Source organism: Hydrogenophaga sp. (genome assembly GCF_030158645.1).
Taxonomy (GTDB): Bacteria; Pseudomonadota; Gammaproteobacteria; order Burkholderiales; family Burkholderiaceae_C; genus Hydrogenophaga.
Window position 1 is genome coordinate 1 of sequence record NZ_JAOASO010000048.1, and the last position, 55,710, is coordinate 55,710.

The following is a 55,710-nucleotide window of genomic DNA, read 5'->3' on the forward strand; positions in this document are numbered from 1 at the left end:
CCTACGACCTGACCAACTGGGCCACGCTCAAGGACTGGCCGTGGAAGCTCTCGCTCATCGACATGGCCTGGGGCACGCTGGTGAGCACCTCCTCGGCGGCGGGCGGCAAGGCCGCGCTCGACTGGGCCACGCGCGGCTGAGCAGCCGCGGGGCGCCGCCCTCAGTGGTCGCTGCCAGCGGGCCTGGGTCCAGCGGCCTCGCCGGCCACGGCCGCTTCGGCCGCCAGCCAGTCTTCGAGGTCGTGGCCATCCGCGCAGCCGCGCGCCTCGTAGAGTGCGTACGCCACTTCGTGGATGCGCACGGCGTGCGGGCTGTCGGCGGCCGAGCTGTGTGGGTTCGCCGCCGGGCGCTTGACGGCGGATCGGGTGCGCGCGGCACTGCTGGAAGTCTGCTTCATGTGCGGGCTCCTGTGACATTCACCGGTGGCCGTGAGGTCCGGGTCTCCCGACCTGGAACGCCCGTCTGGCCACAAGGCGTCCATCTTCGGCAGGTGCATGCGCACCGCATTGAGCAGGCTCAGGCAAACGCCATCCCGTGGCGGCGCATGGCCACCCTCGCGGGTGTTGGGGCCGAGCCGCCGGGCTCAGTGCCCGCCGGCCACGAAACGGTCGGCACGCGCGGCCTGCAGCACCGCGGGGAAGCTGTGGTGCATGGCAGAGACCGGGCGGGCGCCGGCGAGCCAGTCGTTGGGCGTGACGAACCAGAGCGCGAGCTCCACGTCGTCGAAGACCGGTCGCAGCTCTCCGAGCAACGGACCCATGCCATCGACCACCGACGCCGTGGGCAGATCGAACTGGAACAGGGGAAACAGCGGGCCCCAGGGGCTCTCGATCGACACCACCGAGCGCGACACGATCCAGCGCGCAACCAGCGACACCGGCAACGAGTCGGGCAACCAGCCGGCCACCTCGCAGCGGTGGCGGATCAGCTCGGCCAGGTCGTCGCCGTTGACCAGCCCGCCGGTGCCCGTGAAGGCCGCGGCGGTGGACAGCCAGTGCAGCGGCACCACGGCATTGGTGCGTTGGGTGTAGATCTTGCGCACAGCCGCGGTCAGTCCCTCCGGGGAGGCGTTCTCGGGCAGTTGGGACTGGGATCGGGCGCGAAACATGGGCATCTCCATGGTGACCTCCAAGCGTGCGCCTGGCAAAGGTGCAAGCCTGGGGCCGATGGCCGATCTGGTCTGTGCGGTGCCCAACCCATGCCCGGGCCAACCACACCGGTCGGGTGGCGGGGGTCTCAGCGGTCCGGCTCTTCACCGGGCTGGTGCCCGCCGGTTGCAGCCGGGGGCGGCGTTGGCGAAGGGTCGGCCTGGGGGAAGCACATGCGTTCGCCGTCCCAGCGCTGGCCGCACCAGCACTGGCCGTCGTCGTTGATGATGCAGGTGCCGGTGCCGCAGCAGCGGGGGTCTTCCATGGTGGGTCCTGTCGGCGGAGGGTGAAGGTGCTCACGAGCATATCGCGCTCTGGCTTGCACACCGTGCGTGCCATGATGTTGACCCGTGCTGCCCATCCTGTATTCCTTTCGCCGCTGTCCCTACGCCATCCGCGCGCGCCTGGCGCTGTGCCAGGCTGGCGTGGCGGTGGCGCTGCGTGAGGTGGTGCTGGCCGACAAACCGGCGGCCATGCTCGCGGCCTCACCGGCGGGCACGGTGCCGGTGCTGCAGTTGCCCTCGGGCGAGGTGATCGCCCAGAGCCTGGACATCATGCGCTGGGCCCTGGCGCTGCAGGACCCCGACGGCTGGCTGGCGCGCGGCGACACACCCGAGCAGCGCGCGCTCACCCACGCCTGCGACGGCGCGTTCAAACACGCGCTCGATCGCTACAAGTACGCCGAACGCCACCCCGAGCGCAGCGCACACGCGTGGCGCGAAGACGCGGTGGCGTGCCTGATCCAGCCCCTGGAATCTCAACTGTCCGAGACGACCCACCTCGGCGGCGAACAGCCGGGGCTGGCGGACGCGGCCATCTTCCCGTTCGTGCGCCAGTTCGCCGCGGTGGACGCCGCGTGGTGGGTGGCATCGCCCTGGGTGGCCACACGGCGCTGGCACGACCGCTGGGTGGCCAGTGCGTTGATGGCGGCCTGCATGCACAAGCACGCACCGTGGCGGCCCGGCGCAGCCGTGACCTTGTTTCCGCCCGGCGCACAGGCCACCCCTTGAACGCGCAGGCACCCACACCGCCCGAGGGCTTGCAGGTCGCGGTGCGCGTGCTGTGCGCCTTCACCGCCCAGGCCGGCGACCTGGACCTGCGTTTCACACCCTCGCCCACCGCGCAGGACGGCGTGGCCGGCCACGAGGCGGTGACCGCGCGGCGGGCCGCGCCTTACCAGCGCGAAGTGCCGCTGCGCGCGCGGTTCGGCGACCTGCTGGTGCAGGGCCGCGCCGATGGTTTCGACCTCGGTGCTCCGCGTCTGGAAGAAATCAAGACGCACCGCGGCGACGTGGCGCTGGTGCGCGAGAACCACCGCGCGCTTCACTGGGCGCAGGCGCGTGTTTACGCGTGGATGCTGTGCGAGCAGCTGGGGCTGGAGCGCATCGAAGTCGCGCTGGTGTACTTCAACATCGACACCCGGCTGGAGACCGTGCTGAACAGCTGGCACACCGCCGACGAACTGCGCCAGCACTTCAACGACCTGTGCGCGCGCTACATCCACTGGGCGCGCGGCGAGCAGGTCCACCGCCTGGCGCGCGACGCACAGCTGCAGACGCTGGCCTTTCCGTTCGACGGTTTCCGCACGGGCCAGCGCGAGCTGGCCGGTGCCACCTGGCGCACGCACCGCCACGGCAGGCACCTGCTGGTGCAGGCACCCACCGGCATCGGCAAGACCATGGCCACGCTGTTCGGTGCGCTCAGGGCCATGCCCGCGCAAGGCACCGACAAACTGCTCTACCTCACCGCCAAGACGCCGGGCCGCCGGCTCGCGCTCGATGCACTGGCCCGGCTGCAACCCGCCGCGTCCACCGGGCGCCTGCGGGTGCTGGAGCGCGTGGCGCGCGAGAAGGCCTGCGAACACCCCGACAAGGCCTGCCACGGCGACTCGTGCCCGCTGGCCAGCGGCTTCTACGACCGGCTGCCGCGGGCGCGCGACGAAGCCGCGCAGACCGCCTGGCTGGACCAGGCGGGCCTGCGCACCGTCGCGCTGAAACACGACGTGTGCCCCTACTACCTCGGCCAGGACATGCTGCGCTGGAGCGACGTGGTCGTGGGTGACTTCAACCACTTCTTCGACCTCAGCGCCCACGCCTGGGCGCTCACCGTGGGCGAGCCCTGGCGCGTGGGCCTGCTCGTCGACGAGGCGCACAACCTGATCGAGCGCGCGCGGCTGATGTACAGCGCCGAACTCGAACCGGCCACCCTGGCGGCGCTGCGCCAGGCGCCACCCAAGGGGCTCAAGGCCTCGCTCGATCGACTGCACCGCTTCTGGGGCACGCTGGGCCGGGGCCAGGCGGCCGGGCAGGTGCTGCTCAACGATCTGCCCGAGGGCCTGGTGGGCGCGCTGCAGCAGCACGCCGCCGACCTCTCGGAACACCTGGCGCTGGACGCCACCGCGCCCGATGTGCGGGTGCAGGCCTGGCTGTTCGAGGTGCTGCACTTCGTGCGCGTGGCCGAGGTGTTTGGCGACCACTCGCTGGTGGAGATCACGCGCACGGATGCGGCTGCGCGCACCCGCGCGCCCCGGCCGCGGCTGGCCATCCGCAACCTCGTGCCCGCGCCGCACCTGCAGCCGCGCTGGCAGGCGGCGCACAGCGCCACGCTGTTCTCGGCCACGCTCAGCCCCATGGACCACACCATCCACCTGCTCGGCCTGCCCGCCGACGTGGCGCGGCTGGACGTGCCCTCACCCTTCGACCCGGCACAACTGCAGGTGCGCATCACACCGCACATCTCCACCCGCTACCAGGACCGCGCCGAATCGCTCGACGCGGTGGTGGCGGTGATGGCCGAACAGTTCCAGGCCAAGCCGGGCAACTACCTCGCGTTTTTCAGCAGCTTCGACTACCTGCAACAGGTGCTGGCGCGCTTTGCTGCCGTGCACCCGGACATTGCCGCGTGGTCCCAGTCGCGCGGCATGGCCGAGCTGGACCGATCTGCGTTTGTGGCCCGCTTCACCGAGCACAGCCAGGGCATCGGTTTTGCCGTGCTCGGCGGGGCATTTGGTGAAGGCATCGACCTGCCGGGCCAGCGCCTGATCGGGGCCTTCATCGCCACGCTGGGCCTGCCCCAGGTGAACCCGCTGAACGAACAGCTGCGCGCGCGGCTGCAGCTTCAACACGGCCGCGGCTACGACCACGCCTACCTGTTTCCGGGCTTGCAGAAGGTGGTGCAGGCCGCGGGGCGCGTGATCCGCGGACCCGACGACCGCGGCGTGGTGGTGCTGATGGACGACCGCTTTGGTCGGCCCGAGGTGCGCGGCCTACTGCCACCCTGGTGGCGGATCGAGCGCGGCTGAGCGCACCCGCCGTTCTCGCACGGCGGTATCAGGTTCCGGCACCGAACAGCCGGCTGGCCAGGATGTCGGCCGGCATGAGCGTGGTGAGGTCGTCGCGGCTGAGTTCCCGGTCCCGGTCGACGAACAGGCGGCTGGCCTGGCGCAGGCGCGCGCGGTCGAGCGCGTTGCGCACGCTGCGCGCGTTGGCAAAGTGGGGCAGGGGAATGCGGCGCTGCAGGTAGCTCTCGAACGCTTCGCGCGCGCCCTCGCCGAAGCGGTAGTTCATGGTGCCGAGCATGCGGTCGGCGATGTCGAGCAGCTCGCCCTGGCCGTAGTCGGGAAAGTCGAGGTGGTGCGCCACGCGCGACGACAGGCCGGGGTTGGACTTGAAGAAGGTGTCCATGCGGTCCTTGTAGCCCGCCAGGATCACCACCAGGTCGTCGCGCTGGTTCTCCATCACCTGCAGCAGGATCTCGATCGCCTCCTGGCCGTAGTCGCGCTCGTTCTCGGGGCGGTAGAGGTAGTAGGCCTCGTCGATGAACAGCACGCCGCCCATCGCCTTCTTCAGCACTTCCTTGGTCTTGGGCGCGGTGTGGCCGATGTACTGCCCCACCAGGTCGTCGCGCGTCACCGCGACGAGATGGCCTTTGCGCACATAGCCCAGGCGGTGCAGGATCTCGGCCATGCGCATGGCCACCGTGGTCTTGCCGGTGCCGGGGTTGCCGGTGAAGCTCATGTGCAGCGACGGCGTCTGCGCCTGCAGGCCGAGGTTCAGGCGCAGCTTGTCGACCACCAGCAAGGCCGCGATGTCGCGGATGCGCGTCTTCACCGGCACCAGGCCGATGAGGTCGCGGTCCAGCTCGTCCATGACCGCTTCGACCTGGCTCTGCGCGAGCACCTCGTTGACGGTGCGCGCGCCGGTGTCCTGCAACGCGGGCGCTGTGGCGGCTGGCGTGGCCGCGGCGGGGGCCGCCCCCGGGATGCTGTAGGTCGGAGCGTTCATGTGCCGGGCGCTCACTCGCCGTAGCGCTCCGACTCGGGCGTGTCGGTGGCGTAGCTGTGCACGGTGTAGCGGATGGAGCGGCCCCCCACCTCTTGCCGCGAGAGGCCAAAGCCCGGTTCGGTGGCAGGCCGGTTCACGATGAAGCTCATCACGATCGATTCGGTGTTGCGCGTCGAGTCGAACGCCATCATGCGGATGTAGTGGTTGGGAAAGGTCTTGCGGCAGGCGTGCAGTTCCACCATCACGCCGGCGGCGTCCTGCAGGTCGAACATCGGGTTGCCGAACATCTCCCAATAGGTGTTGCGCGGGTGCGGATCGTCGGTGTATTCGACGCTCCAGGCGTAACCTTTCTTCAGGCCGTATTCGATCTGCATCACGATCTCGGCGTCCGTGAGATCGGGCAGAAAGCTGAACTGGCCCTGCGTCAGGCGGCCGGTGGGGTTGGTCATCATGGTGATTGCTCCTTAGGCCACGGATGGCGTGACGGCGTAGTCGGACGTGTCGGTGCTCGTGTAGTTGAAGCTGATCTCGCCCCAGGTGTCGAGCGCGGCTTTCAACGGGCTGCAGCCTTCGGCCGCCTTGCGCAGAATGCTCGGGCCTTCCTCCAGGATGTTCTTGCCCTCGTTGCGCGCCTTCACCATGCATTCCAGCGCCACCCGGTTGGCCACGGCGCCGGCCTGGATGCCCTGCGGGTGGCCGATGGTGCCGCCGCCGAACTGCAGCACCACGTCGTCGCCGAACAGGTCGATCAGCTGGTGCATCTGGCCGGCGTGGATGCCGCCGCTGGCCACCGGCATCACCTTCTTCAGGTCGGCCCAGTCCTGGTCGAAGAACAGGCCGCGCGGCAGGTCCTGCTTGGTGTAGCTGTCGCGGCAGACGTTGTAGTAGCCCTGCACCGTCATCGGGTCGCCCTCGAGCTTGCCGACCGCGGTGCCGGTGTGGATGTGGTCCACGCCGGCCAGCCGCATCCACTTGGCGATCACGCGGAAGCTCACGCCGTGGTTCTTCTGGCGCGTGTAGGTGCCGTGGCCGGCGCGGTGCAGGTGCAGGATCATGTCGTTCTTGCGCGCCCAGTTCGCCATGCTCTGGATCGCGGTGTAGCCGATCACCAGGTCGATCATCACGATAACGCTGCCGAGTTCTTTCGCGAAGTCGGCCCGCTCGTACATGTCCTCCATCGTCGCGCCGGTGACGTTCAAATAGCTGCCCTTGACCTCGCCCGTGGCCGCGCTCGCCTTGTTCACCGCGTCCATCACGTAGAGAAACCGGTCGCGCCAGTGCATGAAGGGCTGCGAGTTGATGTTCTCGTCGTCCTTCATGAAATCCAGCCCGCCCTTGAGGCCTTCATAGACCACGCGGCCGTAGTTGCGCCCCGAGAGGCCAAGCTTGGGTTTGGTGGTGGCGCCCAGCAGCGGACGGCCGAACTTGTCCAGGCGCTCGCGCTCGACGACCAGCCCGGTGGGCGGCCCCTTGAAGGTTTTCACATAGGCCACCGGGATGCGGATGTCTTCCAGCCGCGCGGCCTTGAGCGGCTTGAAGCTGAAGACGTTGCCGATCAGGCTGGCCGTCATGTTGGCGATCGAGCCTTCCTCGAACAGGATCAGGTCGTAGGCCACCCAGGCAAAGTACTCGCCGGGGCGCCCGGGCACCGGCTCGACCTTGTAGGCCTTGGCGCGGTAACTGTCGCAAGCCGTGAGCCGGTCCGTCCACACCACGGTCCAGGTGGCGGTGCTCGATTCACCGGCCACGGCGGCAGCCGCTTCCACCGGATCCACACCGTCTTGTGGCGTGATGCGGAACAGGCACAAGGTGTCCGTGTCCTTGATCACATAGTCGGGCACCCAGTAGCCCATCTGGCGGTATTTGAGAACGCCGGCGCTGTAGCGCTTTTTGGCATCGGTGATGATGCTGTTGGTGGTGTCGGTCACGGGGTCTCCTGCGGGTGGGTTGTCAAACACACACCCACTGTAGAAACGACCTCGACTAAGGTAAATTCAAACCTGATGGGGTTTCAATTAAGAAACTTTGAATACAGGAAGCCTGCCCCACCCTCGTCACCTGCCGCGCCCACTCCCCCGACCACCGCCTCCGCTGCTGCTGCCGCTGCTGCCGCTGCTGCCGCTACTTCCGCTACTTCCGCTACTTCCGCTGCTGCCACTGCTTCCGCTGCCGCTGCTGCCACTGTCGCTCCCGCGGCGGCCGGCGCCATCGTCGCCCGCTTCGCCGCCGCTGCGCGCACCTCGCCCCCCTTCCCGGCCGAACCACAGCTCGGTGGCCAACACCCGGTTGCGCTCGTCGAGCCGACCCTTCACCTGGACCGGCTGCCCCACGCTCAGTGAGGCCAAACCACCGCCGCGCACCACGAGTCCGGCACCGAGCTGGACCTTTTCGTAGCCCAGCTCCAGCTCACGCCCCTTCAGGCCGTGCACATACCCTTGCAACACCACCTCGCGCGCGGGGCCGAGCGCCTGGCGCGTCGGCTGGGGCACCAGGCGCTGTGGCTGCAGCCGCTGACCGTCCCAGTGGCCTTGGGCCAGCCATTCATGCCCGGGCTGCGGCACGGTCTGACCGGTCGGCCACACCACCCGGGTTCCCCCCACACGCCAGCCGCCCTCGCGGTCGGGCGTGACCACGCCCGAGGTCTGCGCCAGCCGCGCCGTGCCGGCGGGCAACGCCTGCACGCGGGAAGCGCGCACCTCGCCATCGGCCAGTCGGTGCCCGCTCACCCGCACCCAGTCACCGGGTCTCAACGGCATCAGGTCGGCCGCCGCGAGCACCCGCACCCGCTGGCCCAGCACACGAAGCGCCTGCGCTTCCACGTCGATCTGTTCAACGGGACCCACCACCGCATGCATGACTTCGATGCGCTGCGCCGTCAGCTCCGTGCCGGTTCCCTGCGCGCGCACCACCACCAGCTGCCCGACGGAAAGATCGCGCAAACCGGCGTCTTGTCCATCACGACCCACGGGTGTGTCGGGTTCAATCTCCACCTCCACACCATTGACGCAGACGCTGGCAAACCCGGTCACCACACCCACGATGCCGGTGCCCCCGATACCACTGCCCTCCTGCGCCACCTGCCCGGTCCCACCGATGCCGCCCGGATCGACCTTGGCCACCGCGCCGGTGCCGCCCAGGCCGGGCGCCTGCAGGGCCGGGTTGACCAGCGACGCCGTGGCACAGGCCCCGGCCAGGCTTGGGCCGGGCGCAGGGGACGTGCAGGACGACAGACACAGCAACGCCAGGGCACCCCAACAGCGCCACCACACCGTCATGAGGACGCTCCCGACGCAGTGCCGTCTTGTGGCGCGGCGTAGGCGTACACGCCCAGGGTGAAGCGCTCACGCGGCGCGTCGGCCGGCCGGTCACGGTCGCGTTGCTCAGCCGCCTGCACCGCCTCGTTGAGTGCCAGCAGCGTCTGCATGCCGTGCTCGGCGGCGAGCGCCTTCAGCGCGGCCACCGACCCCGGGCTCAAGCCCTCGGCGTGGACACTGCGGTCCATGAAGGGATCACCGCCCAGGAGGTTGTGGCTGGCGGCGGCGGCGTGGTCGTGCAGGTGGAGTGCGAAGTAAAAAAGCTTGTCGTCCTCACCCCGGGCCGGCACGAAAGCCTCGACGTTGAGGACGACGCGGCCGCGGTCGTCCAGCTTCACCAGACCGCGGCTCAACCAATCGTCGAGCACCACACGCGCCCGGATGTCGCTGCTGACACCGGCCACCAGTGCCTCGAATGAGCGCTCGCCGCCGTCGCTGGCCAGGCGCGGCAGCGGCAGCGGTGCGCCACGCCCGTTGCGCCAGGCGGGGTCACCCAGCCACCGCGAGAACACCTGCGAGGCCAGCGTCACCGTGGCCGGCGGCGGCGCATCGCGCCGGTGGGGATTTGAACGCAAGCGGCTCACATCCTTGCGGTGCACACCGCTGACCAGGCTCACGCGGCTGTCGGTGGGCGCCTTGCCGTCGAGGCGAAAGTCGCCATCGGCCACTTCCACAAAGAGCCCCTTGAGCAGATCACTCAATTGCGGATAGGTGATGCCGCGCGCCACCATCAGGTGCACCAGCGGGCGCAGCAGACGGCGCAAGGCAGCCACCAGTGCCGGGGACGGACCAGCTGCGGCGGCGGGATCAAGTCGTGGATCGGGTCGGGAGGGCATCTGGATACCGATGGTAACGCTTTATGTGGGAAAAAATCACACAAATTATTGACGTGGGATTATTTCCCACCAATACTGAATGCGTGGGACAAATTCCCACATCTTCAAACACCCCTCTCCAAGGAGCTTTTCATGCGACACCTCAAACCCGGCACATTGGCAGTCATCGTCACCACACTCGCGCTCGCGCTCGCGCTGGGCTCCGGCCTTGCGGCAGCCAAAAACGGCGGCTCCGGCTCCGGCTCCGGCTCCGGCTCCGGCTCCGGCTCCGGCAGCGGGTCGGGCGGCAGCTCCGGCGGTGGTTCCAGCGGTGGCCATGGCGGCGCCTCATCCTCCAGCGGTTCGTCTTCGTCAGGAAACCACGGCAGCGGTCACGATGGCGGCCGTGGCCGAGGACGGGGCGGTGACGACGGCGCCGCGGCGGGCAGCCATCCTTCCTCCAGCAGCGCTTCCGCCAGCCGTTCGCGCGCCGACGACAGCCCGGGCGACGCGCGCCAGAACCGCGGAGCGGACAACGCGCCTGGCGATGCACGCCAAAGCCGTGGCGCCGACGACGGCCCGAATCACCGCTGAGCCAGGTACGCGCAGCGCGGCCCCGGCCGTCAGCCGTCGGACGCCACCGGGTCTTCGACGTCGGGCAAACGGGAGATCAGCACCTGGTCGATGCGCCGGCCATCGAGCACCAGCACCTCGAAACGCCAGCCCGCGCACTCCACGCTGTCGGCCTGCGCCAGCAGGTCGCCCGCCACCGTCTGCATGAGGCCCGCCACGGTGTTGTAGCGACCCTTGTCTTCGTCGGGCAGCACCTCGATGTCCAGCCGGGACTTGAGTTCGGTCACCGGCATGGCCCCGTCAATCAACCAGGCGCCGTCCTCGCGCTGTGTGGCCCAGGCGTCCACCGCGGCGTGCGGGGAGAGCTCACCGGTGATGGCCTCGAGCATGTCCAGCGGCGTGAGCAGGCCCTGCACCACACCGTACTCGTCCACCACGAACACCATGCGCGTGGCACGCTCGCGGAACTGCTCCAGCAGTTCCATGCCGCTGAGCGTCTCCGGCACAAACACGGCCGGCTGCACATGGCGCATCAGGGTTTCGTTGTTGCCTTCGGCCTGCAGCGCCAGCATCCGCGGCAGGTGGATCACACCCACCACGTCATCCAGCCCACCACGACACACCGGGTACCACGAGTGGCCGGTGGTCCAGGCACGCTGCACCGCCACGTCGATGCTGTCCTGCGCGTCCAGCCACTCGATCTCGGAACGCGGCACCATGATGGAGGTGAGCTGGCGGTCGTCGAGCAGGAACACGTTGCGCACCATCTGGTGCTCGTGCTCCTCGATGATGCCCGCGTCCACGCCCTCTTCCAGGCTGGCGTTGATCTCTTCTTCGGTCACGTGCTGCACCGCGTTGGTGTCGATGCGCAGCAGCTTGAGCATCCACTGCGTGGTCTGCGTGAGCAGCCACACAAAGGGCTTGGCGGCCGTGGCCACGAAGGTCATGGGACGAGACACCCAGCGCGCCACCGCTTCGGGATACAGCTGCCCGATGCGCTTGGGCACCAGCTCGCCAAACACGATCGTGATGAAGGTGATCACCACCACCACGATGGCGGTGGACAGGACGTTGGCTGTGGCTTCGGTCAGGCCCTTGGACTCCATCCACAACCCCAGGTCACCACTGAAGGCCGCCTCGCCCACGATCCCGTTGAGCATGCCGATGGAGGTGATGCCGACCTGCACCGACGACAGGAACTGCGTCGGGTTCTCCAGCAGCTTCAGCGCGGTGATGGAGCCCTTGTCACCGGCTTCGGCCATGGCGGCGAGGCGCGCCTTGCGGCTGGACGCCAGCGCCAGCTCGGACATGGCAAAAGCCCCGTTGAGCAGCGTGAGAAAAACAATGAGGAGGGTGTCCATAATCGGGCGATGTCACTCTACATGATCGGTGATGTCCAAGGCTGTGACGAAGCCCTGGGCCGTTTGCTTGACGAAATCGCTTTCTCCCCCAGCCGGGACACGCTGTACCTGCTGGGCGACCTGGTGAACCGCGGACCCGATTCGCTCAAGGTGCTGCGCCGGCTCATGGCGCTCGAAGGCGCTGCGCACTGCCTGCTCGGCAACCACGACCTGCACCTGCTGGCCGCTGCGCACGGCGTGCGCCAGCTGCAACGCAGCGACACGGTGAACGACATCCTCGATGCACCCGACCGCAACGAGCTGCTCGACTGGTTGCGCCACCGCCCGATGGCCCTGTTCGAGAACGGCTGGCTCATGGTGCACGCCGGCGTGCTGCCGCAGTGGGATGTGGCCGACACCCTGGCGCGCGCGCACGAACTGCAGAGCGCGCTGCGCAGCAGCGACTGGACCGCCTTCCTCCAACACATGTACGGCAACGAGCCGGCCTTCTGGAGCGATGCGCTGCAGGGCGCCGACCGCCTGCGGGTGGTGGTCAACGCCTTCACACGCCTGAGGTTTTGCACGGCGCAGGGGGTGATGGAGTTCGAAACCAAAGAGGGTGCGGATGGCGCACCGCCGGGTTTCATGCCCTGGTTCGATGTGCCGGGTCGCCGCACGGCTGGCGTGCCGCTGGCGTTTGGCCACTGGTCGACGCTGGGGAAGGTGCAACGCGAAGGCGTTTTGCCGCTGGACACGGGTTGTGTGTGGGGAGGCTGCCTGACAGCCGCACGCCTGCTGAACACGACGGGCCAGGTGGAGCAGATCGCCGTGCGGTGCCCTCAAACCCGCAAGCCGGGCAAGGCGCTCTGAACGCACGGCGCGGGGAGGCGCAATCAGTCTTCCTGCACCGGCGCAGCCACCGGCTCGACCAGCACGGGGGCCGGGGCGGGAGCGCTTTTGAACAGCGCCGGCACCTTCTTGCGGGATTTGATGTTGGGCGACAAGGTGCGCGCGGTGGGACGCGACGCGGCTTCCCAGGACGGCGGCGTGTCGCCGGTGCTGCTGGGTTCGTAAGGCTTGTCGAACAGCGGGTCTGCCGGGGCGCGTGGCGCACGGACCGGGCGGCTGGCGGGTGACGGGCGGCCCTCGCCGCGCGGCTCGCTGCGGACTTCGCGGTCGCGCGGCGGACGGCTCTCGCGGCGCTCTTCACCGCCTTCGGAGGCTTGCCAGGCGCGCTGGCCATCGTTGAAACGGCCGGCGGGGCGTTTGTCGGCCTCGAGCTCCAGCGCTTCAAGTTCCAGTTTTTTGCCCAACAGTTTTTCCAGGTCGCCCATGAGGCGCGCGTCGCGCGGGCTCACGAACGAGACCGCCAGACCGGAGGCGCCGGCACGGCCGGTGCGGCCGATGCGGTGCACGTAGTCTTCGGCGTTGAACGGGATGTCGAAGTTGAACACCGCCGGCACGTCCTTGATGTCCAGGCCGCGGGCGGCCACGTCGGTGCAGACCAGCAGGTCGACCGCGCCGCTCTTGAAGGCTTCCAGCGCCTTCAGGCGCTCATCCTGACTCTTGTCGCCGTGCAGGGCGGTGGTGTTGAGGCCCTCGCGCTCCAGCGAACGCGCCAGACGGGCACAACCCAGCTTGCTGTTGACGAACACAAACGCCTGCTTGAGGCCGCGCTCGGCAAGGATCTTCTTCAGGACGATGCGCTTGTCATCGTCGCCGACGCTGTAGAAATGCTGCTCCACCGTGGACGCCGTGGCGTTGGAACGCGCCACTTCGATCGTCACCGGGTCCTGCAGGTAGCTGCCGGCCAGGCGCTTGATTTCGCTGGAGAAGGTGGCCGAGAACAACAGCGTGGTGCGCTGTTTGGGCAGGTAGGACAGGATGCGCTGCAGGTCGGGCAGGAAACCGATGTCGAGCATGCGGTCGGCTTCGTCGAGCACCACGTACTCGACCTGGTTGAGCACGCAGTTCTTGGCTTCGATGTGATCGAGCAAGCGGCCCGGCGTGGCCACCAGCACTTCGACGCCCTTTTTCAGCTCGGCCGTCTGCGGCTTCATGTCCATGCCGCCGAACACCACCGTGCTGCGCAGGTTGGTGTACTTGGCGTAGAGCTTGACCTGCTCGGCCACCTGGTCGGCGAGTTCGCGCGTGGGCAGCAGCACCAGGGCGCGCACCGGGTGGCGCGCGGGCGAGGTGGATGCGTTTTCGTGCTTCATCATGCGCTGCAGCAGGGGCAGCGTGAAAGCGGCGGTTTTGCCGGTGCCGGTCTGGGCGGCGCCCATCACGTCACGGCCTTGCAGCACCACGGGAATCGCCTGCGCCTGGATCGGCGTCATGGTCTCGTAGCCCATTTCGGCCACGGCACGCTCGATGGCGGGAGAGAGGGACAGTTCGGAAAAGGATTGGGTCATGGGCATCAAAGTTAGCCCGTTATTGTCGCACTTTGACCGTTTTTCGCCGAACTCCGCCCGCGCACCATTCAAAGACTGGCCGACTTGAAGGTGTCACAAGCCTGGACACTGCCGGTCTTCAGGCCGCTGTTGAACCAGCGCTGGCGCTGCTCGCTGGTGCCGTGGGTGAAGCTGTCGGGCACCACCTGGCCCTGGCTTTTGCGCTGCAGGGCGTCGTCGCCGATGGCCGCCGCCGCGTTCATGGCCTCTTCCACGTCACCGGGCTCCAGGATGTTGCCGGTTTTCTGGTTGTGGTGGGCCCAGATGCCGGCAAAACAGTCGGCCTGCAGCTCCACCCGCACCGACATGGCGTTGAACTCGCGCTGGCTCACCTGTCCGCGCATCTCGTCCATCTTGCCGGTGATGCCCAGCAGGTTCTGCACGTGGTGGCCCACCTCGTGCGCGATCACATACGCCTGCGCAAAGTCGCCCGGCGCACCGAGCTGTGTGCGCAACGTGTCGTAGAAGCTCAGGTCGATGTAGACCTTCTGGTCGCCCGGGCAATAAAACGGGCCCATGGCCGACTGGCCGGTGCCGCAGGCCGTGGGCGTGGCGCCGCGAAACAGCACCAGGCGGGGTTTCTGGTAGGTCGACCCGGCCTGCTGGAACATGGGGCCCCAGACGTCTTCGGTGCCGCCCAGCACCGAGGCCACGAAGCGGCCCATGTCGTCGGTGGGCGCCTGCGCCGGACCCTGGCTGGTTTCCACCTGGGCAGCGGGCGAAAGATCGCCGCCGCTCAGCGCGCCCAGAATGGTCATGGGGTTGATGCCGAAGATCCAGCCGGCGACCAGCGCCACGGCGATGGTGCCCAGACCGATGTTGCGCCCGCCGCCGCCCCGGCCGCCCCCGAATCCGCCGCCCGGCTGCGAACGCCGGTCTTCGACCTGGTCGGACTCGCGGTTGTTTTCCCATTTCATGCTGCGTCTCCTGCGCAGCGGGAGTCGCTGCGCGGCCCATTATCCGGGCCGCTGCCACCCAGGCGGGGGCCGTCTGGCAGGGACTGGTCTGCCGGCCTTCAAAGTCGGTCCAGCAACGGCGATCAAAGTCGTACAGCTTGCAGCGGCGCGCGGTGTCGAAGTACCAGCGCCACGAGAAGCGCTGCACCGTGATGCGGCCGGGCAAGGTGGTCTCCAGCAACTGCTGTGCGCCTTCGAGCCTGTAGAGCGGGATGCTCATGTCCACGTGGTGCGCGGTGTGCTCCATGATGTGGTGCAGCAGCGCGCCGATGCGCAGGGGAAAGGTGAGGTGCACGGTGGTGGACACAAAAGGCGCGGCGCGCAACCAGGCCGCCTTGTCGTCGTGCCACTGGACCGAGGTGTGGGTGTGGTGCACGTAGACCACGAAGCCGATCATCGCGTTCCAGAACAGGAAGGGCACGCCAAAGCCCAGACCAACCAGCCAGGCGACGGACTGCTCCGTGGCCAGGGCCGACGCCACCAGCGCACCGATCCACACGGCAGCGGTGGCCACCACGATCACGCCGTCCCACACGAATTCGGCGCGCCGCGTGCCCAGGTAGGTTTTGCGCGGAAAGAACATGCGCTTCCACCACATCTCCACCAGGTAGTAGGCCGCCGGGCCCCAGCCGCTGCGGTAGAGCCGCTCCAGCCTGCGCCGGCCGGGGCTCAGCGCGTCGAACTCGGCACGGGTCAGCGGCGCCCACACAAAGTCCACGCCCTTGAGGTTGGTGTAGCCGTGGTGCACCACGTTGTGCCCCACTTCCCACAGGCTGTAGGGCGTGAGCGAGGGCAGCATGGCGATGCGGCCCAGCACGCGGTTGAGCCCGCGGTGCGGCGTGTAACTCTGGTGGCAGGCGTCGTGGCCGATGATGAACAGGCGCCCGATCATGAAGCCCGCCGCCAGGCCACACAGCAGCTGGGCCCACCACGTCGGCAAGAGCACCGTGGCGACCATCAGCGCGGCAAAGATCGACCAGTCCAGCGCCAGCAAGGCGATGGCGCGCGCGGTGCGGCGTTCAACGATGGGCGCCAGCCAGCCGCGGATCACCTTGCGGTGTGGCAGGGGCTGATGGGCGGGGATCGGGTCGGGAGAAGCGGTAAAAACGGGATTGCTGGACATGGCGACCGATGCTATCGGCGCATGCCCCGACCGGCCTTGATGCAGGTCAAGCCTTGGGCAAGGTCACCCCGGTCTGCCCTTGGTACTTGCCGCCACGGTCCTTGTAGCTGACCTCGCAAACGTCGTCCTTGTCGCTCTCGAAGAACAACACCTGGGCGCAGCCCTCGCCCGCGTAGATCTTGGCCGGCAGTGGCGTGGTGTTGCTGAACTCCAGCGTCACGTAGCCTTCCCACTCAGGCTCGAAGGGCGTCACGTTGACGATGATGCCGCAGCGCGCGTAGGTGCTCTTGCCCAGGCAGATGGTGAGCACGTTGCGCGGGATGCGGAAGTACTCCATGGTGCGCGCCAGCGCAAAGCTGTTGGGCGGGATCACGCAGACATCCTTGTTGATGTCCACGAAGCTGTTCTCATCAAAGTTCTTCGGGTCCACCACCGTGCTGTGGATGTTGGTGAACACCTTGAATTCGGGCGCGCAGCGGATGTCGTAGCCGTAGCTCGAGGTGCCGTAGCTGATCACCTTCTTGCCGTCCACCGCCCTCACCTGACCAGGCTCGAAGGGTGAAATCAGGCCGTGTTCTTCGGCCATGCGGCGGATCCATTTGTCGCTTTTGATGCTCATGGAGCGCGATTGTAGGGATTCGGGCGCCAGCGACCCCCGACCCCATCCCTGCGATAACCCCTCGCAACTTCCCGGAATTTCAGTAATTACTGAAAACTCAAGCCGAAGCCGATACATTCCTTCACATGCCACTGCAAGACCACCTCCCGCCCCTCAACCGCGAGTTCGTTGCCCACTTCGGGGAAATGGGCAGCAAATGGGGCATCAACCGCACCGTGGGGCAGATTTACGCGCTGCTCTACATCTCGCCGCAGGCGCTCAACGCCGACGAGATCGCCGAGACGCTGGAGTTCTCGCGCTCCAATGTGAGCATGGGCTTGAAGGAACTGCAGGCTTGGCGCCTTGTGCGCCTGCGCCACCAGCCGGGTGACCGGCGCGAATACTTCGAAGCACCCGCCGATGTGTGGGAAATCTTCCGCGTGCTGGCCGAAGAGCGCCGCCGCCGCGAGGTGGAGCCCACCCTCTCGATGCTGCGCACCGCCCTGCTCGACACCCCCACCACCGACGCCGAACGCCACGCGCAGAACCGCATGCGCGAGATGCACGACCTGATCGACCGCCTCATGACCTGGTTCGACGACGTGCAGAAGCTCGCGCCAGAGACCGCCATGCAGCTCATGGGCATGGGCACGACCGTGACCAAGGTGCTCGAGCTCAAAGACCGCCTCACCGGCAAATCGCCCGCCCGCAAGTCGCCACCCAAAGATCCGCAGGATCGCGCCGCTTGATTCGGCCGGCGGTTCGCCGATATCCCGATTACCCACCGACCCACCCGCCCCAAAGATCCCCATGGACGCCTTGATCCTGTCGCGAATCCAGTTCGCCGCCAACATCAGCTTTCACATCCTGTTCCCGACCATCACGATCGCCATGTGCTGGTTCCTGCTGTTCTTCCGGCTGCGCTTCATCAAGACGCGCGACCCGGCGTGGGAAGAGGCTTACTACTTCTGGACCAAGGTGTTCGCCCTGACGTTCGCGCTCGGCGTGGTCTCGGGCATCGTCATGAGTTTCCAGTTCGGCACCAACTGGCCCGGCTTCATGGAGAAAACCGGCAACATCGCGGGCCCGCTGCTGGGTTACGAAGTCCTCACCGCGTTTTTCCTGGAGGCGAGCTTCCTGGGCATCATGTTGTTCGGCCGGGGGCGTGTGTCAGAGCGGGTGCACCTGGCCGCCACCTTCCTCGTGGCCTTCGGCACCACCATGTCGGCGTTCTGGATCCTGAGCCTCAACTCCTGGCTGCAGACCCCCGCCGGCTACGAGATCGTCAACGGACAGTTCTTCGCCACCGATTGGCTGGCCGTGGTGTTCAACCCCTCTTTCCCCTACCGCTTCGCCCACAAGCTGCTGGCCTCAGCCCTCACGGCCTCGTTCCTGATCGCCGGCCTGTGCGCGTGGCAGCTCATCAAGGGCAGCGCCACCGCCGGCACCCACAAGGCCATGCGCACCGCCCTCGTGACCGCTGCGCTGGTGATCCCGGTCCAGTTCGTGGCCGGTGACCTGCACGGCCTGAACACGCTGGAGCATCAGCCCGCCAAGGTGGCTGCCATGGAAGGCATCTGGGACACGCAAAAAGGCGCGCCGCTCACGCTCTTCGGCATTCCCGACGAGAAGGCCGGCGAGACCCACTACGCGATCAAGATCCCCAAACTGGCCAGCCTCATCCTGGCGCACGATCTCGACGCCGAGATCCAGGGCATCAACGATTTCAAGGGCGCGCACCCGCCCGTGGCGCCCGTGTTCTGGTCCTTCCGTGTCATGGTGGGCACGGGCACCCTGATGATGGCCGTGGCCTGGTTCGCAGCCTGGCAGTTGTGGCGCCAACGCAAGCAGATGGCCGACGGCAAGATCCACCTGCCCAAGCCATTGCTGTACGTGCTCGCCGGCATGACCTTCTCGGGCTGGGTGGCCACGCTGTCGGGCTGGTACGTCACCGAGATCGGCCGCCAGCCCTTCATGGTCTACGGCCTGCTGCGCACCAGCGAGATCGCCACCGACATCGCACCGCCCATGATCGCGCTCACGCTCACCGCCTACCTCATCGTCTACGGCCTGCTGCTCGTCACCTACATCGGCGTGCTCAAGTACATGGCGGAGAACCCGTTCAAGCACGCACCCGTTCCCGGCGGCAATGCTGCCTTGGGCAAGGCGGGAGTCTGAACATGACCTGGGCCGAATTCCTTCCCCTGATCTTCCTCGCCGTGATGGGCCTGTCCTTGCTGGCCTACGTGGTGCTCGACGGCTACGACCTCGGCGTCGGCCTGCTGCTGCCGCTGGCCGACGAGAGGCAGAAGGACACGATGATCGCGAGCATCGGCCCGTTCTGGGACGCCAACGAAACCTGGCTGGTGCTGGGCGTGGGTGTGCTGCTGGTGGCCTTCCCGTTCGCGCACGGTCTGGTGCTGCAAGCGCTTTATTTGCCGGTGGCCATCATGCTGATCGGGCTGATCCTGCGCGGTGTGGCGTTCGACTTTCGCGTCAAGGCACCGCTGCAATACAAGGACTTCTGGAACAAGGCGTTTTTCGCCGGCTCGCTGCTCGCCAGCAGCGCGCAGGGCTGGATGCTGGGCAGCTACATCACCGGGTTCGAGCCAGGACCGCTGGGTCTGGCGTTCAGCCTGGGCATCGCCATCACGCTGCCGGCCGCCTACATCCTGCTCGGCGCAGGCTGGCTCATCATGAAGACTGACGGCGAACTGCAGTTGCGCGCGGTGTTCTGGGCCAGGCGCGTGCTCTGGCCCATGGGGGTGGCGCTGGTTGCCATTTCGGCCGCCACGCCGCTGGTGAACCCGGCGGTGGTGCAGAAGTGGTTTGGCGTGCCCGAGGTGTTTGCCCTGCTGCCGGTGCCGCTGAGCTGCGCCATCGCGTTCTTCGCCGTGCGCTGGGTGGTCACGCACCCAGAGGTGGTGAAAGCCGGCTACGGCTGGGTGGTGTTCGTGTCCACCGTGCTGATCTTCGTGCTGGCCTTCTTCGGCCTGTCGTACAGCATCTACCCCGACATCGTGATCGGCCGCATGACGGTGTGGGAAGCGGCGATTGGCACCGACGCACTCACCGTGATCTTCATCGGCGTGGCGATCACATTGCCGGTGATCATCGTGTACACGATCTTCATGTACCGGGTGTTCTGGGGCAAGGCGAGGGATCTCACCTACACCTAGGAACACCCCCCTGCGCCGCTGACGCGGCTTCCCCCCTCTCTGGCGCGCCTTCGGCGCTGGGAGGGGGGACGGCATCTTGGGCCGGCGTAGCCGGACCCTTGATGCCTCGCGATGAAGGCACTTCATGCGATGCGGGGCTTTCTCCCTCGCCCCTCTGGGGAGAGGGCTGGGGTGAGGGGCGGCTGTTTGGCTTACTGGCCGGCGATCACCGTGCGCTCGATCACCCGGTCATCGCCCAGCACGATCAGCGCAAACAGCAGCTCGTCGAGGTTGCTGGCCTGAGAAGTCTTGCGCGCCAGCAGCGGCGTGGCCTTGGGGTCGAGCACCACGAAGTCGGCCTCGTTCCCTGGCTGCAGATTGCCCACCCCACCGTCCAGGCCGAGCGCCTTCGCAGCACCGGCCGTGTGCAACCACCACAGGCGGCCCGGCGTCAGGCTGAGTCCGGTCTTGCTCTGGCCCTCGCGGCCCACGCAATAGGCCGCGAGCATGGTGTGGAAGGGTGAGAAGCTGGTGCCCCCACCCACGTCGCTGGCCAGGCCGTAGCCCATGCCGGCCGCGTCGGCCGCCGCAAAGTCGAAGAAGCCGCTGCCCAGAAACAGGTTGCTGGTGGGACTGACCGCCGCCACCGCGCCGGTCTGCGCCATGAGCGCGCGGTCGGCGGCGTCGAAATGGATGCAGTGCGCGTACACCGCGCGCTCGCGCAGCAGACCAAAGTCGCCGTACACGCCCAGGTAGCTGCGAGCGGCTGGAAACAGCTCGGCTGCCCAGCGCACCTCGTCCAGGTTCTCGGCCACGTGCGACTGGATCCACACATCGGGGTACTTCGCCGCCAGCTCGCCCGCACCGCGCAGCTGCGCCGGCGAGCTGGTGGGCGCGAAGCGCGGCGTGATGGCGTAGCCCAACCGGTCCACACCGTGCCAGCGCTGGATCAGCGCCTCGGTATCGATCAGGCTTTGTTCGGTGTCGTCGCGCACACCGTCGGGGCTGTGGCGGTCCTGCAGCACCTTGCCGGTGATGAAACGCAGGCCGCGGCGCTGCGCCTCTTCAAACGCCGCGTTCACGGAGGCCGGGTGCGAGGTGGCAAACGTGAGCGCGGTGGTCACGCCGTGGCGGGCCAGCTCGTCGAAGAAAAAGCGCGCCACCTCAGCCGCGTGCTCGTCATCGTGAAAACGCGACTCGTGGGGGAAGGTGTAGTTCTCCAGCCAGGGCAACAGGCCAGCCGCCGGCGCACCGATCACGTCGGTCTGCGGGTAGTGGATGTGCATGTCCACAAAACCGGGCGCGATGATTTTGCCGCGCAGGTCTTCCACCGCCACGCCGGGAAAACGGTCGATCAGCGCGTCGTGGCTGCCCACGGCGCGCACAACCGACCGACCTGCCGCGTCCGGCCCCACGACCAGCAGGCCGTCGGCCTCGAACAGGGGGGACTGGTCGTCGGCAAAACGCAGGAGGGACGCTCGGTAGGCTTTCATGGGCGGGAGCTTACTGGCGTGGGCCGGGTTCGACATACCGAAAGCGACATGGCGCCTATCGGTCGATCCTGGCCAGCACGCCCTCGGCCAGCCACTTCATGCCCAGGATCTCGGCGTCGCTGAGCGACTTGCCGGCGGCGATCGCGGTGTTGCCTTCGTTGTCGCGCACACCGGCTGCACTGGCAAACACCTGCAGGCGGCCCGCGGCCATGTCGGCCTGGCGCGCCAGCACCTCGTCGCGCACGGCGGCCGGCACCTTGGGGCCGAAGCCGTCAACGCGGACCATGCCCTCCTTCACGCCGCCCCACACGCTGCCGCTGGCCCATGTGCCGTCCAGCACGGCCTGCACGCGGCGCGTGTAGTAGTCGCCCCAGAGGTGGGTCACGGCGAGAATTTGCGCGTCGGGTGCGAACTGGCGCATGTCGGAGTGGTAGGCCACAGCGAGCTTGCCGCGCTCCTGCGCGGCGGTCATCACCGCGGTGGAGCCGGTGTGAAACGCCAGCACCTCGGCGCCCTGGTTCATGAGCGACATGGCCGCGTCGCGCTCGCGCGGCGGGTTGAACCACTCACCCAGAAACACCACACGCACGGTGGCCTTGGGGTTGACCGAACGCATGCCCAGCGTGAAGGCGTTGATGCCCTGGATCACCTCGGGAATGGGAAAGCCCGCCACGTAGCCCGCCTGGGTGGCCAGGCGCCCGGCAGCCACACCGGCGAGGTAGCGGCCTTCGTAGTAGCGCGCATTCGCAGTGGCCACGTTGGGCGCGGTTTTGTAGCCGGTGATGGACTCGAACTTCACCTCGGGGAACTCGCGCGCCACTTTCAGCGTGGGTTCCATGTAGCCAAAGCTGGGCGTGAAGATGACGCGGTGGCCCTGTTGCGCCAGATCGCGGATCACGCGCTCGGCGTCCGCCCCTTCGGCCACGTTCTCCACAAAGCTGGTCTGCACGCGGTTGCCCAGCGCGGCCTGCACCGCCAGGCGCCCCTGCTCGTGCTGGCGCACCCATCCTGCTGGGGTGAGCGGCGCGACATAGACGAACGCCGCCTTCAGCGGCGCGTTCGCCGGGGCCTGAACCGGGGTCTGGGCGTGGAGTGAAAAGGGAATGGAAAAACTGGCGACCGCCAGTGCGCGGGCGCACCGGGCCACGAGGTTTTTGTACATGGTGGTCCTCTACATGGCTTCCGTGAATGAAAAAGCGAGCCGGGGAAGCACCGGGCTCGCTGGGGTGCAATTTTAGGCGATGGCGCTGTCCAGCAAGGTCATCAGCTCCGCGCGCCGCGCATCGCTCACAAAACTGGCTTCAAAGCTGTTGCGCGCCAGCGTGATCACGTCCTCGCGCGACAAACCAAGTGCCTGCACCGTCTGCACGAAGTTGGTGTTCATGTAGCCGCCGAAGTAGGCCGGGTCGTCGCTGTTGACTGTGGCGCACAGGCCGGCGTCGAGCAGGCGTTTCATCGGGTGGTCGCGCAGGTCGTTCACCACGCACAGCTTGAGGTTGGAGAGTGGGCACACGGTGAGCGGGATGCGGCGGCGCGCCAGCTCGGCCACCAGCGCCGGGTCTTCGAGCGAGCGCACGCCGTGGTCGATGCGCTCGGTCTTCAGGTCGTTCAGCGCTTCCCAGATGTAGGCGGGCGGCCCCTCTTCGCCCGCGTGCGCCACGATGCGCAGGCCGAGCTCGCGGCAGCGTGCGAACACGCGGGAGAACTTGCTCGGCGGGTGGCCGACCTCGCTCGAATCCAGGCCCACACCGATGAAATGCGCCCGGAAGGGCAAGGCCGCTTCCAGCGTGGCCAACGCGTCTTCTTCGCTCAGGTGGCGCAGGAAACACAGGATGAGTTCGGCGCTGATGCCCAGCTCGGCCTGCGCACGCTTGCACGCGCTCGCCAGACCCTGAATCACCGTGGCCATGGGCACGCCCCGCGCGGTGTGGGTCTGCGGGTCAAAGAACAACTCGGCGTGCACCACGTTGTCGGCCTTGGCGTGCAGGAAGTAAGCCCAGGCCATGTCGTGGAAGTCGGCCTCCTGCAGCAGCACGCTGGCGCCCGCGTAGTAAATGTCCAGAAAACTTTGCAGGTTGGTGAAGGCGTAGGCCTCGCGCAGCGCCTCCACACTCGCGTACGGCAGGCTCAGGCCGTTGCGCTGCGCGAGTGCAAAGATCAGCTCGGGCTCGAGCGAGCCTTCGATGTGGATGTGCAGTTCGGCCTTGGGGATGGCGGCGGCGAGTTCGGCGGCGGTCAGGGTCATGTCGGGTCTTTCAGCTGGTGCCCAGGACAATGCCCAGGCGCTTGAGGTAACGGCGGTAGGCGCTGGACACCCGGTCGGCCGGTCCGTGCACTTCGGTGACAGGTGCCGTGCGGCCGATGGGCAACGTGCGGGGTGTCTGCGATTCCACCACGGGGCGGTCTTGTGCAAAAACCGCGTCCTGGAAGTCGACCAGTTCCTGGTCGGTCGAGTCGTCGCCCTGGGTGACCATCACGAACCACGCCGTGCAGGCCGTGTCGCCGTCGGGGCGGATGAAGAGCCCAATGGCGTTGCTCACCGGGTCACCTTCGCTGGCGTCCTTGCGCAGGACGGCAGCGAACGGGTGCGGCACGTCGTAGCGGTAGTGGATCCAGGCGCCCCCGTCGGCGCCCGCGTAGGCGCGGGGCTGCCAGGCGCGGGCATCGCGCACGGCCAGACCATGAGCGCCCTCCTCCACCTGCCCGGTGTCCACCTGCGCGCGGCTGCGTTCGCCCAACCAGCCTTCGTGCACGAAGCCGAAGTGACTGAGGTCGAGGAAGTTTTCCACCAGGCGCGGCGCGCTGGTGTTGAGTTCATAAGGACCGCAGACGACGCGTCGCCACGCTGCATCTTCCGCAACCGCGAAGGCAGGCATGTCATCGAGCACGCCGAGCGGGGTTTGCGGCGCCTGCAGCCGCACCCACACCAGCCCGTGACGTTCACGCGCCTCGAACACGGTGGCCACATGGCCGGCGGGCGGCATGAAGTCGGGCGCGGCGGGGATGTGCAGACACTGGCCGGAATGACCGAACTGCCAGCCGTGGTAAGGGCACTCCAGCCTCGCACCGTGCAAGCCGATCAACACCCGGCCCAGCGAGAGCTGCGCGCCGCGGTGCGGGCACTGGTCGTCCCAGGCGTGCACCCGGTCACCGTCGTGGCCCGTTTCTCGCCAGAGCACCAGCGACTGCCCGAGCAGCCCGCAGGCCACAGGCGCTTCGCGCACCTGGTGCGAGGCGATCACGGGATGCCAGAGTTGCTGTTCGATCATCGAGACCTCATTCCAACAGGAAAGCCGCCCGAAGGCGGCTTTCCTTGTCAAACAACGCGGCGCTGACTCAGTTCGGCACCTTGCCTTCGACGCCCTTGACGTAGAACTTCACGCCACCGAGGAACTTGTCGTCGGCGACCACGTCCTTGGCCAGCACTTCCTTGCCGTCCTGACCCAGGATCGGGCCTTTCCAGATGGAGAAGCTGCCGTCCTTCAAGCCAGCGCGGATGGTGTCCACCTTGGCTTTGGTCTCAGCAGGCACGTCTTCGGCCACCGACACCATGTCGATCGCGCCTTCCTTCACACCCCACCACACGCCGCCGGTGGACCAGGTGCCTTCCAGCGCGTCCTTGGTGGCCTTGATGTAGTACGGCGCCCAGTTGATGATGGCCGAACCGAGGTGGGCCTTGGGGCCGTAGGCGGTCATGTCGGAGTCCCAGCCGAAGGCGCGCTTGCCCAGCTTCTCGGCGGTCTGCAGCACGGCCGACGAGTCGGTGTTCTGGAACAGCACGTCGGCACCGCCGTTGATCAGCGAGGTCGCGGCTTCGGTCTCTTTCGGTGGATCGAACCAGCCGTTGACCCAGACCACGCTGGTGGTGACCTTGGGGTTCACCGACTGCGCGCCCATGGTGAAGCTGTTGATGTTGCGGATCACCTCCGGGATTGGGATCGACGCCACCACACCGAGCTTGTTGCTCTTGGTCATGCTGCCCGCGATCACGCCGGCCATGTACGCGCCTTCGTAGGTGCGGCTGTCGTAGGTGCGCATGTTCTCGGCGGTCTTGTAGCCGGTGGCGTGCTCGAACTTCACGTCCTTGAAGTCGGGCGCGACCTTGAGCATGGGCTCCATGTAGCCGAAGGTGGTGCCGAAGATCAGCTTGTTGCCCTGGCCGGCCAGATCGCGGATCACGCGCTCGGCGTCAGCGCTCTCGGGCACGTTTTCCACGAAGCTGGTCACGATCTTGTCGCCGAACTCGGCTTCCAGTGCCTTGCGGCCGTTGTCGTGCGCAAAGGTCCAGCCACCGTCGCCCACCGGGCCCACATAGGCGAACGCGATCTTCAGCGGCTCTGGCTTGGGCGCTTCGACCACGGCAGGTGCAGGCGCCGCTGCAGGCGCAGCCTCTTCTTTTTTGCCGCAGCCGACCAGCACGGCGCTGGTCAGCGCGGTCAGCGCCGCGACCTTCATCAAGGAACGTTTGCTCAAGTCTGTCATGGGTGAACCTCAGGGTTGAGAGGGTTGATGGAACGGAAAGGAAGACAAGGGGGTGAGCTTCACCCCGCAGGGTATTGGCACCGGCAGATTTTTCAAGAAATCGTCGTCCGAAATTATGCGCCCGGATAAAAAGGTTTCCCGATGGAAGTGGGCATGTTGATGCGGATCCAGGTCGGGTTCCGCGAGATCAGCACCAGCACGACGATGGTGGCCAGGTACGGCATCATCGTCAGGAACTGGCTGGGCACGTTGACCCCGATGCCCTGCAGGTGGAACTGCAACATGGTCACGCCGCCGAACAGATAAGCACCCAGCAAGACCCGCGCCGGCCGCCAGGTGGCGAAGGTGGTCAGCGCCAGCGCAATCCAGCCCTTGCCGGCGATCATGCCCTCCACCCACAGCGGCGTGTACACGGTGGACACGTAGGCGCCGGCCAGGCCGCACAGCGCGCCACCGGCCATCACCGCCATCAGGCGGATGCGGCGCACCGGGTAGCCCAGCGCGTGGGCCGACTCCGGGCTCTCGCCCACGCTGCGCAGCACCAGGCCCGAGCGGGTGCGGTACAGAAACCAGATGAGGCCGAACACCAGCGCCACGCAGGCGTAGACCATGGGGTGGTGGCGAAACAGCGCCGAGCCCAGCAGCGGGATGTCGGACAGGTACGGAATGGCGAACTGGCTTTGCTCGGGCAGTTTTTCCTGCACATAACGCGAGCCGGCAAAAGCCGAGAAGCCGCCGCCAAACAGGCTGAGCGCGAGGCCCGTGGCGTACTGGTTGGTGTTGAGCCAGATCACCAGGCCACCGAAGATGGCAGCGAGCAAGGCACCGGCGGCCATGCCGGCGGCAAAGCCCAGCGCCGTGCTGCCGGTGTGCACCACCGTAGCAAAGCCGGCCAGCGCGGCGCACAGCATCATGCCCTCGGCACCCAGGTTGACAATGCCGGCTTTCTCGTTGATGAGCAGGCCCAGCGATGCAATGGCCAGCACGGTGCCCGCGTTGAGCGAGGCGGCGAAGAGCAGTGCGATGGATTCCATGGCCTATTTTTTCCAAACCAAGCGATAAGCGATGAGCGTGTCACAGGCCAGCAGCGCGAACAACAACAGGCCCTGAAACACCCCCGTGATCGATTTCGGCAGCCCCATGCGCGACTGCGCCAGCTCACCGCCGATGTAGAACATGCTCATGAGGATGGCCGAGAACACGATGCCCACCGGGTGCAGCCGCCCCACGAAGGCCACGATGATGGCCGCGAAGCCGTAGCCCGCCGGCACATAGGGCGTGAGCTGGCCGATGGGCCCGGCCACCTCCAGCCCACCGGCCAGCCCGGCCGCGCCGCCCGAGACCAGCAAGGCCGTCCACAGCGCCCGGCGCGAGGAGAAGCCCGCATAACGCGCCGCCGCAGGCGCGAGGCCAGCCACCAACTGCGCATAGCCCGCGTAGGTGCGAAACAGAAACACCCACACGGCCGCCACGCCGGCGAACGCCAGCAGCAGGCCGATGTTCACGCGCGAGCCGTCCATGAGCCTGGGAATCTGCGTCACGGCTTCAAAGGTTTTGGTCTGCGGAAAGTTGTAGCCCTGCGGGTCTTTCCACGGCCCGTAGACCAGGAAGTTGAGCACCTGAATGGCCACGTAGACCAGCATCAGGCTCACCAGAATCTCGTTGGCGTTGAATCGGTCTCGCAGCAGCGCCACGATGCCGGCCCACACCATGCCACCCACCACCCCAGCCGCCAGCACGGCCGGCACGATCCATGGCCCGGTGGTCTTGTCGGCCGTCAGCGCCACACCCGCCGCGAAGATGGCGCCCAGGATGTACTGGCCCTCCGCGCCGATGTTCCACACGTTGGAGCGGAAACACACCGCCAGCCCGAGCGCGATGATCAACAGCGGTGTGGCCTTGACCATCAACTCCGAGAGCGCGTAGGTGCTCTTGATCGGCTCCCAGAAAAACACCTGCAGGCCGCGCACCGGGTCTTTGCCCAGCACGGCAAACAAGATCACACCGATGACCACCGTGATCGCGAGCGCCAGCAGCGGCGACGCGTAGCCCCAGCCCCTGGACGGCTGCGGGCGGACTTCAAGCCGCAGCATGGGCGGACTCCTTCTTGTTGTTGTGCTGGTCGTCCCACAGGCCCGACATCCATTCGCCAATGCGCTCGATGGTCGCGTCCTTGCGGTCCAGGCTCGGCGAGAGCCGCCCTTTGGCGATCACGTGCAGGCGGTCGCTGATCTCGAAGAGTTCGTCGAGCTCTTCGCTCACCACCAGCACCGCGCAACCCGCGTCGCGCAGCGCGAGGATCTCACCACGGATCTGCGCCGCCGCACCCACGTCCACCCCCCAGGTGGGCTGGCTCACGATGAGCAGTTTCGGCTTGGCCTCGATCTCGCGGCCCACGATGAACTTCTGCAAATTGCCGCCCGACAGCGACTTGGCCGCCGCGTCCGGCCCGTTGGCCTTCACGTTGTAGCGCGCGATCACCTCGGCCGCCTGCTTCTGCAGGGCGCCCACCTTGATCCAGCCGCCCGCGCCCAGCGCATCGGCGCGCGAGAGCAGCAGGTTGTGCGCCAGCGAGAGCGTGGGCACGGCACCGCGGCCCAGGCGTTCTTCGGGCACGAAGTGCAGGCCCAGCGCGCGGCGCCTGCCCGGGCTCAGGCGCGACACATCGTGGCGTCCCATGCGGATGCTGCCCGCCGGCGCGCGGGTGTCTTCGCCCGACAGGGAATACAACAGCTCGCTCTGCCCGTTGCCCGACACCCCCGCGATGCCCACCACCTCACCGGCACGCACGGTGAGCGCGACGTCGGCCAGGTGGGTGCCGAACGGGTCGTCGCTGGCCAGCGTGAGGCCACTCACGTGCAGCACCGCTTCGCCGGCGTGCAGCTCGCGCACATCGAGCGCCGGTGGCTCGGCACCGATCATCAGGCGCGACAGCGATGCGTTGCTCTCCTGGCGCGGGTCGCACACGCCTGTGACCTGGCCGCCACGCAAGACCGTGCAGGCATCGCACAGCTCGCGGATCTCGTGCAGCTTGTGGCTGATGTAGAGGATGCTGCAGCCCTGCGAGGCCAGCAACCGCAGCACCACAAAGAGCTTTTCCACCGCCTGCGGCGTGAGCACCGAGGTGGGTTCGTCCAGGATGAGCAACTGCGGGCGGGTGAGCAGCGCGCGGATGATCTCCACCCGTTGCATCTCGCCCACGCTGAGCGTGTGCACCGGGCGCGAGGGGTCGATGTCCAGCCCATATTCGGTGGCCTTGGCGGTGATGCTCGCGCTCACCTCGGGCAGCGTCAGGCTTTTGTCCAGACCCAGCCACACGTTTTCGGCCACGGTGAGCGTGTCGAACAGGCTGAAGTGCTGAAACACCATGCTGATGCCCAGCGCGCGCGCCTCTTGCGGGTTGCGGATGTGCACCGTCTGGCCGTTGAAGCTCACCGTGCCTTCGTCGGGTTTCACCGAGCCGTAGATGATCTTCATCAGCGTGGACTTGCCAGCGCCGTTTTCGCCCAGCACCGCGTGCACCGAACCGGGCAACACGGTGAGCGAAATGCCGCTGTTGGCCACCACGCCGGGGTAGCGCTTGGTGATGCCACTGAGCTGGAGTCGGGTGGTGGTCATGCGGTTGTGTCTTGAGAAGGGTTGCCACTGGCAACGGGGTCGGGCTCCAGGCGGCGCAGGGAAGCGGCCACGCCCTTGATCTGTTCGCGCAGCCAGCGCCCGGCGGTGGACGCGTGGGTGCGCTCGTGCCAGAGCTGGTAATACATCATGCGGGGAAAGGGCACCGGGCACGGCAACACCTGCACCGGCAGCGTGCCCACGAAGCGCTCGCAGTATTGCCGCCCGGTGGTGAGCACCAGCAGACTGCCCGCCACCATGGCGGGGATCAGCCCGAAATGCGGGCAGCGCGCCGTGATGTTGCGCACCATGCCCAGCGTGGCCAGGTGGTCGTCGATGAAGCCGCGTGCGCCGGGGTGGGTCGGGGTGGGCGCAATGTGCTCGGCGCTCAGCCAGGCTTCCACATCCCAGCCGCGGCGCGCGGCCGGGTGCTGGGTGGACACCAGGCACACCACCTCGTCGCCAAACAGGCGGCCCAGGTGCAGATCGTCCGGCGGCTGTGACCAGTTGCCGATGACCACGTCCACCGTGCCCTGGGCGAGGTGGTTGCGGTAGTCGGCGTCGCGCGAGAGCGGATGGATCTCGATCGGGCAATGCGGCGCGGCGCTTTTCAGCTGCGACACCAGCTGCGGCAGAAAAAAAGGGTCGAGGTAGTCGCTGGCGGCCAGGCTGAAGGTGTGGTGAGCGGTGGCCGGGTCGAAACTGCGCGCGTCAGAAAACAACACCTCGGCGCTGCGCAGGATGTCGGCCGCCGGCTCGATCATGCGCAAGCCGGCCACGGTGGGCACCATGCCCGAGCCGGAGCGCACCAACAAGGGGTCTCCAGCCAGCTCGCGCAGGCGTTTGAGCGCCGCGCTCACCGCCGGCTGGTACATGCCCATGCGCAGCGCCGCGCGCGAAACGCTGCGCTCCGTGAGCACTGTGTGCAGCACGCGGATCAGGTGCAGGTCTATCTTGTCGAACATCGACACGTATTTCATACCCGGCTCAGTGTCGGTGGGATGGGGGTTTCGGCATTTTCGGCATACGGGCGAGCATATGTTGTGCCATGAGGCCCGGCGTATGCTGGCGCGCATGACCCCCCCGATTTCACCCCAAACCCTGACCTTCTGGCGCCGCGGCCAGGCCGTGGCACTGGACAACGTGCCCCCCGATCGCACCCTGCTGGAGGTGCTGCGCGAAGACCTGGCCTGCACCGGCACCAAGGAAGGCTGTGGCGAAGGCGATTGCGGCGCCTGCACCGTGGTGCTGGGGGAAGCGGTGGCTGGGCAGTTGCAATACAAGGCCGTCAACAGCTGCATCCGGCTGGCGCATTCGGTGCAGGGCATGGCGGTGTGGACGGTGGAAGACCTGGCCTCGGCCAGTGGCGAACTGCATCCTGCGCAGGAAGCCATGGTGCAGTGCCATGGCAGCCAGTGCGGGTTCTGCACACCGGGCTTCGTCATGAGCCTGTTCGGCATGTACCAGAACAGTGGAGGAAAACCCGTCGACCGCGCCCAGGCCGCCGCCGACCTCTCGGGGAACCTGTGCCGCTGCACCGGCTACCGGCCCATCTTCGACGCGGCGCAGCAGATGGGCCGCCTGCCCCTGCCCGCCGGCTGTGGCGTGAACGAACCGGTGGTGGTGGCCGCGCTGGAGGCTTTGGGCGAGCGCCCCGCTCCCCCGGCCGACGGCGCCTACATGCGCCCCACCACCCTGGCCCACCTGCTGCAGGCGCGCAGCGCGCACCCGCAAGCCCAGGTGGTGGCCGGTTGCACCGACGTGGGCCTGTGGGTCACCAAGCAACACAAGCGCTTCGCCCAGGTGCTCGACGTGACCGCCACCGAGGAACTGCGCCGCGTGGAAACCTACCCGCACCACATCGCCATCGGCGCGGCGGTTTCGCTGCACCAGGCCTACGCCGCCCTGGTGAGCGAGCGCCCGCCACTCCAACCCTTCGCCCAACGCTTCGCCGGCCTGCCGGTGCGCAACTCGGGCACCCTGGGCGGCAATGTGGCCAACGGCTCACCCATCGGTGACAGCATGCCACTGCTGATGGCGCTGGGCGCCAGCGTGGTGCTGATGCGCTGGGATGCGAAGCGCAACGCCGTGGCCCACCGCGAACTGCGGCTGGAAGACCTGTACACGGGCTACCGCACCAACGTGATGAAGCCGGACGAGCTGCTGTGCTGGATCAAGGTGCCGCGGCCGGTGGACAACGAATTCCTGCGCGTCTACAAGATCAGCAAACGCTTCGACGACGACATCTCCGCCGTGTGCCTGGCCATCCACATGACGCTGGTCGACGGCCAGGTGGGCACCATCGCCATCGGCGCCGGCGGCGTGGCCGCCACGCCGGTGCGCGCTCGCCAGACCGAAGCCGCCCTGCTCGGCCAGGCCTGGAACGCCGACACCGTGATGGCCGCCGTGGCCACGCTGCGCGCCGAGTTCCAGCCCATCAGCGACATGCGCGCCAGCGCCGCCTACCGCCAGACCGTGCTGGGCAACCTGCTGCAACGCTTCTGGCTGGAAAGCCAGGGCCTGCAGGCAATCAACCTTGAGTCGGTGTCGGTGGAGGCCCTGGCATGAACGCGCCCGACACCCTCACCGCCCTGACCACCGCCAGCCCACGCGCCGCCGGCGTCTCGCGCCACCACGAAAGCGCGCGCGCCCAAGTGGCCGGCGGCGCCACCTACATCGACGACATCCCCGAGGTGCGCGGCACGCTGCACGCCGCGCCCATCTGCTCGCCCGTGGCCCACGGCCGCCTGCGCGGCATCGACGCCAGTGCGGCGCTGGCCCTGCCCGGCGTGCGCGGCATCGTGGATGCGCGCGACATCCCGGGCGACCCGGTGCTCGCCGCCTTCAGTCACGACGAACCCGTGTTCGCCAACGACCTCGTGCAGTTCACCGGCCAGGTGGTGGCCCTGCTGCTGGCCGACGACACCATGACCGCGCGCCGCGCCGCGCGCCTGGTGAAGCTCCACATCGAGCCCCTGCCCGCCGTGATCAGCGTGCACGAAGCCCACGCGCTGGAAAGCTATGTGTTGCCGCCGGTGCATGTGAAACGCGGCGATGCAGCCGCTGCCCTGAAGCGCGCGCCGCAGGTGCTGGAGGGCACTTTTGAAGTGGGTGGCCAGGAGCACTTTTACCTGGAAGGCCAGATCGCCTACGTGCTGCCGCTGGAGCAGAACCAGTGGTGGATCCACACCAGCACGCAGCACCCCGGCGAGGTGCAGCATTGGGTGTCGCATGCGCTGGGCATTGCCAACCACGCGGTCACCGTGGAATGCCGGCGCATGGGCGGCGGCTTCGGCGGCAAGGAAACGCAGGCCGGCCACCTGGCCGTGTGGGCCGCCATCGCCGCGAACAAACTGCAACGCCCGGTGAAGCTGCGGCTGGACCGCGACGACGACTTCATGATCACCGGCAAGCGCCACCCCTTCGCCTACCACTACCGCGCCGGGTTCGATGCCAGCGGCCTGCTCTGCGGGCTGGAACTGGAGATGCTGGCCAATTGCGGCTTTTCAGCCGACCTCTCCGGCCCCGTGGCCGACCGCGCCATCTTCCACGCCGACAACGCCTACTTTCTGGAAGACGTGTCGATTGCGAGCTACCGCTGCAAGACCAACACCCAGAGCCACACCGCGTTTCGCGGCTTCGGCGGCCCGCAAGGCGTGATCGTGATCGAACGCATCCTGAGCGACATCGCGCGCCAGCTCGGGCTGGACCCTTTGGATGTGCGGCTGCGCAACCTCTACGGCATTGAGACGCGCAACGTCACCCACTACCAGATGAAAGTGGAGGACAACATCCTTGAACCGCTCATGACCACGCTGGCCACCACCAGCCGCTACCGCGAGCGCCGCGAACAGATCAGCGCCTGGAACGCCAGAAGCCCGGTCATCAAAAAAGGCATTGCACTCACGCCGGTGAAGTTCGGCATCAGCTTCACCGCCACGCTGTTCAACCAGGCCGGCGCGCTGGTGCACGTGTACACCGACGGCAGCGTGCAGGTGAACCACGGCGGCACCGAGATGGGCCAGGGCCTCAACACCAAGGTGGCCGCCATCGTGGCCGACGAGCTGGGCGTGCCGTTCGAGCAGGTCATGTCCACCGCGGCCGACACCAGCAAGGTGCCCAACGCCAGCGCCACCGCCGCCAGCGCCGGCACCGACCTCAACGGCCGCGCGGCCCAGTTTGCCGCGCGCCACGTGCGCGACAACCTCGCCGCCTTTGTGGCCGGGCTCGACGGCTGCGGCGCCGGTGCCGTGAGGTTTGAAGCCGGCCAGGTGATCACGCCCAAGACCACGCGCACGTTCAACGACGTGGTGCACGCCGCCTACGCCAACCGCATCCAGCTCTGGAGCGACGGTTTCTACCGCACGCCCAAGATCCACTACGACAAGACCACCATGCAGGGCCGACCGTTCTATTACTTCGCGTACGGCGCCGCGGTGACCGAAGTCGCCATCGACACCCTGACGGGTGAGAGCCGCGTGCTCAAGGTCGACATCCTTCACGACGTGGGCCGCAGCATCAACCCCGCCATCGACATCGGGCAAATTGAAGGCGGCTTCGTGCAAGGCATGGGCTGGGTGACGACGGAGCAACTGGTGTGGAACGACAAGGGCACCCTGCAGACCCACGCCCCCAGCACCTACAAGATCCCCGCCACCGGCGACATTCCCGAACACTTCCAGGTGGACCTCTGGCCCGAGCCCAACCGGGAAGACAACGTGCATGGCAGCAAAGCCGTGGGCGAACCTCCGTTCATGCTGGCGATCAGCGTGTTTGAAGCGCTGCGCGATGCGGTGGCGCAGGCGGGCGGGCAGCCGCAGGGGATGCACGCGCCGGGGACGGCGGAAGAGGTGTTGAAGGCCGTGCAGCGATAAGAGGTGGGCAGCGACCGCCGTCGGCAGCGCTCCCACGGCCAAGGCGCGTTGCAACGCAACGCGCCAGCCCGCTGGGCGAGGATCACTTCACGTCGATGTCGATGAAGACCTCGGTGTCGGACACCCGGGTGCCGTTGGAAACGGTTTTCATGAAGGTGTTGTTGACCGGGTTCCCGACGCCGAACGATGAGGTCGGATCCAGCTTGAAGGTCACGCGGTATTTGCCGGCGATGGAGCCCGAGGTCGCCGGATCCCAGACAAAGCCGTAGGTGAAGTTGCCGGACACCGGGATTTCACCGGAGAGCTTGTTGAGGCCGTCGGGGAATGCCGGATCAAACAAGGCCTGATTCACCACCAGAGGCCCGGTGGGCAGACCGCCCGCGTCCAGCTTCTGAAGCGTCAGACGGGCGTTGGTCGCGAAGACAAAGGCGGTGGTGGCGGTGGTGGCCACCCCCGTGGTCCCCTGCAACTCGTTCGTTCCCGATCCCGACAACAGCAACATCGGGTAGACCGTCATGGGGGTGGCGGTCACGTCCTTGCTCAGCACCATTTCGATCCGGATCTTGGCAGACGAACTGAGGCTGGCGCTGGACAGGTTGTCGCCCCAGTTGGCGTTCACTTCCTGGTCCACTCCATTGGCTTTGGCCCACTCGCCTTGCCAGGTGTTGATCGACTTTTGTTCGTAATACAGCGGGTTGATCTTGGACACCTGGGGCAAGTAAGGCAGCGTGGTCTGGGGGACCGTGAGAGCCTGCATGGCGGTCACTTCGGTGGCCAGCGGGCGCAGCCCCGTGTTGTGGTCGATGGCGGTCAAGTCGCTGATGGTCCAGCTCTTGGCGGGATCCAGGGCCAGGTTCGTGATGCCGATGTCGTCAGCAAAGACCAGCGCCGCTGAAAAGTTGTTGCCGTAGGTGGCGGGCACCGGTGGCCCCGTCACCGAGTCGCTGGCCACGGCAGATGGCGTCTCGCCGCCCGCGTTCTTGGCGGTGACCACGTAGTAGTACGTGGCGTTGGCCCCTGGCAAACCGATGTCGGTGTGGCTGTAAGGCGTGGTCTGGGCCGCGACCGCAGGGATCGACGCGACCAGATTGGCCGGGGCAACCAACGCGGTCGCGTTGGTGGTCGCGGTGGTGCTGCGGTAAATCTCGAAACTGTCCGGCAGGCCGGTGCTCGCCGAGACCGCTGGCGGCGACCACACCAGGGTGGCCACGTTCTCGCCCCCGGTCACCGTCAAGCCGGTGGGCGCGCCGGGCGCGGCAACCGTCACCGGCGGCGGTGGTGCCGTCGCGTCGGATGAACCGCCACCACAGCCGGAGAGTGAGAAGGCCGCAACGGATGCCAGGGCAAGCGCGGCAACACCGTTCAAGAACCGGTGCCAGCGAGAAGGGTCTGTCTGGAACGTTTTCATGGTGAATCTCCTTGGTTAAAACACAACGGGATATCGGGGCCGGGAACGCCCGGCCAGTGGTGGCCCCGGGTCTTGGCAACGGCCACTGAAACGGCTTGAAGCCTGTTCGGTTCGTCGCGATGGCCGCTCGAACCAGCGCACCACACGGCTGCGGGTGCCAACATCGGTCAGCGCGTTTTGAGCTCGTCCCGCAGCCTCAGGTGCAGCTCCTCTTGAGCCTTCAACTGGTCACGGGTTTTCATCTCGGCCTGCTCCTGCAGCTTCAACTGGTCCAGCGACTGCAGATGAAGCTGTTCCTGGGTCTGCAACTGATCACGGTCGCGGGTCTGGTCCTGGGTCTTGAGCTGGTCGCGGGTCTGCGTGAGCAGACGGTCTTGCGTTTTGAGCTGATCGCGCGTGGCGCTGAGCAGGCGGTCCTGGGTCTTGAGCTGATCCCTGGTGCGCAACAGCCACTGTTCCTGGGTCTTGAGCTGTGCCTGCGTGTGAAGCCGGTCCTGCTGTGCCGCCATGGCGCCAGAACCAGCCCCAGGGCCAGCCCCGGGGCCGGTACCTCCCGCACCGCCGCCACCCCCTGCGCCACCGCCGCCGCCGGCAGGCCAGGCGGGTGCCGCCAGAGAAACGGCGAGGGCGAATGCAACAAAAAACACAGGCAAGGGCTTGTTCATGGGGTGTCCTCAGAGATTGAAGTTGGGTGCTTGTGCCGGTTCGGGTCTGGTGACGCGTGTCGTGCAAACCTCGACCTGCAGTGTTCGCCCGCCGAGCCCGCGGAGCATTGAGCGCACGCAAGGCAAGGCTTCGCCAGACCCGAATCGGTGTGTTGCCCAGGCGATCTCGGGCCACAACCTGCGGATCGCTTGAGCCTGCTCAATCGCACCCGCACCGCCCCTCTGGAAACTGAATCACAAGCTTCTTACAGCCGTTTACACAGGAGGGCGAGCATGGCTTTCAGATTCAGAGGCGTCGGGGTGTTGGGTGCCTGCGTGGTCACAGGCGTGGTGCTGGCCGCCACACTCATCACGATCCAGCCGCCTTTCGCGCTCAGCGAAGGCAGTTCGGGCGACAAACCCAAGGTCCAGCGCGCCAGCGACGGCACGCTGGTCGTCGTCTATGGCGACAACCCGGTGGGTGCGGGCACGGTCTACGACGTGAAGGCCCGGACCGAGCGCCTGGCGCGCGACGTGTTCGTGAAAACCTGCAAGCCCGGCGCCACGAAGTCCTGCGACAAGCTGGCCGACTGGTCGCCACCGATCAACCTCTCCAGCTCGGCTCTGCAGCTGAGCACCGGGGTGTTCGACTGGCGCGGCACCCTGGGCGAGCCCGCCAGTTACCCGGGCGACATTGACAAGGCCAACATCAAGACCAGCGGCCCGGTCATGGTGGTCACCTGGGTCAGCAAACACTGCCCCGACGGCGATCTGGCCACCGCCGACCTGCAGCCCCCGGTGCAGCGCGGTGTGCGCTACCTGGAGCGGGATGGCGGCCGTGTCGTGCCGTTTTCCTGCATGTGGGTGGCGTGGTCCACCAACAGCGGCGCCAGCTGGAAACCCGCCGTGCAGCTGAGCACCGGCGTGCGCGACGCCATCCAGGACGCGAGCAATGGCGGCTTCAACAGCGAAACCCGCAAAGGGCAGATCAACATCTCCTGGCAGGAAGACCCGGTCGGCCTGAAGCTGGGCGAGGCCGACGGCCCGGGCGATGGCGCATCCGGCGCCAACGTGTCGATGGGCACCGACATCTGGTACACGTGGGCCACGGTGGATTTGAGCGACAACGCCGCCTCACCACCGGTCACCAGCAACGACTTCGTGCTCGCCCCGCCGGCGCGCCTGACCGACAACCACCTGTTCGACGGCATCGACGTGACCACCGACACCAACGCGGTGTTGGAGGGCAACGCCACCGAGGTAAGCCCGACCACCATCGAGTCGGGCGACGCGGGCGCATCGCGCGCCAACATCGGCATGGTGGGCAACCAGGCGCTGGTGGCGTATGAGGAGACCAAGGCCGCCGCCGGCGCGTCCAGCGGCAAGTTCATCCGGTACCACAGCTTCACCTTCAACAAGCCCACGCCGGTGGCGGGTGACGCGACGTCGAACGACCCCCGGGGTTGCGTGATTTCCGATCCGCTGCGCAACGCGCGCCGCGTGCGCTTCCTCACCCAGAGCCCGGCCGATGCGGGCGCTGGCGGGGTGCAGCTCGCGGTGTTCTGGAAAGAAGGGCTGGCCGACAAGGGCGGCGCCTCCGACATCGTGCTGCGCCAGGCCATCGGTCCCGACGCCACCACCGTGTCGGTCAAGCCCGTGCACCTGCAGCCGGTGGTGGACACCGCGTGTGCCACCTCGGCCTACGCCGAGGCCGCGGCGCTCACCAGCGCGCGGGCCACCAACATCAGCAGCCGCAGCGCGGTGGCCACCGCCGCCGACAACGGGCTGGTCGACGACACCGAGCGCAACAACACCGAGAACGCGCTGGCCCACCGTGGTGTGCTGCGCGGACGCGATCTGTGGCTGGGCTACTCCTACACCCGCGATCTGGCGCTGCTCGACGCGCAGCAGGACAACTACAACTTCTGGATCCGCCAGTTCAACGTGGACACAGGCGCCTGGAGCCTGCCGTCCAACGTGACACGCATCACCGACACGCGCATCAATGTGCGCGAGCCGCGCATCTTCGGCACACCCAAGAGCAACCCCGGCGCCTGCCCCAGCGGCCAGCCCGACGATCCGCTCACCACCGACAAGACCCAGTGCCAGAACACCGACGTGGTGTTCCTCGCCTGGGGCACGCAGGAGAACGTGCCGCTGAGCGACCCCGACGGCGGCGACGACCTCGGCGTCTACATCACGCAGAGCAGCGACGCTGGCCGCCACTTTGCCACCCCGGTGCGCTATTCCACCGCCCAGGGTTCGCTGTTCCAGGACGACGAATCGGCCTTCGAGGCACAGATCGTCACCCGCCCCGACGGCACGCGCTTCTTCGGCGTGTGGAACCAGGCCGATGCCGCCAGCGGCAAGACCGTGGCCGAGTACGCCAGCGGTGACGTCGCCACCGTGCCCGACCCGGCACCACCGGCACCGGTGGACGAAGGCGGTGGCTGCACCGCCGCCACCGGCCAGCGTCCTCTGGATCCTGCGCTGCCGGTGCTGGCCTGTTTCGCCCTGATCGGTCTCGCTCTGCGGCGCGTGCGCGCCCGGCGGGCCGCACCGGGACGTTGAGACGGTTCCCGATCTTTTTCCCCCGATTTTTTCCACCTCAAAGGAATTCTCATGACCTTCCGACCTCTTCAATCGTTGGTGCGGCGTCCGCTGTGGACCGCCGGCCTGACGGCGGTGTGCGCCGCCGCAGCGGTGGCCACCGGCTGCGGCGGTGGTGGTGGCGGTGGTGCTGCCGACAGCGCCGCCGTCACACCCACCACCATCATCGAAGCCAACATCGACACCTTGGCCACGCAGGTGGGCGGCGGTACGCAGGACGTGGAGCTCTACAACGACGGCACGGCCGACTGGACGCTCTACACCATGGCCAACCGTTTCGCGGCCACGCCCATCGGCATGAGCAAGGGCGCGGTGACCGAGATCGCCATGCCGGGCGCCATCCAGCACATCACCGTGGTCAAGGGGTATGGCGGTCAGAACTACGCCTTGCTCTCCATGGGCAGCAAAGGCATCGGCGTGGTGAACATCACCAACCCGGCGGCCATGGTCCACGTGCGCACCATGAGCGTGAGTTACCTGCCGCCCGAGTACACCTACTCCGACGGCGGCGGCACCATCTTCACCGAGGCCGCAGCGGCCGCACCGCTCGCAGACGGGCCAGTGACCGACCTGCTGGTGGACGACCGGGGAACACCCGAAACCACCGACGACGAACTGTTCGTGGCCAACGGCGCCTTCGGCATCCAGAGCACGAAGCTCTCCCACCTGCTCGGCGCAGCTGCAGACGGCGTGCTCACCATCGACGGTGCGCAGGCCTGGACGATGAAGTACGCCGGTGAGAACCCCTGGGGTGGGCCGATGAGCCTCCAGCAGCATGGCGGTCGTCTGTACGCCGCGCTGGGATTCCTCGGTGTGGGCATCTACGACCCGACCACCCTCGCTCGACAGGGCGCCTACAACCTCTACACCGACTGCGCCAACAGCCAGCAGGAGGACTGGTTCGGCTTCCCCCACCGCAAACCCGCCTGCAACACCGCCTTGCTGGCCAGCCCGGCCTACAAGGACGCCGACGGCATGCCCACCTATGAGCAGGCCGCCGCCGAGCTGGGTGACAAGAACAGCCTGGGTGCCTACCCGTGGGCCGAGTTCGACCGCTACGGCAAGTACTACTACAACGCCCGCAGCCTGGACCTGGTGGACCTGCCCGGCGGCAAGACCATGGCCTACGTGGCGTACTCGCTCGGCGGCCTGGTGGCCGTGGACGTGACCACGGCGGGGGCTCCGGTCTACGCCGGCTACGTGCCCGCCGCACCGGCCCATGGTCCCGACGAACCACCGGTCAATGTGGACAAGAAAGGCATCTTGTCGCACTTCGGCTCCGGCATGCTCAAGGAAGCCGGCGTGATGAACGTGCGCGTGGTACCCGATCCCGACGACGGCACGAAATTCCACGCCTACTACACCGACCACTTCGCCGGACTGGTGGTGGTCAAGGGCGCGGAAGCACCGGGCGCGCAGTGGCGCAACGGCAGCTACAACAACGACACCGACCCCCGGGTCTTCTGGCCCGATTACGAGTTCGTGAAGTCTTACGACATGACACCGGTGCCCGTGGGGGACGAATCGATGCCGAAGTTCCTCACGGCGGTGAACGGCAACTACACCGCGCCGGTGATGCTGGTCACCGGTGAGATCAACGGCCACGGCGGATCGCTCTTCATGGTCGCTGGCAACACGAAGGCCAGCGGGCAGGTGGACGTGGTCGAGTCGTCGGGCGCCGGTGGTGTGAGCTTCGTCGACATCATCGACCTCCAGGGCGCCGGGGTGGCGGTGGCCAACCGTTTCGCGGTGCCGGTGAACCTGGTCAGCACCAACGAGGTGGGCGCGGCCGAGGACGGCTCGGCCAGCCAGCCCATCGCCATCGGCCACGCCGAAGGTGTGACGGTGTCGGGCAACCACCTCTACCTGGGCGACGGCCCGCACGGCATGAGCGTCTGGCGCATCGCCGATGGCCTCAACCCCATCGACGACCTTCATCTGGTGGCCAACACGCTGCAGAGCGAGTACCCCACCGGCGACACCGTGCTGCCCACGCCGCACGCGTTCAAGGTGGCTTTCGGTGCCGACCCGACACAGGCCTATGTGATGAGCCAGAGCCTGGGCATGCGCCGCGTCAACGTCTCGGCCGTCACCAGCGGCGCCGCGCAGGTGGGATCGCCCGCTTTGCTCAACGCCAAGGGCGGCATCTTCGAGCACAACACCGAGGCCGGCAACGTGGGCGCGGTGAAGATCACCGGACAGGACCACGCGTATGGCGTGACCTTCCGGGGCAAGTACGCGATCGTGGCCGACGGCGACAACGGCCTGAGCGTGTACGACACCACCGCCGACCCGGGCACCGGCACCCACGTGGCCGCCAACATCGGCGACTCCGAAGGCACCAGCGGCAAGCCACCACTGGGTCGCGCGGCCACCGTCAAGCTCTGGACGAACAGTGCCACCCAGCGCACCTATGCGGTGGTGGCAGCGGGCTCCTACGGCGTCTCGGTGGTCGACATGACGGACTTCTTCGCCACCGGACTGGCGTCGGATCTCAACGTGGCCGAGCATCTGATCAAGACCTTCGAGCCGCTCAAGGCCGACGACGACAACGCCTTCGGCTCGGCCGACGGCAAGAGCGTGGACGTGCACGTGGTCGGTGACATGGCCTACTTCAGCTACGACAGCTTCGGCCTGGTGGCCTACCGCATGGCCGACCTGATCCGCCCCGCCACGTTGGAGCGCCCGGCGGTGGTGCCGGCGGGCCAGGCGCCCGACGCCTGCCTGGCCGTGACCGACGTGACCAAGCTCAGCGCCAAGCAGGGCGGTGTGGCCGAATGCCGTCCCGCAGCGGCCGGCTACTTCAAGCTGCAGAAGCTCGCCGGGTATGAAAGCGTGGACGGCGGTGCGCTCTACATGACGCCCCAGCTCTTCCCCGCCAACCAGCTGCTGAGCAACGGCGCCGGCTCGGTCTACACACTGACCACGCCCCGCCTGTTGTTCTACGTGGCCTACGGCGACGCGGGTGTGGTCAAACTGGACTGGAGCAACGTGACCGCGCCCTCCCTGATGGCCATCAAGGGTGTGGTCGGCGGAGCCGGCGCCACCGCCATCCACAACGGCCGCGTTTATGTGGCGGCGGGAGCGGGTGGCCTCAGCGTGTTCAAGTAACCCGGTCATCTTGTGTTCGGGCTGCTCTCTGTCCCTGGGAGCATCCCCTTGCAGGACACCGCCCGTATTCGGGTGGTGTCCTTTTTTGCTTCAATCTCCGATGCCAGTGCACCGTCTGAACCGTCCTGACCCCCACCTGGTGCTGGCCCTGATGGCGGCCGTGCCCGTGTGGGTCGGGCTCCTGATGTGGGCCGGCCCGTGGATGCGTGTCCCGCAAGGCGTGTGGTCCTGGTGCTCGCTGCTGCTGGTGCAGCCCTGTCTGGAAGAGTGGGTGTTTCGCGGCCTGCTGCAGGGCGAGGCACTTCGGCTGACCACCTGGCGTGGAAGGCCTGCGCGGCTGGGACCGGTCACCTGGGCCAACGCGCTGGTCACGCTGGCTTTTGTCGCGCTGCACCTTCTGACCACGCCGGTGGCCTGGGCCCTGGCCGTGGCGGCGCCCTCGCTGGTGCTGGGCCATCTGCGTGAGCGGTTCAACAGCGTGTGGCCGGCTGTGTGGGTTCACGCCATTTACAACATGGGCTTCGGCGTGACCGCCTGGCTCCACCGCGCTGTCTGAGGTCCGCACCTGGCGGACCGCAGCGTTGGTGGACACCGGATCGTGGTCTGTCGGCAGGCGTGGACTTCGCTGACCCGGCTGACCCGGCTGGCCCGCAAACGACTGGGCCAACCGGCCGCTTTCGGCCTTGCAACCCACTCAACTCCTCAACGAGCGCTACCATCCACCGGCATTTTTGTTCACCACAAGGAAAAAACAATGTTCAGTCATGTGATGGTGGGGTCCAACGACCTGGAGCGCTCGAAGATTTTCTACACCGCGGTGCTCGGCACACTCGGCGTGGGTGCGCCGGTGGAAAACACAGCGGGTTCGGGCCACAAGCGGCTCTTCTTCCGCCACGAAGGCACGTCGTTCTGCGTGAGCGAACCCATCAACGGGGAAGCGGCGTGCCCTGCCAACGGCGGCACCGTCGGCTTCAAGTGCGCGTCGCCCGAGCAGTTGCAGGCGTTTCACGACACGGCCGTGGCGCACGGCGGCGTGTCGATTGAAGACGCACCCGGCCCGCGCGGCGGCCCATCGGGCAGCATGCACCTGGCCTACGTGCGCGACCCGGACGGCAACAAGCTCTGCGCGCTGTACCGCGTGCCTTGAGGGCTTTCGGCCGAGCCCTCAGGGCTTGACGGGCGCCTTCTTCGCCGTCGTCGTTGTGTCGGCGGCGTCCGGCGCATCCTCGCTCACCAGCGGGCCAGCGGCCACGCCGCCGAGGGCGCCGGCAACCGCACCCACGGTGCCCGCCACCACCGCGCCCACCGGGCCGGCCACCAGGGTGCCGATGGCTGCACCCGCCGCCGCACCCACGATGACGCCCCCACCGGCCAGCACGGAATGGGCCTCGCGTTCGGCTTCGTCGGGGTTCAGCGGCGACTGCGCCGCGGCCTCCGGGTCTTGCGAGGGAATGCCGTGGCCGGGGCGGGCCTGCGCGGCGAGGTCTTTGTCGACCGGCTCGGTTTTTGAGGAAGGCGTGTGGGTTGGGCTCATGGGTGTTCCCCTGTGAAGTGGACGGTGTGGGTCCATGCTCACCGCCCGGCGCAGCGCGGTCTGTGCATCAACGTACACAGGGGTGCCGTGCCGCCTCAGGGCTTGATCGCGACCTTCAATACGCCGTCGCGCTGGTTCGCAAACAGCTCATAGGCCGCCACGATGTCGTCGAGCTTGAACTGGTGCGTGACCATCAGGCCCAGGTCGATGCGGCCCGAGGCCACCACGTTCATCAAGCGGCGCATGCGCTCCTTGCCGCCGGGGCACAGCGCGGTGACGATGCGGTGGTCGCCCAGACCGGCGGCGAAGGCGCCCAGGGGAATGGTGAGGTCGCTCGAATAGACACCCAGGCTGGAGAGCGTGCCGCCGGGTTTGAGCACCCTCAAGGCCGACTCGAACGTGGTCTGCGTGCCCAGCGCTTCAATGGACGAATCCACGCCGCGCCCGCCGGTGATCTTCATGATCTCGTCGACCACGTCGCAGTGCTTGAAATTGAGCGTGAGGTCGGCGCCCATCTTTTTGGCGATGCCCAGGCGGTGGTCGTTGCCGTCCACCGCGATGATGGTGGAGGCGCCGAGCAGCCGCGCGCCGGCCGTGGCGCACAGGCCGATGGGCCCTTGCGCAAACACCACCACCGTGTCGCCGATGCGGATGTTCGCGTTCTCCGCGCCCTTGAAGCCGGTGGACATGATGTCGGGGCACATCAGCACCTGCTCGTCGGTCAGGCCGTCGGGAATGGGCGCGAGGTTGGCCTGGGCGTCGGGCACCAGCACGTACTCGGCCTGGGTGCCGTCGATCAGGTTGCCGAAGCGCCAGCCCGCCGTGGCCTTGAAGCCGTGGCAGCCGCACAGGCCCTGGGGAATGAGGTAACTGCCGTCCTGCGAGGGTGCGCCGTCTTGCGCAGCGTACGAATTGAAGTTGGGGCAGATGGCCCCGGCGATCACGCGCTGGCCTTCGGTGTAGCCCTGCACGGCGCTGCCGAGTTTTTCGATCACGCCCACCGGCTCGTGGCCGATGGTCAGGCCCTGGGCCACCGGGTACTCACCCTTGAGGATGTGCACGTCGGTGCCGCAGATGGTGGTGGTGGTGATCCGGATCAGCGCGTCGTTGGGACCCACGTCGGGGATGGGCTTGTCCACCACCTCGATGCGGTTCTTCTCCACGAACACAGCGGCTTTCATCATGGTGGCCATGGGGTACTCCTGATGCGGTTGAACCAGCGCGGCGGGGTCAGGCGGCGCTGGCTTTCTTGAGGATGGTGTAGAGCTCGTCCTTGAGCTGCAGCTTCTCGCGTTTGAGGGTTTCGATCTCGACGTTGGTCGCGATCTCCAGGCCGTCTTCCATGTTCTTGATCTTCTGGTCGAGCGCGTTGTGCTGGTCGAACAGGCGCGTGAAGTGGTGGTCGTTGCCCTTGAGGCTGGTGATGAGTTCTCGGTACTCTGGAAACATGGGTGTTCCTTTCAGTGAGCGCCGCGGGAATCGCGGCGTGGGAAGGTGTCCTGGCTGGGTTTCAGTGTGGACCTGGGCGGGCCCATCGCTGTTGACGCAGGTCAAGCAGAACGCGAACCCCCAGCTTGGCCGCGATGCGCCGGCGCATCTGTGCGCCAGCGCCCAGACCACCCCGTCTCAAGGCATCAGGATGTTCGTGGATGCCACCCGAACGGAGACCCATGCTCGACGCACGCCCGCTGCACCACCGCCCCCTGAAGGCCAGCGATCACTTCGCCCGCGGCGTGACGAAACTCCTGCGCTTCATCGCCCAGCGCTAATGGAAGCTCAAGGACGGCTCGACCCTGAATGAGGCCCGTGGTGAGGCTCGCTCAACCCGCGAGGTTGCGAAACAGATAGCGACCGAGCGCGACCCAGAAATCACCGCCCGAGTGTTGTTGCCACACCAGTGAAAGATCGACAAAGGCCTTGTGGAAGATCATCGCAAGGAGCCCCATGAGGCAGATGATGGCGACGATCTGCAGCCCGGTCTTGAAGCGTTCGTCTTGGCGGTTGTGCATCGCCCGGATTATGGCGATGCACCCCGAACGGCCTTCAGAAGCGGACACCCACCGAGACTTTGACCGGTTGCACCGTTCAAGCCACCCGGATCAACTTCTTGTTGACGAACTCCTGAATGCCCGCGCTGGAGAGTTCGCGCCCATAGCCCGAGTTCTTCACACCGCCGAACGGCAGGTCCGGCATCGAGACGGCGGCCGAGTTGATGAACACCATGCCGGTGTCGATTTGTCGGGCCACGCGTTTGCCGCGTTCAAGATCCTGCGTGAACACCGACCCGCCGAGACCAAACGGCGAGTCGTTGGCCAGCGCCACGGCCGCGGCTTCGTCGGGCACCCGGAAAAAGAGCGCCACCGGACCAAAGAACTCCTGCTTGTACGTCGGGTTGGCCGCCTCGATGTCCGTGAGGATGGTCGGCTGCATGAAGGCGCCGCGCTGTCCTTCGATGCGCTGGCCGCCCATCACGATGCGTGCGCCGTGGGCCACAGCCTCGTCCACCTGGCCCAGCAGCGTCTCCAGCGCCTGCACCGATGACAGCGGGGCCAGCGTGGTCTGGCGGTCCATCGGGTCGCCCGCCTCGAAGCCCTGCAGGGCGGTCTGGAACTTTTCAAGAAAACGATCGGCCAAGGCTTCCACCACGATGAAACGCTTGGATGCCGTGCAGGCTTGTCCGCTGTTGCCCATGCGGCCGCTCACCGCGTGTTTGACCGCACTGTCCAGGTCGGCGTCGTCGAGCACGATGAACGCGTCGCTGCCGCCGAGCTCCAGCGTGGACTTCTTCAGGTTCTTGCCCGCGCGCTGGGCGACGACGGCTCCAGCACCCTCACTGCCGGTCAGGGCGACGGCCCGGATGCGGTCATCGTCGATGACCTGGGCGACCTGGTCCTTGGAGATGAACAGGTTGGTGTACGCACCCACCGGTGCACCCGCTTCTTCGAGCAGGCGCTCGAAGGCCAGTGCGCACTGCGGCACGTTGGACGCGTGCTTGACCATCACCACGTTGCCCGCCATCAGGTTGGGGGCCGCGAAACGCGCGATCTGGTAGTACGGATAGTTCCACGGTTCCACGCCGAAGAGCACGCCGATCGGACTGCTCTCGACCACGGCGTCGCCCTTGGCGGCGAGCTTCTCGGGCGCCAGGAAGGACTCCGCGTGCTCGGCGTAGTAGTCGAGAATGGCCGCGCTCAGCTTCACCTCGCCCTCGCTCTGGGCGATCAGCTTGCCCATTTCGATCGTGATGAGTTCGGCGAACGCCTGCGTCCGCTCGCGCATGAGGGCGGCGGCGCGGGACAGCACCGCCTTGCGTTCGGCAAAGCTCTTGTGACGCCACACCTGTTCGAAACAGGCCTGCGCTGCGGTCAGCTTGCTCTCCAGCTCGGCGTCGTCGATGTCGCCGTAGGACTTGAGGATTTCACCGTTGTAGGGGTTGGTGCTTTGATAGGCCATGGGTGCTCCGGTGATGGGATTCGGGTGGTCGATTCAAGCGGCCTGCAGTTGCGCCAGCACGGCGCGCGCGGCGGCGGCGGACGAGGCGGGGTTTTGTCCGGTGATCAGGTGGCCATCGGTGACCACAAAAGATTGCCAGTCGTCACCTTTGTGGTACAGACCGCCGTTGGCTTCCAGCATGTCCTGCACCAGGAAGGGCACCACCTGGGTCAGCTGCACGGCCTCTTCTTCGGTGTTGGTGAAGCCGGTGACCTTCTTGCCCTTGACCAGCGGCGCGCCGTCGGCCGACTTGGTGTGGCGAAACACGCCCGGCGCGTGGCAGACCGCCGAGACCGGTTTGCCGGCAGCGAACATGGTCTCGATCAACCGGATGGAGTGTGTGTCTTCTGCCAGGTCCCACAGCGGGCCATGACCACCCGGATAGAACACCGCGTCGAATCCTTCGCCCGACACTTCGGCCAACCGGGTGGTGTGCGCCAGCGCATCGATGGCCGCCGGGTCCTTCTTGAACCGGCGTGTGTCGTCGGTCTGGGCGTCTTCAGCGTCGCTGGTGGGGTCCAGTGGTGGCTGTCCGCCTTGGGGGGAAGCGAGCACGATCTCGGCGCCCGCGTCCTTGAAGACGTAATAAGGCGCCGCAAACTCTTCCAGCCAGAAGCCGGTCTTTTTGCCCGTGTCGCCGAGTTGGTCGTGGGAGGTCAGGATCATCAGAATCTTCATGGGGTTTGCCTGGTGTTGCACGTCAGCGCCTGAAGCGCCGTGCGGTGGAATGGGGAAACGCATGGCGCACGCAAAGCCAGAGGCTGCGCGGCATGCAGCGGTGCGGGAGAACGCCGCGCACCACCAACAGGTTGCCGTCCGAAGTCGGTTGCTGTCTGTTCGTCAGCGCACTCAGTCCAGCGGCCGGGGCAGCTCGCGGGCCCTGGCGATCGCCGGATCTTTGCACGCGTGCATGGCCAGGCCGCTCCACATCGCCGAGGCCTGCAGGCGCTCCAGGCGCGCGCCCAGCGCGCGTGGGCCGAACGCGGTCAAGCCAGCGCTCCGGTGCGGCCGGGCAGGCTCAGGTGCGGCACCGGCGGCGCCGTCTCCGACAGCAGGAGGCCCTTGCGCCACACCTTCAGCCGCGTGGCGCGCAGGCGGATGGCCTCGATCGGGTCGCGCGCCTGCAGCAGCACGAAGCTGGCGTCACACCCAGGCGCAATGCCAAAGCCGCTCAACCCCATCACCTTCGCGGCGTTCGTGGTCACCGCCTCGAAGCATTGGCGCATGCCGGCCTGGCTGGTCATCTGCGCCACGTGCAGGCCCATGTGGGCCACCTCCAGCATGTCGCCGCTGCCCAGCGGGTACCAGGGGTCCATCACACAGTCGTGGCCAAAGGCCACCGTGACGCCAGCAGCCATGAGCTCGGGCACGCGGGTCATGCCGCGACGCTTGGGGTAGGTGTCGTGCCGGCCCTGCAGCGTGATGTTGATCAGCGGGTTGGCCACCGCGCTCACGCCCGACTCGGCGATCAGCGGGATCAGCTTGGACACAAAGTAGTTGTCCATGCTGTGCATCGAAGTGAGGTGCGAGCCGTTCACGCGGCCCTGCAGGCCCAGGCGGTGGGTTTCGAAGGCCAGCGTCTCGATGTGGCGCGAGAGCGGGTCGTCACTCTCGTCGCAGTGCATGTCCACCGGCAGGCCGCGTTCGGCGGCCAGTTCACACAGCAGCTTCACGCTGGCGGTGCCCTCTGCGTACGTGCGCTCGAAGTGCGGAATGCCGCCCACCACGTCCACACCCAGGTCGAGTGCGCGCCTCACGTTGTCCAGCCCGCCCGGGGTTCGCAGGACGCCGTCTTGTGGGAACGCGACCAGCTGCAGGTCAAGGTAAGGCGCCATGCGCCGTTTGGCCTCCAGCATGGCGCGCACCGGCAGCAGGCTGGCGTCGCTGGTGTCCACGTGGCTGCGGATGGCGAGCAGGCCCTTGGCCACGGCCCAATCGCCGTAGGCGAGCGCGCGCTCCACCAGGGCTTCTTCGGTCAGCAGCGGCTTGAGCTGGCCCCACACCGCAATGCCTTCGAGCAGCGTGCCGCTCTGGTTCACGCGCGGCAGCCCGTGGCTCAGCGTGGCGTCCATGTGGAAATGCGGGTCGCAAAAGGGTGGCGTGAGCAACTGGCCCTGCGCGTCAACGGTTTCATGCGCGGGCACCGTCAGGCCTGCGGACACCTCGGTGATGCGCCCGCCCTGCACCGCCACGCCCATGTCGGTGCGGCCATCGGGCAGGGTGGCGTGGGTGATCAGCAGGTCGAGCATGGGTGGTCACTCCGGGTGCGTGCGTCGCGAGGGTTTGAGGATAAGCGGCACGCCGGGATTCGGCAGGTGCTCGACCCTTCATCGCACCAGTGCCCTCCATAATCGGACGCAACACCGGTCGCCACCGGCGCAAGCACCGCCCACCACCCCGTCCACAGAAAGGCCCCGCCGATGCCGCACGACGTCAGCCTGATCGCCACGGTTGCGGCAGGGTTCGGCCTGGCGATGGTCTTCGGGTACCTCGCGGTGCGCCTGCGCATGCCGCCCTTGGTCGGTTATCTGCTGGCGGGCATCGTCATCAGCCCGGCCACACCCGGCTTCGTGGCCGACGTGGGTCTGGCGGGCCAGCTCGCCGAGATCGGCGTGATGCTGCTGATGTTCGGCGTGGGTCTGCACTTCTCGATCAACGACCTCATGGCGGTGCGCCGCATCGCCGTGCCGGGCGCGATCGTGCAGATTGCGGTGGCCACCTTGCTGGGCATGGCCGTCTCGCATTTCTGGGGCTGGAGCCTCGCGGGTTCGCTGGTGTTTGGCCTGTGCCTGTCGGTGGCCAGCACCGTGGTGCTGCTGCGCGCACTGGAGGCCAAGGGCCTGCTCAAGTCCATCAACGGCCAGATCGCGGTGGGCTGGCTGGTGGTGGAAGACCTGGTGATGGTGATGGTGCTGGTGCTGCTGCCGGCACTGGCCGGTGTGATCGGACCGGCCGAGGGGGCGGCCGCCGCCGAAGGCAGCGACATCTGGCGGGCGGTGGGCATCACGCTGGCCAAGGTCACCGCCTTCATCGTGCTCATGCTGGTGGTGGGGCGGCGGTTGTTGCCCAAGGCGCTGTGGTGGGTGGCGCGCACCGGCTCGCAGGAGCTGTTCACGCTGAGCGTGGTGGCGGTGGCGGTGGGCGTGGCGTTCGGCGCGGGCAAACTGTTCGATGTGTCGTTCGCATTGGGCGCCTTCTTCGCCGGCATGATGATGCGCGAGTCCGAGTTTGCCCACCGCGCGGCCGACGAATCCTTGCCGCTGCGCGACGCCTTCGCCGTGCTGTTCTTCGTGTCGGTGGGCATGCTGTTCGACCCCGCCGTGGTGTGGAACGAGCCGCTCAAGCTGCTGGCGGTGGTGGCCATCATCATGCTGGGCAAGACGGTGGCGGCGGTGGCGCTGGTGCTGCTCTTCAGCTACCCGCTGAACACCGCACTCACCGTGGGCGTGAGCCTGGCGCAGATCGGCGAGTTCTCCTTCATCCTCGCGGGCCTGGGCGTGGCGCTGAACCTGATGCCGGTGGAGGGCCAGAGCCTGGTGCTGGCGGGTGCGCTCATTTCCATTGCGGCCAACGCCGCGCTGTTCTCGGCGGTGGAGCCCATGCAGGCCTGGATACGCGAGCGCTCGGCCTACGCGCGCCAGCTCGAAGCGCGAGACGACCCACTGGCCGAGCTGCCGGCCTCCACCCACGCCTCCCTGCTGGCCAAACAGGTCGTGCTGGTGGGCCATGGCCGCGTGGGCGAGCGCATCGCGCAGTCCTTGCGCGAACAAGGCATTCCCTTCGTGGTGGCCGATGAAAACCGCGAAGTGGTGGATGCGCTGCGCAAGGACGGCATCGCAGCGGTGAGCGGTGATGCGTCCACGCCCGAGGTCTTGATCCAGGCGCACATCGCCCGCGCAGCCGTGCTCGTCATCACCATCCCCGACACCATGAGCGTGCGCAAGATGGTGGAGATCGCGCGCACGCTCAACCCCGGGATCGACGTGATCCTGCGCACCCACAACGAAGAAGAAGCCGAGCTGCTCAAGAGCGAAAGCCTGGGCACCGTGTTCCTGGGCGATACAGAACTCGCGCGCGGCATGGCGGCCCATGTGCTGCTGCAGTTCAAGCGCTGACACCCGCGATGACCAACCACGACCTGCCCCCGCTGAACCCCACCCCGCCCGGCCTCTACCGCCACTACAAGGGCGGCTGGTACGAAGTGCTGGACACCGTGCGCTGCAGCGAAACCCTGCAGGGCATGACGCTGTACCGCGCGCTCTACGGTGGCTGGGGCCAGTGGGTGCGGCCGGCGGCCATGTTCGGCGAAACCGGCGAGTTCGAAGGCCGCACGCAACCCCGTTTTGTGCTTCACGACCCGGCCGGTGTGCCACTGGGCGACCTGCCCACGGCACAAGCCCTTGTGGCCCACCTGCGTGGCCTCGCGCAGCGCCAGGGGGTGGTGCTCGATGCCGCGCTGCGCCCACCGCCGCCCGAACCCACCACGTGCTGCGGACGTGGCTGCAATGGCTGCGTGTGGGAAGGCTTTTACGAGGCCCTGCACCACTGGCGCACGGACGCGCTGGACCTGCTCAGAACAGCGACTGCTGCCCCCGCAGACCCGCCGGCCTGAAGAGGCCGGTGTTCAGCGGCTCGCGTTCGCGCGCATAGCCGAGGCGGTCGCAGGTCTTTTCAAACCGCTGGCGCAGCAGGTCGGCCCACACGCCGCTGCCCTTCATGCGCTGCGCAAAATCGGCGTTGTAGTCGCGCCCGCCGCGCATCTCCTGCACACGGGCCATCACGCGCGCGGCGCGGTCCGGGTGGTGCAGTTCCAGCCACTGGCGGAACATGGGGCTCAACTCGTGCGGCAGGCGCAGCACGGTGTAGAAGGCGCGCCGTGCGCCGGCCTCGAACGCGGCCTCCAGCACCTGCTCCATGTCGTCGTTGATGAACGGAATCTGCGGCGCCACGCTCACGCCCACCGGGATGCCGGCCTCGGCCAGCGTGCGGATGGTTCTCAGGCGGCGGTGCGGCGCGGCGGCGCGCGGCTCCAGCCGGCGGGTGAGTTTCGCGTCGAGCGAGGTGATGGTCACGTACACCGCCGCCAGGCCCTGCGCGGCCATCGGCGCGAGCAGGTCGATGTCGCGCTCCACGCCGCTGCCCTTGGTGACGATGGCCAGCGGGTGGCGCGTGTCGCCCAGCACCTGCAGCACGCCGCGCATGAGGCGCAGTTCGCGCTCGACGGGCTGGTAGGCGTCGGTCACGGTGCCGATGGCGAGCAGTTCGGGCACGTGGCGCGGGCTGGCCAGTTCGCGTTGCAGCACTTGTGCGATGTTGCGTTTGGCGATCAGCTTCGTTTCAAAGTCGATGCCCGGCGAGAGGTTGAGGTAGCTGTGGCTGGGCCGCGCGTAACAGTACACACAGCCGTGTTCGCAGCCCCGGTACGGGTTGAGGCCGAGGCGAAAGCCGATGTCGGGCGAGTCGTTGTGGGTGATGGCGCTTTTGGCGTCTTCAAAGCTCACCTCGGTGGCCGGCGGCGGCGCTTCGTCACGCGCCTGCACCGCATCGTCGAACGCGCCCCATCCATCGTCAAACGCTTCCCGGGCGTCGCGCTCGAAGCGGTGCGGCTGGTGCTGGGCCAGACCGCGGCCCTTGATGGCCTGCAGCGGAATGTGGACAGTGGACATGGTTCAAACACTGTACACAGATACAGCCTAGAATCCAGCCTCTTTTTCATCCACCCTCCGTGGAGATCCCATGTCCCCATCCCCCGCCACCGCCGACCGCGCGGCCATCGTCTCCGTGCGCGGCGTCAGCAAAACCTACGCAAGCGGTTTCCAGGCGCTCAAGCGCGTGGACCTCGACATCCGCCGCGGTGAAATCTTTGCCCTGCTCGGCCCCAACGGCGCCGGCAAGACCACGCTGATCAGCGTCATCTGCGGCATGGTCAACGCCACCGAGGGCACGGTGCTGGCCGATGGTCATGACACCGTGCGCGACTACCGCGCTGCACGAGCCGCCATCGGCCTGGTCCCACAAGAGTTGCACACCGATTCGTTTGAAACCGTGTGGGCCACGGTGAGCTTCAGCCGCGGCCTCTTCGGCAAGGCGCCCGACCCGGCCTACATCGAGAAGATCCTCAAGGACCTATCGCTCTGGGACAAGAAGGACAGCAAGATCATGGCGCTCTCGGGCGGCATGAAGCGCCGCGTGCTGATCGCCAAGGCGCTCTCGCACGAGCCCAAGATCCTGTTCCTGGACGAGCCCAGCGCCGGCGTGGACGTGGAACTGCGCCACGACATGTGGCGCATGGTGCGGGCGCTGCGCGAGGCGGGCACCACCATCATCCTCACCACGCACTACATCGAAGAAGCCGAAGACATGGCCGACCGCATCGGCGTGATCGCCAAGGGCGAGCTGATCCTGGTGGAAGACAAACACGTGCTCATGCGCAAGCTGGGCAAGAAGCAGCTCACGCTCACGCTGCAGCAGACCATCGAGACGGTTCCCCATGCGCTCGCAACGTGGGCACTCGAGATCACCGAGGGCGGTCACGCCATCACCTACACCTTCGACGCGCAGAAAGAAGACACCGGCATCGCCGAGCTGCTGCGCGCGCTGGCCGACAACAACATCCATTTCAAGGACCTGCGCTCCAGCGAGAGTTCACTGGAGGACATCTTTGTCAGCCTGGTCCATGAGAAGAAAGAAGAGGCCCGAGCATGATGGGGTTGAACATTCACGCGGTCAGGGCCATTTACCAGTTCGAAATGAACCGCGCCCTGCGCACCTGGGCACAAAGCATCATCGCGCCGGTGCTCAGCACCTCGCTGTACTTCATCGTCTTCGGCTCGGCCATCGGCTCGCGCATGGGCGACATCGACGGCGTGAGCTACGGCGCCTACATCATCCCCGGCCTGCTCATGCTCTCGCTGCTGAGCGAAAGCATTTCCAACGCGGCCTTCGGCATCTACATGCCCAAATGGTCGGGCACCATCTACGAGCTGCTCAGCGCACCGGTGAACTGGGTCGAGGTGCTGCTGGGCTATGTGGGCGCGGCGGCCACCAAGAGCCTCACGCTGGGCCTGTTGATCCTGCTGACGGCGCGCGTGTTCGTGCCGTATGAGGTGGCGCACCCGGTGTGGATGGTGGGCTTCCTCATCCTCACCGCCATCACCTTCTGCCTGTTCGGTTTCATCATCGGCCTGTGGGCCGACAGCTTCCAGAAACTGCAGGTGATTCCGCTGCTCATCATCACCCCGCTCACCTTCCTGGGCGGTGCGTTCTACAGCATCAACATGCTGCCGCCGGTGTGGCAGACGGTGTCGCTGTTCAACCCGGTGGTCTACCTCATCAGCGGCCTGCGCTGGGCCTTCTATGGCGCGGCCGACGTGCACATTGCGGTGAGCACCGGCATGACGCTGGCCTTCATGTTCACCTGCCTGGGCGTGGTGTGGTGGGTGTTCAAGACCGGCCACCGCATCCGGCGCTGAGGACAGCTGCACACCGGTGTCGCGCCGGGTACCGGCTGAGGCCACCGCCATTTCAGGAAATGGCACACTTGACACCCCCCAAGGGCATGGGAGTTCCGTGCCTGTTCACCGCCATCTTCCCTCTGGAGACAAGTTCAATGGATCGTCGTTCACTGATCAAGAACGCTGGCATCGCCGGCGTGTTGACCACCGGTATCGCCCCCGCTGTGCACGCACAGGCCGCCGTGCGCTGGCGCCTGGCCAGCAGCTTCCCCAAGTCGCTGCCCACCATCTTCGGTTCCGCCGAAAAGTTCTCCGAAACCGTCAAGGCCCTCTCGGGCGGCAAGTTCGAAGTTTCCGTGCACGCCGCGGGCGACATCGTCCCCGCCTTCGGTGTGGTTGACGCCATCCAGGACAACACCATCGAAATGGCGCAAACCGCGCCCTACTACTTCACCGGCAAAGACCCCATCTTCGCGTTCGGCTGCGCTGTGCCCTTTGGCCTGACCGCGCGCCACATGGACGCCTGGATGGAACACGGCAACGGCCGCAAGCTGATGGACGAGTTCTACGGCAAGTTCAACATGGTCTCGATGAGCTCCGGCAACACCGGCACCCAGATGGGTGGCTGGTACCGCAAGGAAATCAAGAGCGTGGCCGACCTCAAGGGCCTGAAGATGCGCCTGGGTGGCGGCCTGTTCGGCGAGACCATGGCCAAGCTGGGCGTGGTGGCGCAAAACATGCCCGCTGGCGAGGTGTACCAGGCGCTGGAAAAAGGCACGCTGGACGCCACCGAGTTTGTCGGCCCGGCCGACGACGAGCGCCTGGGCTTCAACAAAGTGGCTCCGTTCTACTACTACCCCGGCTGGTGGGAAGGTGGCGCCGAGCTGGAGTTCTTCATCAACAAGAAAGCGTTTGACGCGCTGTCGCCCGAGAACAAGGCCATCGTGCGCGCCGCCGGTGCCGTGGCCGCGCGCGACATGACCGCCAAGTACGACGCCCTGAACCCGGTGGCGCTCAAGCGCCTGGTGGGCAGCGGCACCAAGCTCAAGCCTTTCACCAAGGACGTGATGGACGCCGGCTTCAAGGCCGCCATGGAAGTGTTCGCCACGCACGAAGCGAAGTCGCCCGAGTTCAAGAAGATCCACCAGGACATGCGCGCTTTCCAGCGCGACCAGATCCTGTGGAGCCGCTTCTCCGAGTGGCGCTACGACAGCTTCATCACCACCGCCAAG

General features: G+C 67.1%; 51 protein-coding genes and 2 pseudogenes (1 of these 53 only partly in view). 20 read left to right on the forward strand and 33 right to left on the reverse strand.

Features of this window, described 5'->3' with window-relative positions:
* Positions 1-8 precede the first annotated feature (8 nt).
* On the forward strand, positions 9-140 hold the full coding sequence (locus Q1W68_RS05400) for a DUF2177 family protein (protein WP_300715820.1): 132 nt from the start codon (positions 9-11) through the stop codon (positions 138-140).
* A gap of 20 nt (positions 141-160) precedes the next feature.
* Here the strand turns inward: Q1W68_RS05400 and Q1W68_RS05405 are convergent, their stop codons facing one another.
* The 3 genes from Q1W68_RS05405 to Q1W68_RS05415 all read right to left on the reverse strand — a co-directional run bounded on the left by Q1W68_RS05405 (position 161) and on the right by Q1W68_RS05415 (position 1,413).
* Positions 161-397 (reverse strand): DUF2934 domain-containing protein, encoded by a 237-nt coding sequence (locus tag Q1W68_RS05405; protein WP_300655774.1) that lies wholly within the window; start codon positions 395-397, stop codon positions 161-163.
* A 186-nt stretch (positions 398-583) separates the two neighbouring features.
* Positions 584-1,108: a hypothetical protein gene (locus Q1W68_RS05410; protein ID WP_300658610.1), complete on the reverse strand. Its 525-nt coding sequence runs from the start codon at positions 1,106-1,108 to the stop codon at positions 584-586.
* 128 nt (positions 1,109-1,236) lie between these two features.
* Positions 1,237-1,413 (reverse strand): hypothetical protein, encoded by a 177-nt coding sequence (locus Q1W68_RS05415; RefSeq protein WP_300655771.1) that lies wholly within the window; start codon positions 1,411-1,413, stop codon positions 1,237-1,239.
* A gap of 85 nt (positions 1,414-1,498) precedes the next feature.
* Between Q1W68_RS05415 and Q1W68_RS05420 the strand changes: the two genes are divergently transcribed.
* The gene (locus Q1W68_RS05420; RefSeq protein ID WP_300655770.1) at positions 1,499-2,158 is read left to right on the forward strand and encodes a glutathione S-transferase N-terminal domain-containing protein; all 660 of its coding nucleotides are present in this window, start codon (positions 1,499-1,501) and stop codon (positions 2,156-2,158) included.
* Positions 2,155-4,449: a helicase C-terminal domain-containing protein gene (locus tag Q1W68_RS05425; RefSeq protein ID WP_300715788.1), complete on the forward strand. Its 2,295-nt coding sequence runs from the start codon at positions 2,155-2,157 to the stop codon at positions 4,447-4,449. The genes Q1W68_RS05420 and Q1W68_RS05425 overlap by 4 nt, the downstream gene beginning before the upstream one ends.
* Before the next feature lie 28 nt (positions 4,450-4,477).
* Here the strand turns inward: Q1W68_RS05425 and cbbX are convergent, their stop codons facing one another.
* The 5 genes from cbbX to Q1W68_RS05450 all read right to left on the reverse strand — a co-directional run bounded on the left by cbbX (position 4,478) and on the right by Q1W68_RS05450 (position 9,581).
* On the reverse strand, positions 4,478-5,431 hold the full coding sequence (cbbX, locus tag Q1W68_RS05430) for a CbbX protein (protein WP_300658608.1): 954 nt from the start codon (positions 5,429-5,431) through the stop codon (positions 4,478-4,480).
* Positions 5,432-5,442: 11 nt separating this feature from the next.
* On the reverse strand, positions 5,443-5,883 hold the full coding sequence (locus Q1W68_RS05435) for a ribulose bisphosphate carboxylase small subunit (protein ID WP_300658606.1): 441 nt from the start codon (positions 5,881-5,883) through the stop codon (positions 5,443-5,445).
* 12 nt (positions 5,884-5,895) lie between these two features.
* Positions 5,896-7,359, reverse strand: coding sequence for a form I ribulose bisphosphate carboxylase large subunit (locus Q1W68_RS05440; protein WP_300715789.1), 1,464 nt, complete (start codon positions 7,357-7,359; stop codon positions 5,896-5,898).
* A gap of 126 nt (positions 7,360-7,485) precedes the next feature.
* On the reverse strand, positions 7,486-8,706 hold the full coding sequence (locus Q1W68_RS05445; RefSeq protein WP_300655760.1) for a DUF5666 domain-containing protein: 1,221 nt from the start codon (positions 8,704-8,706) through the stop codon (positions 7,486-7,488).
* The gene (locus Q1W68_RS05450) at positions 8,703-9,581 is read right to left on the reverse strand and encodes a DUF6502 family protein (RefSeq protein WP_300655758.1); all 879 of its coding nucleotides are present in this window, start codon (positions 9,579-9,581) and stop codon (positions 8,703-8,705) included. The genes Q1W68_RS05445 and Q1W68_RS05450 overlap by 4 nt, the downstream gene beginning before the upstream one ends.
* Before the next feature lie 132 nt (positions 9,582-9,713).
* Here Q1W68_RS05450 and Q1W68_RS05455 point away from each other — a divergent pair, with 132 nt between their 5' ends.
* Entirely contained in the window at positions 9,714-10,154 is a 441-nt protein-coding gene (locus Q1W68_RS05455) for a hypothetical protein (protein WP_300655756.1), read from the forward strand.
* A gap of 29 nt (positions 10,155-10,183) precedes the next feature.
* Here Q1W68_RS05455 and Q1W68_RS05460 read toward each other — a convergent pair whose 3' ends face one another.
* A complete protein-coding gene (locus Q1W68_RS05460) occupies positions 10,184-11,494 on the reverse strand; it encodes a hemolysin family protein (RefSeq protein ID WP_300715791.1) in 1,311 nt (436 codons plus the stop codon).
* Between the two features lie 9 nt (positions 11,495-11,503).
* Here Q1W68_RS05460 and Q1W68_RS05465 point away from each other — a divergent pair, with 9 nt between their 5' ends.
* Positions 11,504-12,343 carry a symmetrical bis(5'-nucleosyl)-tetraphosphatase gene (locus tag Q1W68_RS05465; protein ID WP_300652756.1) on the forward strand — a complete coding sequence of 280 codons (840 nt, stop codon included), beginning with the start codon at positions 11,504-11,506 and terminating at the stop codon, positions 12,341-12,343.
* A gap of 23 nt (positions 12,344-12,366) precedes the next feature.
* Here Q1W68_RS05465 and Q1W68_RS05470 read toward each other — a convergent pair whose 3' ends face one another.
* The 4 genes and pseudogenes from Q1W68_RS05470 to dcd form a co-directional block, all read right to left on the reverse strand.
* Positions 12,367-13,887, reverse strand: coding sequence for a DEAD/DEAH box helicase (locus tag Q1W68_RS05470; protein ID WP_300652758.1), 1,521 nt, complete (start codon positions 13,885-13,887; stop codon positions 12,367-12,369).
* 68 nt (positions 13,888-13,955) lie between these two features.
* Complete coding sequence (locus Q1W68_RS05475) at positions 13,956-14,843, reverse strand: neutral zinc metallopeptidase (RefSeq protein ID WP_300658597.1); 888 nt, start codon at positions 14,841-14,843, stop codon at positions 13,956-13,958.
* A gap of 82 nt (positions 14,844-14,925) precedes the next feature.
* Positions 14,926-16,005, reverse strand: a pseudogene (locus tag Q1W68_RS05480) (fatty acid desaturase); the annotation flags it as partial.
* A gap of 46 nt (positions 16,006-16,051) precedes the next feature.
* Complete coding sequence (gene dcd, locus Q1W68_RS05485) at positions 16,052-16,624, reverse strand: dCTP deaminase (protein ID WP_056272648.1); 573 nt, start codon at positions 16,622-16,624, stop codon at positions 16,052-16,054.
* A 125-nt stretch (positions 16,625-16,749) separates the two neighbouring features.
* Here dcd and Q1W68_RS05490 point away from each other — a divergent pair, with 125 nt between their 5' ends.
* From Q1W68_RS05490 to Q1W68_RS05500, 3 genes are all read left to right on the forward strand, one after another.
* Positions 16,750-17,352 carry a GbsR/MarR family transcriptional regulator gene (locus tag Q1W68_RS05490; protein ID WP_300658593.1) on the forward strand — a complete coding sequence of 201 codons (603 nt, stop codon included), beginning with the start codon at positions 16,750-16,752 and terminating at the stop codon, positions 17,350-17,352.
* Positions 17,353-17,413: 61 nt separating this feature from the next.
* Complete coding sequence (locus tag Q1W68_RS05495) at positions 17,414-18,781, forward strand: cytochrome ubiquinol oxidase subunit I (RefSeq protein ID WP_300715793.1); 1,368 nt, start codon at positions 17,414-17,416, stop codon at positions 18,779-18,781.
* Between the two features lie 2 nt (positions 18,782-18,783).
* Complete coding sequence (locus Q1W68_RS05500; RefSeq protein ID WP_300715794.1) at positions 18,784-19,782, forward strand: cytochrome d ubiquinol oxidase subunit II; 999 nt, start codon at positions 18,784-18,786, stop codon at positions 19,780-19,782.
* A 191-nt stretch (positions 19,783-19,973) separates the two neighbouring features.
* Here the strand turns inward: Q1W68_RS05500 and guaD are convergent, their stop codons facing one another.
* From guaD to Q1W68_RS05545, 9 genes are all read right to left on the reverse strand, one after another.
* On the reverse strand, positions 19,974-21,254 hold the full coding sequence (guaD, locus tag Q1W68_RS05505; protein ID WP_300658589.1) for a guanine deaminase: 1,281 nt from the start codon (positions 21,252-21,254) through the stop codon (positions 19,974-19,976).
* 55 nt (positions 21,255-21,309) lie between these two features.
* On the reverse strand, positions 21,310-22,416 hold the full coding sequence (locus tag Q1W68_RS05510; RefSeq protein ID WP_300715796.1) for a BMP family ABC transporter substrate-binding protein: 1,107 nt from the start codon (positions 22,414-22,416) through the stop codon (positions 21,310-21,312).
* Between the two features lie 72 nt (positions 22,417-22,488).
* Positions 22,489-23,499, reverse strand: coding sequence for an adenosine deaminase (locus Q1W68_RS05515; RefSeq protein WP_300715797.1), 1,011 nt, complete (start codon positions 23,497-23,499; stop codon positions 22,489-22,491).
* Between the two features lie 10 nt (positions 23,500-23,509).
* On the reverse strand, positions 23,510-24,523 hold the full coding sequence (locus Q1W68_RS05520; protein ID WP_300715799.1) for an aromatic ring-hydroxylating dioxygenase subunit alpha: 1,014 nt from the start codon (positions 24,521-24,523) through the stop codon (positions 23,510-23,512).
* A gap of 67 nt (positions 24,524-24,590) precedes the next feature.
* Complete coding sequence (locus Q1W68_RS05525) at positions 24,591-25,736, reverse strand: BMP family ABC transporter substrate-binding protein (RefSeq protein ID WP_300715801.1); 1,146 nt, start codon at positions 25,734-25,736, stop codon at positions 24,591-24,593.
* Positions 25,737-25,849: 113 nt separating this feature from the next.
* Positions 25,850-26,770: an ABC transporter permease gene (locus tag Q1W68_RS05530; protein WP_300649131.1), complete on the reverse strand. Its 921-nt coding sequence runs from the start codon at positions 26,768-26,770 to the stop codon at positions 25,850-25,852.
* A 3-nt stretch (positions 26,771-26,773) separates the two neighbouring features.
* Positions 26,774-27,829 (reverse strand): ABC transporter permease, encoded by a 1,056-nt coding sequence (locus Q1W68_RS05535; RefSeq protein ID WP_300715803.1) that lies wholly within the window; start codon positions 27,827-27,829, stop codon positions 26,774-26,776.
* A complete protein-coding gene (locus Q1W68_RS05540) occupies positions 27,816-29,354 on the reverse strand; it encodes an ABC transporter ATP-binding protein (protein WP_300715804.1) in 1,539 nt (512 codons plus the stop codon). The genes Q1W68_RS05535 and Q1W68_RS05540 overlap by 14 nt, the downstream gene beginning before the upstream one ends.
* The gene (locus Q1W68_RS05545) at positions 29,351-30,331 is read right to left on the reverse strand and encodes a LysR family transcriptional regulator (RefSeq protein ID WP_300715806.1); all 981 of its coding nucleotides are present in this window, start codon (positions 30,329-30,331) and stop codon (positions 29,351-29,353) included. Before Q1W68_RS05545 ends, Q1W68_RS05540 begins: the two co-directional genes overlap by 4 nt.
* 94 nt (positions 30,332-30,425) lie before the next feature.
* Here Q1W68_RS05545 and xdhA point away from each other — a divergent pair, with 94 nt between their 5' ends.
* Together xdhA and xdhB are read left to right on the forward strand one after the other, a co-directional pair.
* Complete coding sequence (gene xdhA, locus Q1W68_RS05550) at positions 30,426-31,919, forward strand: xanthine dehydrogenase small subunit (RefSeq protein WP_300649139.1); 1,494 nt, start codon at positions 30,426-30,428, stop codon at positions 31,917-31,919.
* A complete protein-coding gene (gene xdhB, locus Q1W68_RS05555) occupies positions 31,916-34,225 on the forward strand; it encodes a xanthine dehydrogenase molybdopterin binding subunit (protein WP_300715807.1) in 2,310 nt (769 codons plus the stop codon). Before xdhA ends, xdhB begins: the two co-directional genes overlap by 4 nt.
* Before the next feature lie 82 nt (positions 34,226-34,307).
* Here xdhB and Q1W68_RS05560 read toward each other — a convergent pair whose 3' ends face one another.
* Complete coding sequence (locus Q1W68_RS05560; RefSeq protein ID WP_300715808.1) at positions 34,308-35,633, reverse strand: hypothetical protein; 1,326 nt, start codon at positions 35,631-35,633, stop codon at positions 34,308-34,310.
* Positions 35,634-35,800: 167 nt separating this feature from the next.
* On the reverse strand, positions 35,801-36,298 hold the full coding sequence (locus Q1W68_RS05565; protein ID WP_300649145.1) for a hypothetical protein: 498 nt from the start codon (positions 36,296-36,298) through the stop codon (positions 35,801-35,803).
* Positions 36,299-36,571: 273 nt separating this feature from the next.
* Here Q1W68_RS05565 and Q1W68_RS05570 point away from each other — a divergent pair, with 273 nt between their 5' ends.
* From Q1W68_RS05570 to Q1W68_RS05585, 4 genes are all read left to right on the forward strand, one after another.
* Entirely contained in the window at positions 36,572-38,848 is a 2,277-nt protein-coding gene (locus Q1W68_RS05570) for a choice-of-anchor O protein (protein WP_300649147.1), read from the forward strand.
* Between the two features lie 51 nt (positions 38,849-38,899).
* On the forward strand, positions 38,900-41,998 hold the full coding sequence (locus Q1W68_RS05575) for a hypothetical protein (protein ID WP_300715809.1): 3,099 nt from the start codon (positions 38,900-38,902) through the stop codon (positions 41,996-41,998).
* Positions 41,999-42,098: 100 nt separating this feature from the next.
* Complete coding sequence (mrtJ, locus tag Q1W68_RS05580) at positions 42,099-42,554, forward strand: JDVT-CTERM system glutamic-type intramembrane protease (protein ID WP_300649152.1); 456 nt, start codon at positions 42,099-42,101, stop codon at positions 42,552-42,554.
* Positions 42,555-42,752: 198 nt separating this feature from the next.
* Positions 42,753-43,145, forward strand: a complete 393-nt coding sequence (locus tag Q1W68_RS05585; protein ID WP_300649154.1) for a VOC family protein — start codon at positions 42,753-42,755, stop codon at positions 43,143-43,145.
* An 18-nt stretch (positions 43,146-43,163) separates the two neighbouring features.
* On the opposite strand, the gene Q1W68_RS05590 is transcribed toward Q1W68_RS05585, so the two are convergent.
* From Q1W68_RS05590 to Q1W68_RS05625, 8 genes are all read right to left on the reverse strand, one after another.
* A complete protein-coding gene (locus tag Q1W68_RS05590) occupies positions 43,164-43,532 on the reverse strand; it encodes a bacteriocin (RefSeq protein ID WP_300649155.1) in 369 nt (122 codons plus the stop codon).
* A gap of 95 nt (positions 43,533-43,627) precedes the next feature.
* Complete coding sequence (locus Q1W68_RS05595) at positions 43,628-44,725, reverse strand: NAD(P)-dependent alcohol dehydrogenase (RefSeq protein ID WP_300658574.1); 1,098 nt, start codon at positions 44,723-44,725, stop codon at positions 43,628-43,630.
* Positions 44,726-44,762: 37 nt separating this feature from the next.
* Positions 44,763-44,981, reverse strand: a complete 219-nt coding sequence (locus Q1W68_RS05600; protein ID WP_159607699.1) for a YdcH family protein — start codon at positions 44,979-44,981, stop codon at positions 44,763-44,765.
* 371 nt (positions 44,982-45,352) lie between these two features.
* Positions 45,353-45,541 carry a hypothetical protein gene (locus tag Q1W68_RS05605; protein WP_300655819.1) on the reverse strand — a complete coding sequence of 63 codons (189 nt, stop codon included), beginning with the start codon at positions 45,539-45,541 and terminating at the stop codon, positions 45,353-45,355.
* Positions 45,542-45,617: 76 nt separating this feature from the next.
* Positions 45,618-46,985, reverse strand: a complete 1,368-nt coding sequence (locus Q1W68_RS05610) for an NAD-dependent succinate-semialdehyde dehydrogenase (protein ID WP_300655820.1) — start codon at positions 46,983-46,985, stop codon at positions 45,618-45,620.
* Between the two features lie 33 nt (positions 46,986-47,018).
* Positions 47,019-47,702, reverse strand: a complete 684-nt coding sequence (locus Q1W68_RS05615; RefSeq protein ID WP_300715814.1) for a type 1 glutamine amidotransferase domain-containing protein — start codon at positions 47,700-47,702, stop codon at positions 47,019-47,021.
* Between the two features lie 171 nt (positions 47,703-47,873).
* Positions 47,874-48,014, reverse strand: coding sequence for a hypothetical protein (locus Q1W68_RS05620; protein ID WP_300658572.1), 141 nt, complete (start codon positions 48,012-48,014; stop codon positions 47,874-47,876).
* Positions 48,011-49,273, reverse strand: a complete 1,263-nt coding sequence (locus Q1W68_RS05625) for an amidohydrolase family protein (RefSeq protein ID WP_300655826.1) — start codon at positions 49,271-49,273, stop codon at positions 48,011-48,013. Before Q1W68_RS05625 ends, Q1W68_RS05620 begins: the two co-directional genes overlap by 4 nt.
* 171 nt (positions 49,274-49,444) lie before the next feature.
* Here Q1W68_RS05625 and ybaL point away from each other — a divergent pair, with 171 nt between their 5' ends.
* The 3 genes and pseudogenes from ybaL to Q1W68_RS05640 all read left to right on the forward strand — a co-directional run bounded on the left by ybaL (position 49,445) and on the right by Q1W68_RS05640 (position 51,636).
* Positions 49,445-51,139: a YbaL family putative K(+) efflux transporter gene (gene ybaL, locus Q1W68_RS05630; RefSeq protein WP_300715815.1), complete on the forward strand. Its 1,695-nt coding sequence runs from the start codon at positions 49,445-49,447 to the stop codon at positions 51,137-51,139.
* A gap of 8 nt (positions 51,140-51,147) precedes the next feature.
* Positions 51,148-51,369, forward strand: a pseudogene (locus Q1W68_RS05635) (DUF1653 domain-containing protein); the annotation flags it as partial.
* Between the two features lie 57 nt (positions 51,370-51,426).
* Entirely contained in the window at positions 51,427-51,636 is a 210-nt protein-coding gene (locus Q1W68_RS05640) for an oxidoreductase-like domain-containing protein (protein ID WP_300655832.1), read from the forward strand.
* Here Q1W68_RS05640 and Q1W68_RS05645 read toward each other — a convergent pair.
* Entirely contained in the window at positions 51,596-52,690 is a 1,095-nt protein-coding gene (locus Q1W68_RS05645; RefSeq protein WP_300715816.1) for a PA0069 family radical SAM protein, read from the reverse strand. The two genes, Q1W68_RS05640 and Q1W68_RS05645, sit on opposite strands and share 41 nt — an antisense overlap.
* Before the next feature lie 70 nt (positions 52,691-52,760).
* On the opposite strand from Q1W68_RS05645, the gene Q1W68_RS05650 reads away from it, so the two are divergent.
* From Q1W68_RS05650 to dctP, 3 genes are all read left to right on the forward strand, one after another.
* Positions 52,761-53,729 (forward strand): ABC transporter ATP-binding protein, encoded by a 969-nt coding sequence (locus Q1W68_RS05650; RefSeq protein ID WP_300715817.1) that lies wholly within the window; start codon positions 52,761-52,763, stop codon positions 53,727-53,729.
* A gap of 5 nt (positions 53,730-53,734) precedes the next feature.
* Complete coding sequence (locus Q1W68_RS05655) at positions 53,735-54,496, forward strand: ABC transporter permease (protein WP_300658564.1); 762 nt, start codon at positions 53,735-53,737, stop codon at positions 54,494-54,496.
* A 137-nt stretch (positions 54,497-54,633) separates the two neighbouring features.
* A protein-coding gene (gene dctP, locus Q1W68_RS05660) for a TRAP transporter substrate-binding protein DctP (protein ID WP_300715818.1) crosses the window boundary here: on the forward strand, positions 54,634-55,710 show its 5' portion. The gene runs 6 nt beyond the window's last position; 1,077 of the gene's 1,083 nt are visible here — the first part of the coding sequence; it begins with the start codon at positions 54,634-54,636; its stop codon lies off the right edge, out of view.

What these genes read in the sequence shown, in the direction of transcription:
- Q1W68_RS05405 (WP_300655774.1), bottom strand. Translation starts at nt 397, where the DNA reads ATGAAGCAGACTTCCAGCAGTGCCGCGCGCACCCGATCCGCCGTCAAG.
- Q1W68_RS05410 (WP_300658610.1), bottom strand. Translation starts at nt 1,108, where the DNA reads ATGTTTCGCGCCCGATCCCAGTCCCAACTGCCCGAGAACGCCTCCCCG.
- Q1W68_RS05415 (WP_300655771.1), bottom strand. Translation starts at nt 1,413, where the DNA reads ATGGAAGACCCCCGCTGCTGCGGCACCGGCACCTGCATCATCAACGAC.
- cbbX (WP_300658608.1), bottom strand. Translation starts at nt 5,431, where the DNA reads ATGAACGCTCCGACCTACAGCATCCCGGGGGCGGCCCCCGCCGCGGCC.
- Q1W68_RS05435 (WP_300658606.1), bottom strand. Translation starts at nt 5,883, where the DNA reads ATGATGACCAACCCCACCGGCCGCCTGACGCAGGGCCAGTTCAGCTTT.
- Q1W68_RS05445 (WP_300655760.1), bottom strand. Translation starts at nt 8,706, where the DNA reads ATGACGGTGTGGTGGCGCTGTTGGGGTGCCCTGGCGTTGCTGTGTCTG.
- Q1W68_RS05450 (WP_300655758.1), bottom strand. Translation starts at nt 9,581, where the DNA reads ATGCCCTCCCGACCCGATCCACGACTTGATCCCGCCGCCGCAGCTGGT.
- Q1W68_RS05455 (WP_300655756.1), top strand. Translation starts at nt 9,714, where the DNA reads ATGCGACACCTCAAACCCGGCACATTGGCAGTCATCGTCACCACACTC.
- Q1W68_RS05460 (WP_300715791.1), bottom strand. Translation starts at nt 11,494, where the DNA reads ATGGACACCCTCCTCATTGTTTTTCTCACGCTGCTCAACGGGGCTTTT.
- Q1W68_RS05465 (WP_300652756.1), top strand. Translation starts at nt 11,504, where the DNA reads ATGTCACTCTACATGATCGGTGATGTCCAAGGCTGTGACGAAGCCCTG.
- Q1W68_RS05470 (WP_300652758.1), bottom strand. Translation starts at nt 13,887, where the DNA reads ATGACCCAATCCTTTTCCGAACTGTCCCTCTCTCCCGCCATCGAGCGT.
- Q1W68_RS05475 (WP_300658597.1), bottom strand. Translation starts at nt 14,843, where the DNA reads ATGAAATGGGAAAACAACCGCGAGTCCGACCAGGTCGAAGACCGGCGT.
- dcd (WP_056272648.1), bottom strand. Translation starts at nt 16,624, where the DNA reads ATGAGCATCAAAAGCGACAAATGGATCCGCCGCATGGCCGAAGAACAC.
- Q1W68_RS05490 (WP_300658593.1), top strand. Translation starts at nt 16,750, where the DNA reads ATGCCACTGCAAGACCACCTCCCGCCCCTCAACCGCGAGTTCGTTGCC.
- Q1W68_RS05495 (WP_300715793.1), top strand. Translation starts at nt 17,414, where the DNA reads ATGGACGCCTTGATCCTGTCGCGAATCCAGTTCGCCGCCAACATCAGC.
- Q1W68_RS05500 (WP_300715794.1), top strand. Translation starts at nt 18,784, where the DNA reads ATGACCTGGGCCGAATTCCTTCCCCTGATCTTCCTCGCCGTGATGGGC.
- guaD (WP_300658589.1), bottom strand. Translation starts at nt 21,254, where the DNA reads ATGAAAGCCTACCGAGCGTCCCTCCTGCGTTTTGCCGACGACCAGTCC.
- Q1W68_RS05510 (WP_300715796.1), bottom strand. Translation starts at nt 22,416, where the DNA reads ATGTACAAAAACCTCGTGGCCCGGTGCGCCCGCGCACTGGCGGTCGCC.
- Q1W68_RS05515 (WP_300715797.1), bottom strand. Translation starts at nt 23,499, where the DNA reads ATGACCCTGACCGCCGCCGAACTCGCCGCCGCCATCCCCAAGGCCGAA.
- Q1W68_RS05520 (WP_300715799.1), bottom strand. Translation starts at nt 24,523, where the DNA reads ATGATCGAACAGCAACTCTGGCATCCCGTGATCGCCTCGCACCAGGTG.
- Q1W68_RS05525 (WP_300715801.1), bottom strand. Translation starts at nt 25,736, where the DNA reads ATGACAGACTTGAGCAAACGTTCCTTGATGAAGGTCGCGGCGCTGACC.
- Q1W68_RS05530 (WP_300649131.1), bottom strand. Translation starts at nt 26,770, where the DNA reads ATGGAATCCATCGCACTGCTCTTCGCCGCCTCGCTCAACGCGGGCACC.
- Q1W68_RS05535 (WP_300715803.1), bottom strand. Translation starts at nt 27,829, where the DNA reads ATGCTGCGGCTTGAAGTCCGCCCGCAGCCGTCCAGGGGCTGGGGCTAC.
- Q1W68_RS05540 (WP_300715804.1), bottom strand. Translation starts at nt 29,354, where the DNA reads ATGACCACCACCCGACTCCAGCTCAGTGGCATCACCAAGCGCTACCCC.
- Q1W68_RS05545 (WP_300715806.1), bottom strand. Translation starts at nt 30,331, where the DNA reads ATGAAATACGTGTCGATGTTCGACAAGATAGACCTGCACCTGATCCGC.
- xdhA (WP_300649139.1), top strand. Translation starts at nt 30,426, where the DNA reads ATGACCCCCCCGATTTCACCCCAAACCCTGACCTTCTGGCGCCGCGGC.
- xdhB (WP_300715807.1), top strand. Translation starts at nt 31,916, where the DNA reads ATGAACGCGCCCGACACCCTCACCGCCCTGACCACCGCCAGCCCACGC.
- Q1W68_RS05560 (WP_300715808.1), bottom strand. Translation starts at nt 35,633, where the DNA reads ATGAAAACGTTCCAGACAGACCCTTCTCGCTGGCACCGGTTCTTGAAC.
- Q1W68_RS05565 (WP_300649145.1), bottom strand. Translation starts at nt 36,298, where the DNA reads ATGAACAAGCCCTTGCCTGTGTTTTTTGTTGCATTCGCCCTCGCCGTT.
- Q1W68_RS05570 (WP_300649147.1), top strand. Translation starts at nt 36,572, where the DNA reads ATGGCTTTCAGATTCAGAGGCGTCGGGGTGTTGGGTGCCTGCGTGGTC.
- Q1W68_RS05575 (WP_300715809.1), top strand. Translation starts at nt 38,900, where the DNA reads ATGACCTTCCGACCTCTTCAATCGTTGGTGCGGCGTCCGCTGTGGACC.
- mrtJ (WP_300649152.1), top strand. Translation starts at nt 42,099, where the DNA reads ATGCCAGTGCACCGTCTGAACCGTCCTGACCCCCACCTGGTGCTGGCC.
- Q1W68_RS05585 (WP_300649154.1), top strand. Translation starts at nt 42,753, where the DNA reads ATGTTCAGTCATGTGATGGTGGGGTCCAACGACCTGGAGCGCTCGAAG.
- Q1W68_RS05590 (WP_300649155.1), bottom strand. Translation starts at nt 43,532, where the DNA reads ATGAGCCCAACCCACACGCCTTCCTCAAAAACCGAGCCGGTCGACAAA.
- Q1W68_RS05595 (WP_300658574.1), bottom strand. Translation starts at nt 44,725, where the DNA reads ATGGCCACCATGATGAAAGCCGCTGTGTTCGTGGAGAAGAACCGCATC.
- Q1W68_RS05600 (WP_159607699.1), bottom strand. Translation starts at nt 44,981, where the DNA reads ATGTTTCCAGAGTACCGAGAACTCATCACCAGCCTCAAGGGCAACGAC.
- Q1W68_RS05605 (WP_300655819.1), bottom strand. Translation starts at nt 45,541, where the DNA reads ATGCACAACCGCCAAGACGAACGCTTCAAGACCGGGCTGCAGATCGTC.
- Q1W68_RS05610 (WP_300655820.1), bottom strand. Translation starts at nt 46,985, where the DNA reads ATGGCCTATCAAAGCACCAACCCCTACAACGGTGAAATCCTCAAGTCC.
- Q1W68_RS05615 (WP_300715814.1), bottom strand. Translation starts at nt 47,702, where the DNA reads ATGAAGATTCTGATGATCCTGACCTCCCACGACCAACTCGGCGACACG.
- Q1W68_RS05625 (WP_300655826.1), bottom strand. Translation starts at nt 49,273, where the DNA reads ATGCTCGACCTGCTGATCACCCACGCCACCCTGCCCGATGGCCGCACC.
- ybaL (WP_300715815.1), top strand. Translation starts at nt 49,445, where the DNA reads ATGCCGCACGACGTCAGCCTGATCGCCACGGTTGCGGCAGGGTTCGGC.
- Q1W68_RS05645 (WP_300715816.1), bottom strand. Translation starts at nt 52,690, where the DNA reads ATGTCCACTGTCCACATTCCGCTGCAGGCCATCAAGGGCCGCGGTCTG.
- Q1W68_RS05650 (WP_300715817.1), top strand. Translation starts at nt 52,761, where the DNA reads ATGTCCCCATCCCCCGCCACCGCCGACCGCGCGGCCATCGTCTCCGTG.